The sequence below is a fragment of the Planomicrobium sp. CPCC 101110 genome (genome assembly GCF_007859395.1).
Classification (GTDB): domain Bacteria; phylum Bacillota; class Bacilli; order Bacillales_A; family Planococcaceae; genus Planococcus.
This window is the reverse complement of sequence record NZ_VOHD01000006.1, coordinates 285,448-342,068: the sequence shown is the minus strand read 5'-3', so window position 1 is coordinate 342,068 and position 56,621 is coordinate 285,448. Positions and strand designations below refer to the sequence as shown.

Genomic DNA, 56,621 nt, shown 5'->3' with positions numbered 1-56,621 from the left:
CAACAAAATACCAAAGGAGGTCCATCATTTGTCATTGCCTTATTTGAAAGAAGCTATACAAAATAATGATTCGGAAAAGTTGATTCGGTACGTGCGGTTGCATTTTGGAGATGGCAATGAAGAAGCAGGCCGAAAGGAAATTGATAAGTCCTGGATCGAAGCGCTCAAATTATTGGTGGATTCACCGCCGACGGACCGTGAATTCATTTTGAACACACTTGAAACCAAAGATCCTGAAACCTTGGCCCACCTGTATTTTCATCTTCACTTTCATCTCATAAAAGAATCGGGGGAATGGATCCATGACGGAAATCTTTAAACAAAAACAACTGCGTCCAGAAATATGGTCTACTGTGAATGAACGGTATCCTGGCTCCATGATTACAAAGGAAGACTATGTGCCTCTTTCGCATCTGACCAAGCCTTTATCAGAGTCGAAATTGACATTTGTCAGTACGTCAGGGGTACAGCCGGTCGGTACGATGCCTTTTGATACCGTCCATCCAATTGGGGATTACACATATCGGAAAATCCCCTCCCATTTGAAGCCGCCCGAATTGGAGATTCATCAGCTGAAGTATCCGACAATCGGTGCCAATCAGGACATTAATGTGATTTTTCCCATTGAAAGACTGCAGGAACTGGCCGAAGAAGGAATAATCGGCAGCCTTACGGAAAACCTCTTTTCTTTTATCGGGTATAATATGGATCCGGATAAACTTGAACACCAGTTGGCAGAAGACATCGCTGATGCGGTGGTAAAAGACCATGCAGATATTGCTTTGCTCAGCCCTGCATGACCGATCTGCCATCAGTCTGTCGCGCTCGTGCAGCGCGCTTTAGAACGAAAAGGAATCCCCACTGTTTCTTTGTCTGTCGCGCTTGATGTAACAGAACATATCAAGCCGCCGAGAACCGTGTTTCTGCCATTCATGATGGGACATCACTTTGGTGTGCCATACCATAAGGAGCTGCAGCGCAATATCATCCTTGAAGCCCTCGCCCATCTCGTGGAGGCAAAAGAAAGCGGGGAAGTAAGATTTCCTCCTTTCACTTGGGCCAAAGCAAGAAAAGAAGGGATCGAAATAAAACGGTCACTTGGCATAAAGTAGGAACAGATTCATAAGTTGTCTATTTATCCTTGGCCTATTGGACAAATAAAGAAAGCGGATTGCTCTATTAACAATCCGCTTTCTTTATTTTTTACCAGTAAATTTTGAACCGCTTTTGAAAGAGCGGAAGAAAAAAAGCAGGTTTCCGCAGGAGCAACCAGCAATGTTATTGGAGATGGGGCAGCTGATTTTCTTTGTAAATTCTATGGAATCAACAATAAATCCAAGTCAGTCACATGATTCTGCATCATTAATATAGGTCCAATCACTTGAAGTATTCTGTATCTAGGTTAGACTTTTGGTAGGGGAGTGAGGAATAATGGAAGTTAAAATGCCGGACGAAGCATTAACAGCAATCATTGAACGTGAAAAACTATATAGCTTGCTTATTGAACAGTCTAGCGAAATAATCATCATTCACCAAAATCATCAGGTACTTTATATCAACGATTCGGGTTCGAAAGCGTTAAGAGGGACCAAAGAAGAAATTGTCGGCGCCAGTGTACTCGATATCATAAAAGAAGAGTATAAAGAAGCGATCGTTCAACGGATCCAAAGGGTTATGGCCACTAACCAACCGGCTCAGCTGATTGAACAAACCATGAGAAGGCTTGATGGGACTCCAATCGATGTCGAGGTGAACTGCAGCCCGATCACCTATCGAAACCAGCGAGCCATTCAATCAGTCTTGCGCGACATAACATCGCGGAAAGAAGCGGAAAGAAAACAGCAAGAACTTATGAAAGAAATCAATTCAATCTCAGCTCCTATCGTCCCGGTTTCCGAAGGCGTTTCGATTCTTCCGTTGGTAGGTTCCATTGACGCCAGAAGAGCCAAGCAATTGGCAGAAGACATCCCAGGGAAAATCCAGGATTTCAATGTGGAATACCTTATCATCGATTTTTCAGGGACTTATAACATAGATAATTTCGTTGCCGAATACCTTTTCCAGATCAGCAAAACCATAAGCTTATTAGGTATAAAGCCGATCTTGACCGGATTAAGGCCGGAACTTGCCCGGAAAGTGGTGGATATTGGAGTGGATTTATCCGCTTTGCACACGATGGCTACTGTACAACAGGCTGTGAATCACTTATCACGCATAAGCAAGTAATCCTCTATGAATTACATAAAGCCATTTTTTATGCATCAATCGAATGGGCAGTCAACTGAATAGGAATATCATACTTTATCAAAAGAGGAGAAACTTACAATCAAGTTTCTCCTCTTTCTTTTTTTACATATTCATCTCAACTTCATGAACAGTTATTTGGCATAGATGTTATAAAAATACTTAACCGGGTACGGTTAATTAAAGGAATTAAGAAGGATTGGCATGAATGGACATTTATGAGACACTTTACTCGGTGCGCTCAAAACCTGGCTTTCAGTCGATTGTTAAGAATAGGATCTGCAGGACTGGAGCCTAGGGGTGTATCGAACCAATAGCTGCGGCTTGAAAGGACAGGCGTGAATTGAAAAAACCCTTGATTATCATATCATTTATCATCGGCCTTTATATGGTCATACCGACACTGCTCGTTAAAGTGTTTTCAATCGGAGTTACTAAAAAAGGCGGAATATCGAATGCGGTCGCATTAACGTTTGACGATGGTCCAAATCCTCTTTTTACACCTCAGTTACTGGATCTGCTTGGGGAACACCAGATTAAAGCCACGTTTTTTGTTGTAGGTGCTAAAGCGGAAAAATACCCGGAAATCCTTAAACGCATAAATGAGGAAGGGCACGAAATAGGAGTCCATCACTATAAGCACATCAGCAATTGGCTGCTGGGCCCGGTTGCCTATCAGCGGAACTTATCTGAAAGCATAAATGCCATCCATAACATAACCGGCAAGAAGCCGCTCTATTATCGTCCGCCATGGGGACATTTCAATATCTTCTCATTGTTTTTCAGACGAAATTTAAAAATCATCATGTGGTCCCATATTTCCCAAGACTGGAAAGTCCATAAAGGCGAAATGGAACTGTATGACAAATTAAAACAAGTGGACGCTGCAGGTGATATCATCCTGCTCCACGATTGCGGCGAGACGTTCGGAGCCGACCGTGAAGCGCCTGCTTTTATGCTAAGTGCACTGGAACGTTTTATAATTGAAAGAAAAGCAAAAGGCGTTCAGTTTATGACTGTCACGTCTTTGATCGAACCGAAGAATACTTAAGGAAGAGGAGATTGTCCAGTGGTACGAAAAGTGCTTATCCTGCCCATTTTCCAGATGCCATCCGGCCATCATCAGGTTGCGGACACCGTTGCTGATTTTATCTTGGAGGAATTCAGTGATGTGAGCTGCCGAAAACAAGATTTCCTCACCTATTGCGGACCTGGCCTGGAGACATTTATATCAAAGAGTTATATCAAATGGATAAAATACTTTCCTGCTTCTTATCATTATTTCTATAACCAAAGTATGGATAGTTCATCATCGGCGAAAGTCGAAAATACATTTTTCAAGCCAATAGGCGATTATTTTGAAAGAAAGATGTTGGACATGATAGCGGCAGAAAATCCCGATATTATTGTTTGCACACACTCTTTTCCATCAAATGTATTGAACCGTTTGAAAATGAAAGGCCTTCTGCAAACGCCGGTCATTAACATTTATACAGACTTTTTCATCAGCAATTTATGGGGGAAGAGCGATATCGACTATCATTTTGTGCCAAACGAGGAATCCAAAGAATTTTTGGCCAAAAGGTGCAATGTGCCGGAAAACAAAGTGATTACAACCGGCATTCCAATTCATAAAGCAATTTCAGGTAAATCCCCTTCCCAAAAGGAAACGAGAAAACGCCTGCTCCTGGCAGGCGGGAATATCGGGCTGGGCAACATGGAAGGTTTCATCTCGAAGATTCATAATGAAATGGAGCTTACTGTTCTCTGCGGAAAAAATGAAAAACTGTTCAAAATGCTGAAAAGCAAAAATTACAGCAATGTCAAAGTCTATTCCTACATTTCATCACGTGAGAAGATGAACGAGATATATGACGAGGTTGATGCAGTTATTACGAAACCTGGCGGAATTACTGTAAGCGAAGCATTGGCGAAAGGCCTTCCGATCTTTACGGTTCATGCATTGCCGGGACAGGAAAGAGAAAATCTGGAATACCTGAAAAAAAAGGGGATCATCCACCAATTAAGTGAAGAAGAGCTTGCCGGAGGGAAAATACTGCAGATTCTGGAAAATGAAATCACGAAAACAAAGCTTGAAAAGCAGGCTATGCGTTACTTAAGCGAAATAGAAATGCCGCCGGAAGAGGCGCTGAGATATATTTTGAATTCAAGCTGGAAAGAGACGCATCAAGCAGTTAAAGGAAATTCTCTTCGATGAAAATGGTCTGGCATAGAAAGAAGTTCCTTTCGAATTGAAGGAACTTCTTTTTGTTTTTGTTGCTGAGGATCATTAACTTCATAAGAGCTTTTAGAAGAAGTCGACTTGGTGACCATGCAAATTCAAACGAATAAAAGGATATACAGAAAGAAAACGTTCAGCTATCCTGAAAGGAATAGAAAGTGTATTTTAATGGAAGTCGCCATTCACATCAAATTCATAAACTTGCATCAAGCAATTTCGGGAAGGAGCTCTGTATATGCAGAAGCTGCATGAAACGTTCATCCACTCAACCCTCACTGAAAGATTTACTTTAAGTGAAGTAAAGGAATATCTAATAAACATTTATAAAGCGAAGCTAGTCAGTAAAGAAACATTCGAAGAGTTGAAGGATGATGTTGCTGTAAATTTCAATAATATCGTTTTTTGTTTTTCGATTACAGATGAAGAAGTAAGAAACACTTTGCTGACAGATACGGAGAAGTTGGAAGAACAGGAGATAAAACAACTGATATCAAAACAATCTTTCTTGTCTGAAAAGGATAAAAGAACCGCCTTGCATCAAGCAGAAGGAATTCATATCATCCTAGAGTCAAGCGATGGAAAGTTTGTTGACAATTTCACTTTGCAAGGCGGTTCAGAAAAATTGCTTGATGAACTGATCTTTCTGAGAGGAATTGATTCTAATGGCTATGTTCTAGGAAACGAAGAATATGAAATGTATTTAGAAGCACTTCAGAAGAAAGGACTCCTTTAACCTTGTTATTCAAAATAAATCAGTCTGAAAGAATTGGGATTATCCCCTTGTTTGAAATGAAAAAATAGAAACAAGGGGCAAAGAATGATGGAGTAACAAAAAGTGGGAGTAAAGGGCTGCATCATCTAAAATTTATCCATGCTCTGAATTGGTTTATAATTTTATAAGGACAGCTAATACATATGATAAGAAATAATAGCCAAATAAAAAGAACAGGAGATGCATAGTTTGCACCTCCTGTTCTTTTGTTGGGAAACCAGCTTTAGGTCCATTATATTCTGGGATTTACATTCAAGTGCTTCCGAATTGCCATAGATTGTTATAATAAAATCTTTTTTGCATGAAAATCAGATTATACACCTCTAACCTTTCAGTAAACAAAAGGTCATAAGTATAAATTATCAAAACTCATAAATTCATTCTAATTTTCTTATAATAATGGAAGAAGTACAATAAACTGAAAGAAGGTTTTCACAGGTTTGATACAAAGCGGAATCGTGCAAGGCACGATGCAGAAAGACAGGTGGAAAGAATGGATTATCTTTTACTGTTTTTTATCGGAGTGGTTGCTACTACAATCGGCACTTTAGCGGGAGGGGGAGGACTCATTAGCCTGCCTGCCATGCTGTTTCTTGGCATGCCGATCCATTCAGCTATCGGCGCGAACAAAGTGTCCAATGCCGTCAGTTCCTTCTCCAGTTTTTTCACACTGTATAGGCGAAAACAGCTGACGCTGAAAGAAAGTTCCTGGATCGTTCCATTCAGCCTAGGAGGAGGGATTACTGGCGGATTGATCGCGTCGCAGCTGTCACCGGAAAAGCTCTATATCATTGCCGTCATCCTCTTGGCTTTCGCTTTCGTCACATCGTTCATCAGCAAAGGCAAACCCGCCGGAGCGGAACCGTTAAAACTGACACCGATTAGCGGGACTGGTTTGTTTGGCATCGGAATTTACGATGGCTTGTTCGGGCCAGGGCAAGGAACATTGATGTTATATCTGTTCAGCTACTTGAAAGTGGCTTACGTTAAATCTGTCGGTTTAGTGAGGTTTGCGACTTTTTCAAGCTGCTTTGGAGCGGCTGTCAGTTATATTTTATCAGGTGCGGTTATCTGGCCAATGACATTGGCGCTGATGGCGGGATCAATCACTGGAGCACAGCTTGGAGTCCGGATTGCAGAAAAGCTGAACCCCGACTATGTCAAACCGATATTAAGGGTTGTCACCGCTCTGGTAATCGTCCAGCTGATTGCCGATAACGTTTTGTAGGCAGGTATGAACCTTCCTCAGGAATCTTGCCAAGATGGATGCGTAAGAAACCTTCTATGAAAACTAAAGAAATTTATCAGGAATGCAAGAAGGGCAGCGGATATTCAAAACCTGTGCTCTTTTTTTACAGAAAATACGAGGTTTACAAAAGCTTACTTCAAAGGAATTTCCTCAATGATAGAAGAAGGCGGCAATGATGTCGACAACCAAACCTCGTTGCCGGCAAACCTGAAAATTGCTCCCGCCTGCATCGCACTGTAGGTATCGATCTTCAAAAGAAGTGGGTTTTTTCTCCTTCTTGCTGCAAGAGTGGCGAAAGAGGGGCTTTCCGACAGATGAACTTGCTGCCGGCCCATAGGAAGGATTCCGGCTTTCTTTATCGCTTCCAGCGCTTCACGGTATGTTCCATGGTAAAGGAACGGCGGCACTTGTTTGGCTGAAGTTTCCTGTTGGACAGGGATGCTGTGGCCATACCGGGCTTTGATTTGGCTGCCTTTGATCAAGTAGCGCTGTTTAGGGCTGGCGGCAGCAATATGGCGGATATCCTCTTCCGTGATTTGCCGCCATTGAGGCTGAGCTTGTATAACTTTTGCCAGTTCTGAAATACCGCAATATCCGTAATCATCCAACTTCAATCCGAATTTTTCCGGAGAGTGCCGAAGGATTTTGGCCATGAAGGAGCTTAATCTTACATCATTATGTCTGCTCATTTTTTCACCTTGCTTTCGCTTTATATTGTTTTTCTTCCCCGTTTTATGGATTGAAAGCATTCCGCCCCATATACAGCAGCTAAAAACCGCCTAAAACCATTCCATAGAAACAATGTTTACTCCACAAGCGTGGACGGGTAAATTACCATTATGCGATTTTAAAGAGATTCATCACTAAAAGGAGGAATATGCAATGGCTAAAAAAGATAATACATTTATTGGAGTTTTTGATAACCAGGAAGAAGTGCTGCGCAAAGTGGAGGAATTGAAAGCACAGGGCCACAGCGAAAGCGATATGTATGTCGTCGGCCGTGACAACACCTCATTTTCAGCGGTCCATAACCAGACGGATGTTCATGTGGATGCGACAGAAGAAAAGAAAAATCAGGGATTCATCGGAAAAGTCATGTCTGCCCTTTCGGATGATTCTTCATTGGCGGCGTTCAACGGCATGGGGCTGGAACGTCATGAAGCGAAGGAATACCGGGAACAGGTCCAAAATGGCAAGCTTGTGCTTTATGCAGACAGCGACTACAGCGAAACTTATGAGCAATACGGCGCTGATTTTACAACGGACTACAGCAATTCATCCGGCATAGACCAGACTGCCCCTATTGAAACCACTGCTACGTTCTCTCCCAGCAGCTCTTCCGGTTCAGTGGCAGATACGGACAGCAAGGCTGATGCATCTTCATCAAATGCCAGCAGAGCATTTGAATCAGGGGCTGCAAAGGCCTCAAACAGTGGTACATCCGGTTCCTTGTCGGATGCTGACAGTGAATTCGGCAAATCGATATCGGCCGATGGAAGTTCATATGAAACAGGTTCCGGCACTACTGGTGCGGGCTTCAGCTCAGCTTCCGGCAGTACAAGCAAGTTGGATTCTGTTTCCGGTTCAGCGGAATCCGATCGCGATGCAACCGGCAGCCCATACGGTTCAGGAGCGGATGGGCGCAGCTCATTTGATGCTGCTTCTGGCACTGGCGGTATGAAAGGTTCAACTGCCGGAACCACGGGTGCAGAGTTCGATTTTGCATCTGGCGTAACTGAAGAAGAACACTTGCGCCTTCACGAAGAGCGTCTGAGTGTGGATAAAGAGCGCGTGCAAACTGGTGAAGTGAACGTTGGCAAGCATATAGTCGAGGAAAATCAATCGATAGAAGTGCCAGTTGAACGGGAGGAAGTATATGTGGAACGCCGTCCGGTAAACGAAGAAGCTGCCGGCACGGAAGCATTCGAGGAAAACGACACGATTCACGTACCGGTTTCTGAAGAGCGGGTTAACGTTTCAAAGAAGGAAGTCGTATCTGAAGAAATAATAGTCAGCAAACGGAAAGTCCAGGACACTGAAAGAGTGGACGAAACAGTCCGCCGTGAAGTGGCCGATATCGATGAAGAAACAACAAATGTTGATAATAAAAATGACAGCAAGCGGTTATAAAAACCTTAAAAGAAAGAAGGAAGCCACAGAGCTTCCTTCTTTTTTATTGGTATAAAATATTTTAAATGCATTGAGCGGGAGACAACTTCTAAGTTGGGACAAAAAAATCAAAGATTTGGCTTTTGAGGTGCAGGGAGTTCTTAGAAGATTTTCCTTTTTAAAACTTTCATCTGGATAAATATGTTAAAGTTAGAAAGGGGAGAAGCAGGGATTAACGCAGCCAGCTTTGAGGGGGAATTGCTGGCAACAGCCTCGTATTGGTTTGGGTAGGAGCAATCATCATTATAATCACCGGTAACACATATATCAATTTTGGAAATTCACTTGATTGAATAGTTAATGGGCATTTGGATAATTAGCTTGAAATTCGGAGCGGGGAAAAAACGGCTGGGCAGCCTTTTTGACGCCGTAATGTCCTGAATACAACCTTACCACATTATCGCTGGCCTGAAGATGGAAGGGGAACCGTCATGCATACAAAAAAAAGGCTGATTTTGCTAGTTTCTTATGGATTGCTGGCAACTGCTCTTGCAACTTTTTTAAAGCCGGATTCATATATTATGCTCCTGTGGCTGGTGCCTTTGCTTGCATTGTGCCATTACGCGATATTATACATATGGATTTTAAAAGAAAAGAAAGCGGCATAATAACTTAAACTTAAGGATATTGATATTCAAAGAGCAGTAAAACAGCAATATGACAGAAACAGCGGCTGCAAAAGCCGCTGTTTTTTTGGGCATGGCTTTGACAGTTGGACTTATGGAAGGCAAAGTTTCACCTTTTTGTTCACCTTTGCTCTTTACGCACGTTTTATAAGCAAGGAGGCCAACAAATGAATGATGCGATGATGGAGCAAAAGCTTTACGAATGCTTGCAGAAAGTTAAAGCATATTTGATGAAAATCGGAGCTTCTAAAGAAGACGCTGAAGATGTGGTTCAAGAAACTGCTTACAAGTTTATCCTCTACATCGATTCGATCAGCCATATAAACGTGGAAAGCTGGCTTTATCGTGTATCAGTCAATGGATATTATGATTTGTATCGCAAAGGGTCCAGAAGGCAAGCAATATTGAAAAAATTTAACTTTCACAAGCTGTTTGAAGATCATACACCTGAAAAAGCGGCACTGCAAAGCGAAGCGAGAAAAGATATGGAAAGCATCTTTGCAGAACTGAAGCCGAAACAGCAGCAAATACTCCTGATGAAATACAGTTCGGGGCTGGCTATCCGGGAGATTGCAGAAGTTTACGAGATGAAGGAGGATTCGGTAAAGACTACGTTATATCGGGCAAGACAAGACTTTATGAAAGAATATAGGAGGCAAAAACATGAGTGAAAAAGGCGGATTGTTCCAAGTGGATAATGATTTTTCACAATTGGTGAAAAAGGCTAGAAGAAAATCTCTTCTGCGAAATATCTTCGCTACCATTTGTGTAAGCATTCTCTTCTTTGGGGGGCTCATATGGGTCGGCACATACCAGATGTACAAAAAAGCAGAGGAAACACAGATCTACGATAATATGTGGCAATTTGTCAAAGGGGCGAACATAGAAAACAATGGATCAATTTTTACAAATACACCTTATTCGACTACCGTGACGACAGCCCGTTACAAGGAAATTGATGGGGTTCCAGTTCCATGGGGAGAGCATACGAAAGTCCATTCCATTTTAGGCACTTCCCATGAAAGTCTTACTTCTGCGATTTCAAGTTCCGGAAATATAGAAGAGGAACGAATTCCGCTGTATTTTCAAGGGGAAAGAGTAGTTGAATTTTATTCGCCGATTAAAAACTACTCATTCTTGCCTGATGATCGAGCTCTGCTGGATGAAATTGCAGATCATCAAGTAGTGGAAATGGCCTTCTCTTTTGATCAGAGTTACACGATTGATGAAGTGCGTAAACAATTCTCTGACCAATTAGCCTGGTATTGGGTGGATACGGCTTCTGGTGATGAACAGGGGAGTGCCGTGCAGCCGATTTCTGGAGAGGATGCATACGGCTTCATCTCCAGAATAGAAGAAGCAAATGAAGATTCCGCCAAAAGGTTTATCCAGCACATTGAATGGCTGCAAGGAGAAGGAGATTCCAAACAAGAAGCCCATCGCCTTTATGATGCCCTGACCGACGCTGGGAAGTCGGTGTTGACCCCGGATAATATGAAAATAGCAGGTGCAGTAGTGACTGGAACGCCTGAGGAGCTGAGAAAGTTCAACGATGCCCCTATGGTTCGTACTGCAGTCCTTGGCGCGACAGCCGATAAATATTAAAAAGAACACGAGAACACAGGATGCCCGGTTCTGGTGTTCTTTTTTATATGTTCGAGTATAGAAAACAAGTCTTAGGCATTTCAAGTTGACTTCAATCAGCAGGCATGATAAGTTAGATTCAATTAAAGATAACTAGAGTCTTTTATGTCTTTAAAATAAGTTTTGGAGGTTCTTATGAAATATTCAAACGCGACCAACTATGCCCTTCACACGATGGTGCACATTATGCGCTTGCCGGAGGGAAATACAATCGGGGTCCAAGAATTGGCTGAAAAACAGAAACTTTCTCCCACGTACCTGTCTAAAATATTGACCAAGCTCACCAAGGCAGGATTGATCGAATCAACGCCAGGGGTTAAAGGGGGCTATACACTATCAAGATTCCAAAAAGACGTTTCATTCCTCGATGTCATCAACGCGATTGAAGGAGATACAAATCTCTTTAATTGCTCATTGCACCACGAAGGCTGCCAGATTGAAAAAGTAATGAGGGATGCTGAAGAAAATATGAAAGAGGAACTGGCAAATCAGCTTCTGAGTGGACTTGTAGAAAGAATTGAAGAACAGCATTCAAAGCCGATCAGCAAAGAAGCCGACTAAATCAGAGAAATGGGGACGATGAAATGATAATTGATTGTGCAGTAATCGGAGGAGGTCCAGCTGGATTGAATGCCTCGCTGGTCCTCGGAAGATCAAGAAGGAAAACGGTTTTGTTCGATGACAACAAGCCAAGGAATGCCGTGACATCCGAGTCCCATGGTTTTATGACCAGGGATGGCATTGATCCTCAGGAGCTGAAACGGATCGCACAAGAAGAATTGAGGAAGTATCCAAGCGTAGCCATTGAAAAACAGCGGGTGGAAAGTGTCAACAAGGCAGATGGCCTGTTCCGGATCGAAGCGGAGGATGGATCTGTCTTTTTCGCCCAAAAAGTAATATTGGCAACTGGCTTCAAGGATAAATTGCCTGATGTCGAAAAGGTGGAGGAATACTATGGAAAAAGTCTTTTCAGCTGCCCGTTCTGTGATGGCTGGGAACTGCAGGACCGTCCGCTAGCGGTCATATCTGAAAATCCCAAAGCCATGCATTTGGCAAAAGTGGTTTCCAACTGGACCGACGATCTTATCGTATGCACCAATGGCAAACAAATCCTGTCCAATGCAGATAAAACTCTTCTGGAAAGCAAAGGCATCAAGGTCTATGAGCAAGCTATCCGTTCATTGGTCGGCGAAGACGGACAGTTGAAGAAAATTGAGTTCGAAGACGGATCGGCAGTTCCGCGCGAAGGTGGATTTATCACACCGGAGTGGGTACAAGCGACGACTATAGGTTCATCGTTAGGCTGTAGACTAAACGTTCAAGGCGGCATAGAAACGGATGCTATGGGACGGACAAGCATCGAGGGCGTCTTTGCAGCTGGGGATACACTGATTGCAGGAGCTTCCCAACTGGTCATCGCCGCTGCCGAGGGAAGCAAAGCTGCAATCGGCGTCAACGCAGCCTTAATAGAAGCAAAGTTCAAAACTCCGGTCAGCGCGTCCAACTGAAAAATAACGGGTCTAAGTTCAATTTGAATTTGGCCGGCTATTGGCCGCAGGATGAAATATGATAGCGTTTTTTTATGTTAATTAAAGATATTAAGTATCTATAAAGAATCCAATAGAAGAAATGTTTAAAAAATATTATTATTCATATAACTTCCCCCGTTCTCTTCCTTTATAATAGAAGTAGTACTTATACTCTATGGAAGGCTTTACGAGATTAGGAGGAGGTTGCTTGATGTTAAGTTCAAAATACTTGGATTTGTTGGCGCAAAAATACGATAGTGAAGAAAAAGTGGCCACTGAAATCATCAATCTGGAAGCGATTTTGGATCTGCCGAAGGGCACGGAACATTTTGTCAGCGATTTGCACGGCGAGTACCAGGCATTCCAGCACGTGCTGCGAAACGGATCTGGAAACGTAAAAGTGAAAATTAAAGACCTTTTCAAAGATAAGATATCGGAAGAAGAAATAAATGAATTTGCGACTTTGGTCTATTATCCGGAAGAGAAATTGAAATTGATTAAAAACAATTTCAATAGCGAGAAGGAATTGCATGACTGGTATATAGAAATCATCGAACGCATGCTGAAGCTGATATCCTACGCATCATCCAAATACACCCGCTCCAAATTGCGTAAAGCATTGCCAAAAAGGTTTGTTTATATTATCGAAGAGCTGTTATATAAGACCGATGAATTCAAGAACAAGAAAGATTATTATGAAAAAATCGTCCAGCAGCTTATTTCGCTCGATCAAACCGATAAGCTGATTATAGGCCTCGCCTATACCACTCAGCGATTGGTGGTAGATCATCTTCATGTGGTCGGGGATATATATGACCGGGGTCCCGCTCCCCATAAAATAGTGGATACGCTTATCGACTATCATTCGGTCGATATTCAATGGGGCAATCATGATGTTTTGTGGATAGGCGCTTTTGCCGGATCCAAGGTTTGCCTGGCGAACATTATCCGGATCTGCGCCCGCTATAACAACTTGGATATCATTGAGGATGTATACGGGATCAACTTGCGGCCGCTTTTGAACCTTGCTGAGAAGTATTACGAAGACAATCCTGCTTTCCGGCCGAAAAGAAGTTCCGATGTCACGTTGACAGAGCAAGAGCAGCTGCAAATCACCAAAATCCACCAAGCCATTTCCATCATTCAGTTCAAGCTGGAAAGCCCTATCATAAAAAGACGCCCGTGCTTTGATATGTCTAACCGGCTTTTGCTGGAAAAAGTGGATTACGATAAAAACGAAGTGACCCTTCACGGAAAAACCTATTCTTTGGAAAATACATGTTTTGCAACAGTCAATCCAAAAAAGCCGGAAGAATTGCTGGAAGAAGAACAGCAAGTGATTGATAAACTGCTGTTTTCTGTCCAGCATTCCGAAAAGCTTACAAGACATATGAGCTTCCTCATGAAAAAAGGCAGCCTTTACTTGAAGTACAACGGCAATCTCTTGATACACGGCTGCATTCCGCTCGATGAAAACGGCAATATGGAGAAAATGGAGATTGAGGGCAAGACATATGCCGGCCGTGATTTGCTGGATGTTTTCGAACGTTATCTCCGCTATTCTTTCGCCCATCCCGAAGAAACCGACGACATCGCAACCGATATGGTATGGTACCTTTGGACCGGAGAGTATTCTTCACTGTTCGGCAAAAGAGAAATGACCACATTCGAGCGGTACTTTATCAAAGAAAAAGAAACGCATAAAGAGCGGAAAAACCCTTATTATTATCTGCGTGAAGACGAGGGAATGTGCCGGAAAATACTTGCAGAATTTGATCTGGATCCGGATCATGGGCGCATCATCAATGGCCATACACCCGTCAAAGAGCGCGACGGGGAAAACCCGATCAAAGCGAACGGCAAAATGATCGTCATCGATGGCGGATTTTCAAAAGCCTATCAGTCGACTACAGGAATCGCCGGATATACGCTGCTGTACAATTCTTACGGCATGCAGCTTGTCGCCCATCAGCGTTTCAATTCAAAAGAAGATGTTCTGGCTAATGGAACCGATGTATTGTCGGTCAAGAGATTGGTCGATGAAGAACTGGAGCGGCAAAAGGTTAGAGAGACGAATATAGGGGAGGAATTGCTTCAGGAAATTTCCATTTTGAACAGCCTGAGGGAATATCGCTATATGAATTGATTGGCATCATGCGCTGCCATGTAATCTTATCAATCGACGCAGCCCTGCAAAAAGAAACCCGGCAAGCATGTCTCAAAAAGGCTTGCCGGGTTTCTTTTGTTTTCTTTTCAATCGTTCGCCTCTATAGAGCCGGAATTCACATTCAAGGTCTGTTTTTGCTTCAATTTTGGCCCAAGTTGGAACAGCAGAACACCACCGCTGATCAGAAGAACGCCGAGAAGCGATTGCCAAGTAAACGGCACCTGCTCCAGCCCGAACCAGCCAAGCGTATCCCACATCAATCCAAAGAAAATCTGCGAAACCATGACGAGCGATATGGCACGGCTTGGCCCGAGGATCTGCACGCCTTGTGTCACACAAGCCACAACGCCTACGCCTAAAATGCCGCTGAACCAAAACCATGGTTCCGCTTGGAATTTGAAGAGCCCTGTTCCTTCAAATGCAAGGCCAGCAGAAAACGAAGCGGCAAAACCGAGCAGCAGGACAAGCGCAGTAGTGGACCAGACACTGATCCGCTTTTTGACGTTTGCGTTGAATGTGTTTTGCACGCAGACAAATGCACCGCCGATAAGTGCCAAAAAAATGCCCATAGCCATTTGTTTTCCTCCTATTCATAAATGTTTTGACCGGCCTGTTCCAATAAGGCGGCCCGGTCAAGCAGCGTGATTTTACCGCGTTTTTTCAAGATCCATCCGGATTTTTCAAATTGCTGCAGGACCCGGTTCAGATGTCGGTAGCTGGTGCCTATCAAATCCGCCATATCCACAAGGGAAGTGGAGTCGAGCATCGGCTGGGTAGGTGTCATCGAAAGCAAGTAGCTTGCGACCCGGACATCGACGGCATACAGCAAATTGAAGTTCATAGCCCGGGCTTTCGTTTCGAATTTTTTTGTGATGGTATCAAGCAAAAACTGCAGCCATGCCGCATTGTCCGACATTTCATTTCTCAGTACATCATACGAAATCCCGATGACCACGATATCCGTGACGGCTTCCACTGTATTGATGAAGGGGCAGTCCCGGACATATTCAATATCCCCTACAATGTCAAATGGAGTCTTGAACGCTAAAATCAGGCGTTTTCCTTCGGGAGACAACATGGATATTTTCAGTTTTCCTTCGACCAGAAAATAAAGCGTATAAGCTTCTTCGCTTTGCGAAAACAACCGTTCACCGCTTGCGTAAGTCGAGACAAACATTTCCTGTTGAACCAAATCCGGGAACAATCCAGAGAGCTGGAACTGTTGAAGATACGCTGTTATACGACGGTCCATTTTTCTCCTCCTCACCACTTCAAAACGATTATTCCCGCAACCATCAATATTACCCCGGCGATTTGCGTACGGCCAATTCTCTTTTTGGACATGCTAAACCAGCCTTTGCTGTCGATTGCAATCGCCATAACGAGCTGCGCGACCAAAAAGACTCCGATTGTCAGCGTCACGCCCATCTGGTGGACCGCAGTCATATTGTTGAACAGGACGATTGCTGCCAACAAGCCGCCAGAAGCGTAAAGAGGCGAAACCTGATTGAGCTGCTGGTACGACCGGTCACCAACAACAACCACTATGAGAACCGCCAGCAAAAAGCCGGTCAGCTGTGTCATCGCGGCAGCTTGCCAGGTGCCAATCTGGCTGCTGATCGTGGCATTTGCGACGCTCTGGTATGTCAGGAAAAATCCTCCGGCCAGCGCAAACAAGATTCCTTTCATCTTATCCACACACCTTTCTATACTCTCAATGTACAAAGGAAGAAGCGTGTTGAAAAGGACACATGTCCCCTTTTGTGATTAGATTATACGAAATATAAAGGAGATGGTCCAAGCAATCTCCTTTTTTGCAAGGATAGATTTACCGAGTATTTCTTGATTCCTTTTCAAGACAGTAAAAGATAACAAAAGCAAACCTTTAGGCAAAGGGGAATGGCACGGGATAACTAGCGAATCGGGATGTTAGCTCTAGTAATTGAATCGGAGCAGCTGGCTCCTGCAAATTTACTGAAGCTATTATGGGGAAATGTATTTTTTCAAATATGATGTGTTAAAGGAAGTAAATCGGGAAAAGAGGAATGATTGAAATCCAAAGGAGGTAAAAAAATGCCTGAAGGAAACAAGCAGCAAAACAAGACCGAGGCAGAAAGCGCCAACGAGGAACTCAACGAAAAATTCAATGGCAAGGAGCAGGAAATCCACAGCGAAACAAAAGAATATCCAACTGAAACTGAAGAAGCCAACCTGGAGCTCAATGAAGAACTGGATTCAAACGGCCAAGAAAAAAATTCTTCCCCAACTTCCTATTTGTACAATAATACCGCAGCGATAGATATAACGAAAAAAGACTAGCTTTAATACAAAATTATATTCCTGGATTGATTTAACAAATGAATTTGATAATGAATAATGAGGACAGAAGGCTATCGGTTAGCTTTCTGTCCTTTTCTTGATTCTAAAAAACTGATTAATTTACCATAAGCTCTCTGTTCAAACCAATCGAGATTATTGGTAGAATATAGGAATATAAGGTATGGCAGGCTAAGTGAATAAAGGGGGAAGAAAAATGAACATCGAACTAACCCGATTTCGTGTGAAAGAAGGGAAGACAGCGAAAGTGGATGAATGGCTTGCTTTTTTGAACGAGCATCTGGACGATGTATTGGTGACATTAGAAGGCGAAAAAATGTATGTCGAGACGATTTTCAGAGAAATTTTGGATGGATCGGAATACTTGTATTGGTATTCCATCCAAGGCGAAGGCGGACAGCCCGCAGAATCCTCCACTCATTGGATTGACGAAAAACACATGGCATATTGGAGAGAATGCATTGATCCGGATTTTCAGCCAGTCGATCTTACTGCATCCGTAGTGATGATTCCAACCAATGTCAAGACGAGTATGAAATGAGAATATAACCAATTTCAATATGCAGGCAGCCATAAATCAGAAGTTGAATTTACGACATGGAACTTGCCCTATCACATAAAAGCTTCTAAACCTGAATGATTCGGGTCTTTTTCAAACCTGCAGCCTGAGGTTGTGCGTTTTTTCCGGGTTTCAAGCTGGTTATTGCAATGACTGACGGAAATCCTCAAAGCCGTTCTTTCTCTGAAATTCAAAGGGATGCTTCGAATCCTTATTATGGGGTATAGGAAGGAAAAAGAACGGATAAAGGAGGTTAAGGCATGAGTTCCAAATTGAAACAACTGACTATGATAGGTTTCTTGTCTCTCCTGCTGGCTGCTTGCAGCTCTGAAAATAACGACAATAATGATTTGCAAAATGATAATCCGGCGGTTGGCGGAGACGATGATACAGAAGAGCCTGCAGGGGAAAAAGATACCAATGAAGAATTGGAAGAAGATGTAGTGGAAGATCAAGAGGAAGACTGAACTGTAGGATAATGATAAAAACGCTTGGATTTCCAAGCGTTTTTACTTTTTCCTTAATCCTGTTGTTTTGTACAAGAAAAAGCTAAGACAATCGGGATTCGAAGCCGTCTTTCGTATTCTTCCTCATTTGTGAAATGTTCTCTTTTTGGGGTTCCTTCCCTTAAATCTACTACAGAGAAACCAGCTTTTGTAAGAGCCTTAAAATAATGTTCAGTTGTTCGATGGTATTTCACAACGAGCTGTTCAATCCAAGGCTCTTTTCTTTCCCCTTCGATAAAATAGTCATCAACCAGCCAGTTTCCGCGTCTATCTCCTGTTTTCTTGCTTGCAAAAGAAGAAGTAGTTAGGGGGTGTTGGACACTGAATACGAAGCTTCCTTGATCCTTTAAGGTTTTATGCACATTTCGGAACAGCAAATGCACGTCACGGACATAATGTATTGCAAATCGAGAAGTAACAATATCGAATTCTCGGGTTGGAAAATGGTAGGATTCCATTGCCTCATGATGAATCGTTCCGTTTTTATTCGACATTTTAAGGGTTGCGGATGCTGCCATTTGCATGGAGCCTTCTACTCCTGTATAAAATGCCGCACCTTGATCGAGAAGTTCTTTTCCAAACGCAGCATCCCCACATCCGAGGTCCAGTACACGTTTATTTTGAAAATCGCCAAGGAGTTCGAAAATGATAGGGCCTTCGATAGCATTGTTCGGACTGTCTTTTCTATCTCTTCTCTTCATGTAATTCGATAAAAAGTCATGTTCATCGTAAACGCTTGCCCCTCTAAATTCCATGTTATTCATTCCCTTTCCCGACACTATTCCTGAAAATGCTGCAATGCTCCGCAGCTGGTTGTCTTTGATTAGTTTATCAATATGGATTGTGGAATCATAGGGATTTTTAAGGGACTATTATTTATCCTATAAAAAAGTCCGTATGGGTTTCTTTTCGAAAATCCTTATGATTGAAGGGGGCATTCGCCTCTGGTCCATATATGTTCAATGAATTCAGAAGTTCCCAAAAGCAACAAAAATTACCTTGAGAGAAAGTTTATACTTCAATAGAATCAGGCAGCTTTGTCTTTCAATACCAGTATCCGTTTACTAATTTACCTGAAGGGTAAATGATTGTTGTGTGTCTATGTGACAAAACTATTATTAAAAGGAGGATTTTATGGAGTATATTTATTTAGGAAACTCTGGCCTGCGTGTCCCCAAATACATACTTGGTACAGTCCCTTTCAGCGGGACGAACGGCTTTGAAGCAGCCGGCAATGTAAAAGAAGAGGAGGCCCGCAGAATGGTCGACCTGTCTTTGGAAGCAGGCATCAACATGTTTGATACAGCGAACCTTTACTCAAAAGGCGATGCTGAACGCGTACTCGGTGCAGCAATCCGCGGACGCCGGGACGAAGTGCTGCTTACATCAAAAACCGGCTTTCCTATAGGCGATAATCCGAATGCCCTAGGGGCTTCCCGCAATAATATTTTGACTTCCATTGACCAGTCACTGGAGCGTCTTGGAACGGATTACATTGATCTGTATTTCGTCCATCTCTGGGACGGCCAGACACCGATCGAAGAAACGGTGGAAACGATGACCAGCCTGGTCAAGTCCGGAAAAATCCGCCATTGGGGCGTATCCAACTACAGCGGTTGGGCGCTGGCAAGAACCTATTCTATCGCTGAGCAGCCGGGATACATTCCGCCGATTTCGCAACAGATCTACTACACGCCAGAAGCTCGTGAAGCGGAATACGAACTGTTGCCTGCGGGGAAAGAATTGGGAATCGGTTCGATGATTTGGAGCCCGCTCGGTGAAGGTTTGTTGAACGGCAAAATCGGGCGCAACAAAAAAACTCCAGTGGACACTCGCCAAGGCGGCGGCTGGCCGGAGCCTTGGGTCCAGGAACAGGAACGCCTTTACCAAGTGATCGATGCATTGGAGGAAGTCGCAGCCCGCCATGGTGCAAGCGTTCCGCAAATCGCCTACTCGTGGGTGAGGGACCGTCCGAACGTCGGCCCGATTGTCATTGCGGCGCGCAACGAAGAACAGTTGAAGGGAAACATCGCTTCGTTTGATATCCAGTTGACCAAAGAAGAGCAGGACATGATTGAATCGGTCGCACGCCCAGAGCCGATTTATCCGCTTTGGCACCGTGCGATGAATTCATTGGAACTCGGAAGCCCATCAGAAATCCCTTATTTGCAAGGGTATAAAAAGTCGATGGGACTGGAAGAGTGAAAATACGGACGCCCCGAAGCCAGCGCCGGCTTTAGGGGTCGTTTTTTTTGATCTGTTTTAAAAGAATCGACCGTAATGCGATCCTGTATAGAGGAATCATTTATACTAGGCATAGGAAGAGGGCAATGAGGAAGTTTGCTCATCCGGTACTAGTGTCTGTTTGGCTGCTAAATGAGATACCGTTACTTGAAGAATTGAGGGATTAGCATGGAAAAAGTGTTCACAAAAACGGAATTGAAAAAATTAGAGGACCGCTTCGAATATGAGTTCGGGCTTTCGTTTAGAACAGATGAAGTTCCAGATCGATTGGTGATGATGGAAAAAACTCCATACGGTAAAATTCAGAACGAACTGCTGGGCGGGTCTTATTCGTTGATTTTGTGCATTCCACGCCTGCCCGTGGAAAAAAGCTTGAAGAGGGCTGACGTGCTGGATGAAAACGACTCATTCAAGCTGCTCAGACTTTCTGCAGAAAATCACACATCCCATATTGAAGAATTCCTGAAGGAAATTGAGTATCGATTTACTTTTTTTTGGATTCAACATTTCCGGAATATAAAGTTTAAAATGCCTAAAACCAGCGGGGAACAACTTATCTTATCAAATTTAAGCGGCAATCGGCTTTATGATTTATCATTGGAAAATGAAGAATGCACGACGATGATTTGGAATTGAAAGATTTTGGTTAAGAATAGGAGAGAAAAGCATTGAAAGGATATTTGGCAAACCTGGAAAGAACTGCTCATTCTTGCCTGAAGATCACTTTGCAATTTCAGCGCGCCTACAGTTGCCGGAAAAAACATAAAAAACGCATTGCCTCCAATAAAAAACAGTGGCGGTGCGTTTTTAAAACATCAGATAAGTTATAGTATAGTATACTCCTGCTGCTGCATATAAAATTCCACTGACAATCAGCAAGCCAACAAAAAGACGCAGGGCTGTTTCTAAAATGCCCAATAAGATTTTCGAGTGGCCATCGTTCTTTTTTTTCATAATTGCCTCCCTATATTAAAGTGCTGCCAGCTTTTGAAGGGGAGTGCCGAAGGGCGGACTGTCCATCAGCCATCAACCTGTATGGCATCGAGCAAATATTTCCGAGTCTCTTTTGCCAGCTTCCGAACCTTCAGGTTGCATTTGGCATCTGGATGAAGGTAGATTATTTTGGCATCGACAGAAAAATATGTATGAACAACCCGGATGATGAGCAAATCTTCCAAATCGGAATAATCTTGATTGTCATTCCACCCCTTGATTTTCACTTCATAAACAGGGAAACCAGTGTTTGTCAGCCACTGGTCTATGCTTCCTCCCCAAGCCACATAACTCCAGGTAATCAAGAAAACACCTACTTTCTTTCAAATTGGTTGCAAGTGAAAGTCCGGCTATTTTTAGTGGCCTTTGCTTAAAGAGCTGTTCGATAAAAACCTGCTTAAAATTTCCTTATTGGCTTCAAAGTCCAGTGACAACACTTCTCCTGCATCGACCCGTTCATTGGTGTATGTCTCTGCAGCAGGGATGCGAAGTGTCTCCATTTCACCTGATCCATCTTGGATGAGTGATTTGCCGATGCTCCACAGAACCTGTCTTTCTATATCTGTATCGATATATGCATCAATGGCTTCCAATATTTTAGGGAAATTCATCAAAGTGTGGAAGCTCAAGCCTTGTTTTTTTACGGCAGTTAAGATTTCCTGTTGTCTTTCAACACGGCCGAAATCACTTTTTCTATCGTTTCGAAAACGCACATATCCCAGCAATTGCTCACCTTGAAGTTTTTGGAGGCCTGGCTCAAGTGTCAAGCCGATGCCATGCGACATTTCATATGGGATATCGACCTCGATGCCGCTAGGGATGATCAAGTCAAAAAGCTTTGGAAATCCGTCAAAATCAACAGACGCATAAAAGTCGGGTTCAATTCCGAAATTTTTATGGATGGTGTCGTTCACGAGTTCAGGTCCGCCAAACGCATGCGCCGCATTGATTTTCTGCATGCCATGTCCGGGGACGTCAACATATGTATCCCGCATAAATGATATGAGTTTGATTCCATTGGTTTCCGGGTTGTAATTGGCAACCAGCAAAGCATCCGATAGTCCATTTTCATCGTTTCTTCTATCGCTGCCGATCAGCAAGATGTTGATTTCATCCAGTAGCGAATCGGCTGTTTCGGCATACAAAATTTCCTGTTCATCTTCTCTGGGATGCTTTTGCATCTCATTTTCAAGCCTTTTTTGGCCGCTCTGAAAATGAAAAGACAAGAGGAGCAGTGCCGAGCTGATGACAAGAAGCAGCAAGAGAACGCTGGATTTCATTTTTTTTGTTTTTCTGTTTTTGTTCGGATAATCATTTGTCGTCAAAATATTCCCCTCTTTGCATGCGACGAAGTAAACTGCAGTCACATAAAAGTGTAGAGTGTTGTTGACAAAATGTCAACGGATATCAAGTTGACAAAAAAACAACGAATGATAAAGTGAGTTTATAGGGAATTTTGCTTTGAATTCTGACTTGATGAACTTAAGGAAGGGGCAACAACCATGCAAGAAAAATCTACCAGGCTGGGAAGTCTGCTTCGGGATGCAATGGAGCAGCGCAATTATTCAATCAGGCAGTTGGCGGAACTTACATCCATTGATAAGGCTACTGTCTCGCGGATAATGAACGGAAAAAGAAAACCCACGCTTCAGCATTTGAAAAAACTTTCTGCAGCACTTGAGATTCCCTTCAATGATCTGGTGGAAGCTATAGATTATGAGGCTGATACAACTGCAAGCAGGAAAAAACATGGAAAGCAATCCCATTCCGGGCCAATTCCAGCTGCTGAAGTTGAACTGCTGCAAAAATCGATTCAGCTGCATGAACCGTCCATAACAATCGACAAGCTTGCAGCAGAATTGGAAACATTTGAAGAGTATACAAAGACGCACGAAGGGAAGTCTATGGTAAAAGACGGATTTGATGCAAAAGTAAACCATTTCGGCAATGTTGGAACGTATATACAGCAGCTGAAAATTTGGCACCGGAAATTCCTTTTGGCGGAAGGAAGCAAGAAAGAGCTGGCTGTTATGGGAGGGGCATTGCTTTATTTTATTTTGCCGCTCGACCTTTTGCATGATTATATTTTTGCGGTAGGCTACTTGGATGATTGCTTGGCTATTCAACTGGCAGGAAACAAACTCGAAAATAAAATATGAAAAATGTTTTCACATCAAGCCGCTCGGCCTATTGAGGATTTTGGGCGATTTGAGCAAAAGAGGGAAAATCGGCCGGGAAAGAGAAGGGCTACAGCCCCCCAAAAAAAGCCGCCAGATAAATCTCGCGGCTTTTTTTTATGGCTATTGCAATTTCAGCTTTTTTCTTTTGGCAATCATCCAGAAGAAGATCAGTGCAAGTGGAAGCAGCATGTAATTCGCGTACTTGCCCATCATTTCGCCAGCCATTTCCCATTGCGTCCCAAGCCGGTAGCCTAAATAAACATAAATTGCTGTAATTGGCAACATTGCCAAGTATGTATAAATGATAAACTTCCAGATGTTCATTTTGGCCATGCCGCATGGAATTGAAACGGCTGTCCTGACACCGGGAGCAAAACGCCCCAGAAACGCGACGCTGCCGCCATACCTTTTGAAAAATTGGTCCGACTTATCCATATGCTCTTCTGTAACAAAAAAATATTTGCCGAACTTCAATACCATCGGCCTTCCGCCATAACGTCCAAGTGCGTACAAAGTCAGCGGGCCAAGCACTCCCCCAATTGAACCTGCAAGAATTGCGCCATACAAGAGCAGTTCGCCTTCAAACACCCAATAGCCAGCCAGCGGCAGTACAAGTTCTGCAGGCACAAACTCGAATGTCAACGCCAACATAATCCCGAAATAGGAAAGCCCTTTAAGAGCCTCCATCAGTTGCATGATCAGAACTTCCATAACAAATCCCCTCCCATAAATGAATGCCAGTTGGAAATACACAAATTCCTGTGTGGTTTCTTTCCATACAAAGTAGGAAGTATAACATAAGGTTTATGGAAGAGCATAGGAATACCATGTTAATTCATTCAGGGGAAAATCCAGAAATAATAGGGGAAACAAAAAGACGATGGGAACAAAGAGGTTTCAAATTCGTACTAATAGTATATGAAAACCAAGGAGGAAGTATGGAGAATCCAGATATTCTATTAATATTTAAAATGATCATCATCGGCATTGTCCAAGGCTTCACTGAGCCGATTCCGGTATCGTCAAGCGGACATGTCATGATAGCAAGCCAGCTTTTAGGATTGGGGGAACAAGGATTCACGTTTGCAATTTTGACTAACACGGCGTCCTTATTGGCGATTCTTTTCGTTTACCGAAAAGATGCGGCAAGGCTGGCTGCCAATTCTTTGCAATACATAAAAACAAAGGATTCTACATACAAGAGCGATTTCCGTTTTATTTGCTTTATCATGGTGGGTTCAATCCCAGCGGGTTTGCTGGGGTTGCTTCTGAGTGATTTCATAGCTGATAGCGTCAGTATGGCTACTATTGCAATCATGTTGTTTGTGACCGGAATTGCGTTATGGCTGATTCGAAACAGGGAAGGCAGCAAGAATGAAAAAACCATGACAGGCAAAGACGCCTTCCTGATCGGCTTCGGGCAAGCTGTTGCTTTGACGCCAGGCATCAGCCGTTCAGGATCGACGATTATTTCGGCTATCGCCGTAGGATTGAACCAGGAAACAGCTTTGCGGTTTTCTTTCATGCTTTACATACCAGTGAGTTTAGGAGGGGTGGTTCTCGGAGTTTCCGATTTTTGGGATGAACCTGATAAAGCGGAATTGGCAATTCCTTACACAGCTGCCTTTATCGCGACGCTGATCATGTCCTATTTCTCTTTGAGGTGGTTTATGGGCATCATGAAAAAAGGGAAGTTGACCCTCTTCACTTATTATTGCATTTTTGTCGGGGCGCTTTTGTTGATATTCTTTTAGAACTTTTTAGGCGAATCTTATTCCGATTATATCTGACACTTCTAAAGCAGCAGCCGGTCTATCGGAAAGGCTGCTGCTTTATTTACGTATTATATAATCAATAAAATTAACAGTATTGAGTGGATGAGAAAACAGAAATTGAATCGAAAGAAGTTTAGCAAAACTAAATCACTGCAAGTGGTTTTTTCTGCTTAAAGGAATTGCAGGGCTGTCTATCGAATTAAATAAAATGAACATATAGGTAAGGCGCGAATCCTTGGGAAACAAACCTTTAAGATTTTTGCATCTTTATTGCGTCCTTTTGAAAGCGCTTTATAAAAAAGTTTGTTGTTTGCGCGGAGAATGAAACTTTTATGATGTTCAGATTTTAATTTTTGAATTTGCAGCATATACAAGATTTTCATGGAAATACCGCTGGCATACATAGGAATTTTTATACCAACTGAAGGGAGAGCTGCCTATGAAATTGGACAAAGAATTAATTGTGTTGAATCTAGAAGCAAGCTCGAAAGAGGAAGTTTTGGAAGTTTTGGGGAATCTGCTGACAGAACATGGAGTGGTAAAAGAAGGGTTTATCGAAAGCGTCCTTCAAAGGGAAAAGGAGTTTCCGACAGGATTGCCGACAGAGCCTTTTGGAGTAGCAATACCACACACGGACGGCGATATGGTACATGACTCGAAAATTGCTTTTGCATCGTTAAAAAATCCGGTGAAGTTTGCTGCCATGGGAGGAAGCGCCGAACTTGTCGACGTGAAAATTGTATTTATGCTAGCGCTGAATAGTTCGCAGGGCCAGTTGGATATGCTGCAAAAACTGGTCGGACTTTTCCAGGACCCAGGGACTGTGGAACAGCTGACTGCAGTTTCAGATGCAGATCAGCTGAATAGGCTGCTCGAAAGTAAAACATGATTGCCGTCTTGTAACACAGGCCATTCCTTTTGGACTCTTTATAAAAATAAGCATGCAGTAAGATGATCCATATAACAACAGCTTTGCATATTTGACAGTATGAACGGAGGAGGAGAATTCATGGGTTTTCTGCAATGGTTCGTTGATTTGGGCGCTAGCGTCTTGCTTCCTATCCTGATTTTTATTTTCGCATTGATACTGGGGACAAAACCCGGCAAAGCGCTGCGTGCCGCTTTGATTGTCGGCATCGGGTTTGTGGGGATCAATTTGGTCATCGGTCTGCTGGTGGAAAGTTTAGGGCCAGCAGCTCAAGCGATGGTCGAGAATTTCGGTTTTGATCTGAACACGATCGACGTCGGATGGCCTGCCGCCGCCGCAATCGCATACGGAACATCCCTCGGAAGCTTGGCGATACCGCTCGGTGTCGGAGTGAACATCCTTTTGCTGACTTTCGGATTAACAAAAACGCTGAATGTCGACATTTGGAATTTTTGGCATGTGGCTTTAACCGGCTCTTTAGTTTACGCCCTTACATCGGATTTCTGGCTGGGAGTCCTTACGATTATTGTTCATCTGCTTTTGCTTTATTTGATGGCCGATGTTCTGGCAAAGTATATAGAGAGATTCTATGGCTTTCAAAATATCACGTTCCCTCACGGTACATCGGCGCCTTCAGCGTTTGTGGCCTTGCCGATGAACTGGGTGTTTGACCGGATTCCCGGTTTCAATAAGCTGGAAGCCGATCCGGAGTCCATCCAGAAAAGGCTCGGCATTTTAGGGGATTCGACGATCATCGGTGTTTTGATAGGGATTTTGATCGGAATTTTAGCGGGTTATAACGTGCAAGGCATTTTGCAGCTGGCGATTCAGACGGCTGCAGTAATGGTATTGCTCCCGAGAATGGTTGCTTTGCTGATGGAAGGGCTTGTCCCTGTATCAGAAGCGGCGGGCGCGTTTGTTAAAAAGCGCTTTCCGGGTAGAGACCTTTATATCGGCATGGATAGCGCATTGGCGATCGGCCATCCGGCAGTCTTGTCATCCGCGCTTCTGCTGATTCCGATTACGATTTTTTTGGCGGTTTTGCTGCCTGGAAACTCGGTTCTGCCCTTTGCCGATTTGGCATCCATTCCGTTCCTGATTTGCTTGATGGTCCCGATTTTCAGGGGGAATATTGTCAGAACGGTCATTGGCGGAACTATCTATATCGGAGTAGGTTTGTATATAGCGACTTGGATAGCACCGCTCTTTACACAATCCGCAATTGCCGCGAATTTTGAAATGGGCGCGAACACGAGTATTTCTTCTTTGATCGACGGTGCGGTTTGGACAACCTTCATATTCGTCTGGGTTCCGAAAATTTTAAACTGGTATGGAATGATTGCATTGGGCCTCATCATACTTTTGGGCTTGATCTACCAAAACAAAATCAGGCCGAAGCGGCATCAGGAAAAAGAAGAAAGATTAGAAGGAGAGGAAGCTTAAATGAAAAAATTATTGATTATGTGCGGTACGGGAATTGCGACATCCACAGTCGTGAAAGGAAAAGTGGAGGAATGGCTAAAGGAAAACAATTTGAGCCAGGAAGTGAAAATCTATCAGTCGAAAGTCAGTGATGAAATAGGGCGGATCGATGATTACGATGTCATCTTGTCCACCACACTCGTTCCGAATAACATCAAAGACAAAGTGATTGACGGCGTTCCGCTTTTGACCGGCATCGGAATTGAAAGCATGTATGAAAAAGTGCTGGCAGAAATCAAGCGGTAAAGTGGAGGGATAGAAAGAAGAAGTAGTTTCCGCTTGATGTCTATCAAATCAACAAAAGCAGCTTGTCCACATTTTAAAAGGCTTTCTAAGTTCCGGAATTGCACTGAAGCTGCAGAGCCGGACCTGGAAAGCCCTTTTTGTTCATTCTTGGCAGATAATGATTAGTTGAAGCAGGAAAGCGGATGTGCTCCGCGGAAAGTATAGCTGTACCATTTCATAAGGGTTTGGAGAAATAAGAACCATAGAAAAGGAGAATGATAATATGAAAGCTACTTTGAATTGGGACGGTGGAATGGCATTCAGCGGCAAGACGGAATCCGGACATATGGTCTTGTTGGATGCCGGGCCAGAGAGCGGTGGGGAAAACAGGGGGCCGCGCCCTCCTGAAGTTCTTTTGCACGCCGCAGCTGTTTGTACGGGAATGGATATTGTGTTCGTACTGGAAAAAATGCGATTGAAGATAGAGGATTTTTTCATCGATATTGACGGATCGCGCGCTGAGGCACATCCAAAACGTTTTACAGACATGACAATCACATATCATATTAAAGGAGATCTTCCAGAAGATAAGGTCAGACGAGCGATAAAATTATCAAGCGAAACTTACTGCACAGTGGTTCATTCGATCAATGCCAAAGTCCGGTACAAGTATATTCTCAACGAGGCACCTGCAAAAGATGTTGAAACCTTATAGGAATAAGGCCCAGTTTGTGTGGAAAGCGCGGCTTGTGTAGTGCCGCTGGCCGCGCTTAGTGTTTATAACAGGTGAATACAGCTTGTTAAGGATTACACGGCAAATCTTAGGGTATACGAAAAATGTATTCACAACCATAAAGCAGAACGATTGCTTGGGAAGAATTGTTCTATTTTTATTTGATGGATCATTCACTTTCAGCCTTTAGGGAGAGGGGTATAGCAGGATGGAAAAAGAACAGCTGCATACAGAGGAAATTAGCCATTTTATTTCCAGGAAACTGATCGAGGAGTTTGATGCCAGTCTTTCATCCGCTGAAACAATCATCCAAAAGCCATTCATCATTATCCATCTCCTGGACTTCAGCTTTCCAACGGAAGAAACATTCATCAAACGCAATGAAGTAAAGCGCATCTTGGAAACAAGAGACTTGATCGTGGAAGGCTGGAAAGCCGATATACGGAAGAATCTTTCGGCAATCGTCGGTGAAACGGTGGAAGAAGTATACGCGGACTGGAACCTTGAAAACAAGACGGGCATGTTAATCGCTGTAATGGGCGGAAATGAACACAAGAATCCAACCGCATGGCAGGAAAAAGAAGACAAAAGAAAGTTGAAAGAGAAAATCATTGATATCAGCCGGAAAACAGAAAAAGTTCCTGATGAGATTGAAATTTACCGCCTTAATGATTACATACTCCTGATTGAACGGTCAGGCATAATGGTCGATGTTGAAAAAGAGCTGGTCATGAATGGCGCAGCTGAAGAATTGCGGTTAGCTAAGCGGCCTTTGGAACATCGCTTGATGGAATCCCTCAACGAAGAAGCTGTGATGAAAAAGAAGGTCAAAGAATTGTTTGTTGATTGGAATTTTGCAGCAGACAAGGCTTACATGGTTTTGGTGCTGGAAAACTAAACGGTCCTATTCATATCCATGTGTAACTATCGAAGGAGGCTTCCAGATGAATACGGAGAGACAATTGCAATCTGAAATAGGGGGATATATATCCACACTCATGCGAAAGCATTTTGGAAAGGGGCCAACTTCCGTATATGTCACCCTCCAGTCCGAATTTCTTACCATCCATCTTCGCGGGTTTTTAGCTCCCATGGAAAAGATCCTCATAAAGCAAAACGAACAGAATCGTGTGATAAAAACGAGGGATTTGCTCATGCGCGATATAAGTGAGGACATCATCAAGACGCTGAATGAAATAGCGCAGCTGGAAGTGAGGGATATTTACGCCGATTGGTCCCTTGAAACGGAGACCGGACTTCTCATTGGAATTTTAAAGCAGCCAGTTCCAGGAGAATCTTTTGATTGGCCTGAAGATGTGAACGAAAAAGAGCTGTATGGAAAAATTGAAGAGGCAAGCAGGAATGTAGAAAAATTGCCTGAAGCGACAGAGATTGTCTGGCTAAGCGACCGGACCATAATGATCAAGCGATCAAAAATTTTAGTGGAACTTGAAAGGGAGCTCATCAAAAACGGTTTTGAAGAAGAGCTGCGGATTGCCAAACGCCCTTTGGAACATAAGGCGATAAAAGCGGTCGATGTAGAGGCGGCTTTGAACAGAAAAATCCGGGAAACTTTTTTTGACTGGGATTTTGAGAAAGATGAAGGCTACATGGTATTCATCCTTGAATCTTCAAAATAAGCAGAACGCACCGATGATGCCATTGAAGAAAGGGCAAGATTACTGGGCTTCTTTCCATTGTCTTTTCAAAGGCTGAAAAGTCTTTAAAAGCAGGCAAGAGCTTAGGAATCAGGTCTGCTGCATAAAGAAAGGCGGTGGGAAAATGCCGGTTATCGCTTATGAGATTTATATAGAAGCCCCGATTGAGGTGTGTTTTGATTTGGCGAGAAACGTCGATGTTCATACTGAGACTGCATCAAAGACTAAAGAAAAAGCAGTGGCAGGCGTGACAACCGGCCTTATGGAAAACGGGGATAGTGTGACATGGGAAGCTGTCCATCTCGGCGTAAAGCAAAAGTTGACAGCGAAGATTATTCAGATGGAGCGCCCTTACAAATTCACGGATACTATGGTTAAAGGGGCTTTCCATTCTTTTATCCATACGCATGAATTCATAAGAAGCGGCAAAGGAACCATCATGCGGGACAACTTTGATTATAAATCGCCTTTTGGCATTGCCGGAAAACTGGCTGACAGGCTTTTTTTAGAGAAATATATGAACGCGTTTATAAAAGATCGGGCAATCGGACTGAAAAAGATAGCAGAACAGAAAAAATGAAATTGGCAGACTCTGCAAGTTGCAGGGATTTTCTGATCACAGGTATAAGCCTGTTCTATATACACAACATTCTCTATGAATTCCGAGGACTGCATGCACAACTTGTTTCGGAGTAATAGGAAAAGCACAGCTTGCTGCCACGCAGCAAGCTGTGCTTTTCCGTTTTAAATATGACTTGAACCATGTTTATGCAAGGAATGTTTTCATTTATTTATGGAAAGGGGCAGGGCTTCTTGCGATAGCAGGCCTGCTTATCGAGTACGCTGCACAGAGCAAAGCGAGTATGGCGATGATGCTGCCAACCCAGGCGACGGAAGAAACGGAACCGGTTTGGTTCAGCACAATGCCGCCGATTCCAGATCCAAGCGAAATGCCGATTTGCAAGGCGGAATTGTTGAAGCTCTGCTGAATATCGGACGATGCAGGATCGGTCTGGATCAAATAGCTTTGCTGAGGCGGCGCCAAACTCCAGCTTAATGCCGCCCAAACAATCATCATGGGGATGAATACGGCCATTGAGAATGTAGTTATCGGCAGCAGGAAAAGGACAAACGCAAAGGCGCTGATGACAATGATGATGCTTTTAGGAGCACCGATCGCATCTGCAAGGGAGCCGCCGATTGCCCCGCCGCTGACAGCCGCGATTCCGAATATCAAATAACACAAACTGATCCACTGCGAGCCCAGATGAAGCTCTGTTTCCAGGAATGGTGTGAAATAAGCATAAATCGTATAATGGCCGGCAAGCATAAACAAGGTGGCCAAATGTGCGCTTCCAATTTTCGGACTGCCGACCGCTTTGATCTGCTGTGAAAGCGGAATCGTGTTTTCACCGGGAATCCGTTCCAAGAACATGGAGATAAGCACCATTGAGCCGATGGATAACACGGCAATTCCCAGAAAAATGACGCGCCAGCCAAATGCGTCGGAAATCAGGATGCCAAGCGGCACTCCCAATACAAGGGATGAACTTATCCCCATATAAATCAGCCCCAGAGCTTTCGCGCGATAAGCAGGAGCAGTTATTTTAGCTGCGATGGTCAAGGATAGCACGACAATCAGCGCTGTGCTGATAGCGGTCAAAACCCTTGCGGCCATCATAAACGCAAAGTTCGGGCTGAAATAGGTCAAAATATTTCCAAGAAAGAAAACGAACAAAGAGGCAAGGTATAATTTTTTGCGTTCGACTTTGCTGGTCATCACCAGCAATAAGGGTCCTGCAAACGCGTATACCAGCGCGAATACAGTGATCAGCTGCCCGGCAGATCCAAGCGGAATATTAAACTCTTTGGCAATGGCCGGCAGAATCCCTCCGACGATCAGTTCGACGAGACCGACAGCCACAGTCGACAACGCCAGAATGTAAACTTTCAAATTCATAATAAGTGTCTCTTCCTTTCGTGATGTGCAGGTTAAAATGAGCTTAAAGATATTTTCAGAAAAAACGAAAAATCCTGATTACAAAAAACGAAAAAATCGTTTTCTGTAATCAGGATTTTTATGGTTCCTGGTAGAGACCCTTAAGCCATATTCTAAAGGTTATACAGAGTTGCTATGGGTGTTAGGGAACTTCATTAGTAAATTCTACTATATATTTTTCGTTTTTCAAGCTTTTAATGCATCAGCTGTTTGCGCAGCCAAAAAGTAAGCTGCAAAAAAAGCGGAAGGCCAAGAGCATACGGGGCTGCTTTTGGCCTGTCAGGGATCAAAGGATTCAGTTAGCCGTAAGCTCGTTTTCAGTGACCCATTTATGGTTGGTCACTTTTTCGCCGCCATTGGTTGGCGTGAAATCGAGCATATAAACAGTCGTTTCTTCAGCAGAATCAATCGTCGCTTCAGCGCCGTCCATACCTTCCATATGGTCCGCCGCAAGCGTCGCTTTATCACCGGCCTTCAGCGGCGCCTCACCAGGGTTTTCCAGTTCTTCGTGGATGACCCATTTGTGGTTTTTGACCGTTTCTCCGCCGCCGGAAGGTGTGTAGGTGACAGCATAGACAGTGGTATCATAAGCTCCAACGATTGTCGCTTCAGCGCCGTCCATGCCTTCCATATGGCTTGCAGAAATCATGGCTTTATCGCCGACTCCAAAAGCTGGAGCCTCTGCTTCGGCCAATCCTTCCGGAACTTCACCGGAGCCTGAGTGGTCCATGTGCGTATGGGCTGATTCCTGCTGCTCTTGAGATCCAGTGTCCATCTGATGGTCGCTGCTTTCGCTGCCGGTATTGCAGGCGCCTAAAGTTAGTGCCGTAAGCAGTGACATAAAACTCCATGTCCATTTATTTTTTAACATCCGTATCCCTCTTTCTTTGTTGATATAACATGACTTTACCCGAAATGTCTGCATAATGTGTGCAGGAACCGTGTAGGGTTCGAACTTTAACGGCAACGAGCTTTATGGCAATAATGTGAATTCACAGCGTATAAGCTCCGGGGGTAAAAGAATTCTGCACAGAAAATCTAGACATTTCTGGTATACTCGCGAGTATTGATGATCCTATAAAATTTACCGGAGGTTCTATATAATGAAAAAGAAAAGAAAGCTGGCGGGATTGCTTCTCGCCGGGCTCGCGCTGACGGGCTGCAGCACCGAAAGCGGTACAGCAGCTCCGGAAAATCAAGTGGCTTCAGAAACTTTTGAAGTCCCCTTTGATGGAGAATTGAGCCACGTCCACGGGATGGGGTACGCAGGAAATGATGGCGGACTGTATTTTGCTTCGCACAGCGGATTGAAAATATACCGGGAAGGCAAATGGCTGGAAACAGCCGGAAATTTCCACGATTACATGGGGTTCAATGCAGTCGACGAAGGATTCTTTACATCCGGCCACCCGAGCGCGAATTCTGATTTGCCCAATCCCCTGGGAATTCAGCGCAGCAATGACGGCGGTGAAACCATTGAAGAAGTTGCTTTTGAAGGAGAAACTGATTTTCATGCCATGGCAGTCGGCTACAACAGCCACGATATTCTTTTGGTCAATCCGGCAAAAAATTCCTTGCTTGAAGCAGGAATCCATAGAAGCGGCGATGCAGGAAAAACATGGGGACCTGTCAAAGCTGCCGGTTTAACTGGAGAAGTGGCGGGGCTTGCCATTCATCCGGAAGATTCGGAGTATATGGCCGCTGCGACTTCCACAGGCATCCATCTTTCAAAAGATGCGGGTGCCAATTTCCAGAAGCTTACCGAAGAAGAGATGGGAACAGCCGCCGCTTTTACAAAAAAACATTTGTATTACGCAAGCTTTGGTACAGCTGCAACTTTGATGAAGTATACTATTGAAAACGGAAAAGTGGAGGAGCTGAAGCTTCCGGAAATGAAAGAAGACGCCATCGCGTTCATTGCGCAAAATCCCGCTGATGAGTTGGAACTCGCCATCTATACTTTCCGAGGAGATGCTTTTTTGTCTAAAGACGGCGCACAGACCTGGAAATCCATGCGTTAAAGCTTGCAAGTTGCGGCTGCAAAAAGCTGCCGGCGCAGGACGGTTTCTTCTTATCCATAACCCTTAAAGAGGTATGCCATGTTAAATAAAGTCGCATTAAAGATCGGATTGCTGTTTTTCGTATTTATCATTTTTATTGAATCGGTTTTATTTCTAACCTTGTACATTACGTTTGTCAATGAACGGGTGGATGAAGTGATGGCGAATCTGCTTGCGAGAGGAAATACGCATAGTGAAGTATTGGAAGACAGTTTTGAACCGGAAACGTTGAACCACGTGGCCATGATGGAGTCGGCTTCCGATTTTATCGTCATCATTACAGATGAGTCCGGTAAGCAGCTCGCCCATTCGGATCAGGTTGTACCTGAAATGCTCGACGTTTTGGAGCATACCGATTTTCAAACAACTTCCCATGAAGGGGGGATTGTGGAAGAGCGGTGGAAAGCAAAACAGTTTATCGCGACCGATAGTCCCATCACCGTGGCCGGAAAGCACCGGGGGCATGTTTTTATGTTTGCAGAGACTGGCCCCATCAAAGAACGGGTCAGCCATTTGAGAAACCAGTTTTTGGTTGTCGGCCTCATTGCGCTCGGATTGACCATTATCACGATTTTTCTGTTGTCCCGATTGATTACAAAGCCGTTGATCCGAATGAAAGAAGCGACCGAACAAATCAGCAAAGGAAACAATCATGTGAAACTCCATATGGGGCGGCAGGATGAACTGGGCGAATTGGCAAATTCCATCACCGCCTTATCCAACGACTTGGGCCGCCTGAAAAATGCGCGCAACGATTTTTTGGCAAGCATTTCACATGAGCTGCGCACTCCTTTAACCTACATCAAAGGATATGCCGACATTGCGGGCAGGCCGGATACTTCCGAAGAGGAAAAAAGGGAATACATCTCAATCATAAGGGAAGAAACCGCCCATCTGACAGCATTGGTCCAGCACCTTTTTGAATTGGCCCAACTTGACCAAAATCAATTCTCCATCCAAAAAAAGGCGGTTTCGCTTGATGAACTGTTCCGGTCTGTCATCAACTTGGTCCGGCCGGTGTTTGAAGAAAAGCGAATTTCCTTGTCTGTCCATTGCGATCCCAACATCATCGCGTTCATCGACCGTGAACGGTTCCAGCAAGTACTGCTGAATATATTGGACAACGCGCGGAAATATTCCAAAGAAGGCACAAAGGTGGTTCTTCAGGGAAAGCAGGACGACGCTCATATTTCCATAAGCGTCCAGGATGAAGGGGAAGGCATTCAGGAAGCGGACATCCCTTTTGTTTTCGACCGGCTGTACCGGGTCGACAAATCGAGGTCCCGGCAGCTTGGAGGCAGCGGGTTGGGACTGGCTATCGCAAAAGAAATAGTTGGATTGCACGGCGGCCATATCGAGCTCCAAAGCGAATATGGCAAGGGGACTGTTGTGAACATTCTGCTGGAAAGGGGGGATTTGCATGCGGAAGGTATTACTGGTTGATGATGAACAGAGGATGCTCGATCTTGTGGCTTTGTATTTGAAGCCTCATCAATACAAATGCCAAAAAGCATTAGGGCCTTTTGAAGCGCTGGCATATTTGGAAAAAGAACAGTTCGATCTTGTTTTGCTGGATGTCATGATGCCGGAAATGGATGGATGGGAACTTTGCGGTGAAATCAGAAAGTTTTCGGATGTTCCGATCATTATGCTGACCGCACGCCAGCAGCAGGAGGATATCATCAAAGGTTTGAAGATAGGTGCGGACGATTATATCACAAAACCTTTCCACGAAGGGGAGCTGCTGGCGCGGATGGAAGCACTGCTGCGCAGAAGATCCCCTAAAAATAGAATCGAAGTGAACGGTTTGGTATGGGATGCGGACCGGTTTGAACTTTCATACTTTGAACATTCCATTAAGTTGACCCCCAAAGAATTCCTGATGGTCGGCCATCTTTTGAACAATCCCAACAAAGTCTATACAAGAGAGCAATTGATCGAAGTGATCTGGGGATATGATTCTGAGACGGAAGGCCGGACGATCGACTCCCATGTGCGAAATGTCCGGGAGAAAATCAGGCAGGCAGGTTTTCCAATCGATGATCATTTCCTGACTGTCTGGGGAATGGGGTACAAGTGGATAAACGAAGTGGAATAACATAAAAAGGCTGGACGGAAAAAATTCCGCCCAGCCTTTTTATGAGGGATTATGCAATGTTTCGGCAAGCTTCCGCACATTTGAAGCAAGCTTCCGCGCAGCGCCGGCAATGTTCATGGTGATCGGCGTGTTTTTCGCATTCTTTTCCGCATGCTTCGCATACTTTCGCGCAAACAGCGGCAAGTTCAGCGATAAATGGTGAATTGCGGGTGATTGCCTGTTCTAAAAAGGCGCAAATGTCCGCACATTCCCGGTCTGTTCGAATGCATTCTGCCATCATCTTCACATCATCTTCCTGGAGACAAGCGTAAAAACAATGGTTGCAGGCTGCTGCACAATCGTGCAGAATCTGAATCAGTTCCTGGTGCTGTTCATGTGCCATTCATAGAACCTCCATTTCATATTTTGAATACATAACTAAATGTTCCCGCTCATCTTTGTGCTAAACAGAAATTTGGAAACTCCATAGAAAATGCACAAAACATGGGATAAGAGAAGCGGAAGATAACATTACAACGGTTTGAAGGTTTTATATATCTATAAGATCACCGAAAGAGAAATAACAGGATACGACAATAGTTACATAAAGGGTATAGGAATATTTGATGATTCTTTTTGGCTATGATATTCTCACACTGTCGATGGAAAAATACCGCATTACAGGTTTCTGGAAAAATGAGAAAAGCAGGAATCGGTTTCATATCTTCTCCATTTAGAGGGATATTGCCAACAAGCAAATGCTTTAAAATTAGAGAGTGAATATTGTCCATCCAAATCTAAAGGGGGCAGTGAAGTTTCTTTTGGCCAAATCTGTCATAGGCGCTGATATATAAAGCAAAAGGGAAGGGGGTTTGCTTGCATTTATATCCTTCCGGCAAAACAAACCTATAAATTTAGAGGCGCCTGATGGATCCTGCAATAAATACATGAAGACACCATGAGGAGGAAACAGAAGTGGTCAAAAAATGATCGCATTTATGTACATATTTTGTTTAGTCGTATGGGGGCTGAATTTTATAGCAGTCAAAATTCAAGGAACACCCATTAGTCTTGAAGTATCATTGGCGTACCGCTTGATCGGGGCCGCTTTCTTATTTGTTCTGCTGGCGGGCTTGAAGCGGCCAAAAGGCTGGCCTTCCCCAAAAGATTTCTTGCCCATCGCCATTTTCGGGGTATGCAATTTTGCTTTAAGCTACCTGTTTCTTTACTATGGGACCATTTGGAGTGCGGCAGCTATGGTGACGTTGATCTTTTCGCTTAAAGCTGTCCTGACTCCGATAGCGCTGCGTCTTTTCCTGAAAGAACGCTTGGATCCGCAAGTGATTGCAGGTGGAACGGTCAGCCTTATCGGTGTTTGCATCGTAGTGTATCCTTTGCTGAGGGCCGGGTTCGAAATCACTTACGTAAAAGGAATCGGCATTGCGCTGCTTGGCACCATCCTTACGGCAATTGGGGATGCAAGTTCTGCCAGAAACGCCAGAAAAGGCATCCATCCCGTCTATTCCAACAGCATTGGCGGATGTGTCGCAGCCATCCTGCTGCTCAGCATATGCGCTTTTCAAGGGCAAAACTTTTATCTTCCGACATCCATTTCCTATCTTGGCGCACTGGCGTATTTGACGGTAGTGGCTTCTTTTGGGGCCTGGATGTTCTACCTGAAACTTGTCGAAAAAATCGGCGCTGCCACCAGCGGTTATATGGTTGCACTGTTTCCGGCAATCGGCGGCGTGGCGTCAGTGGCAATCGGCGATTCAGAGCCAACCCTTTACCTGTTGTTCGGCTGCTTGTTTGGCTGTGCGGGAGCCGCGATTGCCCTTGGTTTTTTGCGGACGGTCCCGCGCAGCGGGAAAGAGATTGAACAGCAGTAGAAGCTATCCTTCATGGAAACTCGGAGAGAAAATGCCCAAATCGGAGCATTTTCTCTTTTTTTGATGAAGTAACTGGCGTATTGTATACAAATTGATGAGGATAGAAAATAATTTTTAAAGAATAATATGCTAAAATTTAGAAAAAGAGGAGGGGATTGGAATGAAAAGGTTTATGTATGCCTTGCTGGCGGCAGCGGCTATACAGCTCATCTATTTTGTTGCGGAATTCGCGTCAGGGTATGTAAAGGCTTTAATGTTCAGGCCGAATATAGCAAATGCATGGGAAAGCGCAGAGATGCTTCAATCGGAAGTGGCTTTCGGCGGGACCTTCTCCCCTTTCTTAATTCCAGCTGCATTTGTCGGCTTGACAGCAGGTTTTTGGATTTTACTCGTTGCTTATAAAAAAGGAGTACGGGCACGCAAACAAGAGAGAGGAATTTGAACGTGTTACAACCACAAAGAATAACCTTTCAGCTCGTTGCGATTATCTTTTCACTATATGTATTCGGTGCACATAAAACCAATGAGGCCTTTTGTCATGCTTGCATTGGTCTCTCTTTTGTCAGTTGCAGGATTTGAAAAAATCCAAAAGGAGTGCAAAGGATTTGATGGATATTTATTGACGTCTCGTTATTTATATTTTTGTTGCGGCACAGGTGCATCTGTCAAAGGATTAAAATTCACTTTATCCATATAAAATCCATCATTAACAAGATGGGTTTTTTTCTTATGCATTCATTGCATATTATAACCATTTCAAAGAAATATTATATTCAGTGTTAACTTTTTAAAAGTGTAAAGGTCTATTAATGGAAGGAGGGGAACTATTGAGCCCGCAAGAGGAATTGTATCGAGCATTACAAGGGAAAACAGACATCATATTCAAATACTTAGTAAAAATGGGCGCTAACCAGCGGGATGCTGAAGATATTGTACAAGAATCGCTGTATAAACTGATGCTATACATAGAATCGGTCAATCCAAACAAAGCATATAGCTGGCTATTTCGAGTTTCAGTCAATCAATATTATGATTTATGCCGCAAGCAAAAGAAGGATGTGCGTATCACATTTGAAAACCTCGATTTCGCAGATGATTCTTCTTTGCCACAAGAACAGATTGAACAGAGCGAAATGAGAAGTGAGATAGAATCCATTCTCAATCAGTTGCCGCCCCTTCAAAAACAATTGCTGCTGCTGAAGTATGAAATGGAGTTAAGCTATGCGGAAATTTCAGGTTTACTGGATTTGAATATCGGTATGGTAAAAACCTATTTGTTTCGGGCGAGAAAAGCCTTCAAAGAACGGTATGGGGAGGAGTAGAGAAAATATGACAAGAGATAAAAAAGAACGAGGCCTGGAAGAGATGTTTCAAGAGGGAAATCCAAACAATTCGTTTTCAAAAATTATCGGCAAAGCAAGAAGAAAGACTATTATCCGGAACATTATTGTTTCAGCATTGGTTTTGTTTTTTCTATTAATAGCTTTTGGTTTTTCCTGGCTTTCAATAATGAGATGGAGTGAAGCGAATGCCATTCATGATATTCATCTATTTAGTGAAATTACTGATCCAAACATTCAGGAGGCAGGGCCGCAACAAGCAGGAAATGGTTTCTTTCAAAGTATCCTGACATTTGACCGTTACAAAGAACTGGAAGGAATACCGGTTGATTGGAGTTCGGAAGTGGTGACATACAGCTTGTTTGGCGGTGTTAGCGGTTTAGCTGGCGACCATTCACCAATTCAAATAGAAAAAGCTGGCGGTGGAGTGAAATCTTTCGATCGCGAAACAAAGCAGCGCCTTTTGGAATTTTATCATCCTGAAGTCGTATACAAGGAAGTGGCTGATGAAATTAGCCAATTGGCTGATTTCCCTGAACAGACAGTAGCAGAGCTTGGTTTGTCATTCGACAAAAATTATTCTGTCGATGAAATTAGGGAAATGATTCCTGAAGGAGTGACATTAAAGTGGTTTTGGGTAGATACCTATTCAAAGGATGATATCGACAGGATTGATAATAGAAGTGCTGGTTCGGAAGAACTATATATTATTGATCCAACCCCTGAATTGGCTACTCAGGTATATGGATTTGATGAGTTTAGTGAACATCCTGAACTAAGTGTACAAGGATTTCTCGATAATATAAATATGGGGTTGAGCAACGAAAAAGGAAAATATTTTGGCGAATACGAACGGATTGCAAACAATTTAAAAGGCAGCTCCGAAGATTTAACCGAAGACAATGTAAGAGTGATTGGAGCAGTGGTCACAGGAGGAATAGCGGATCTTGCAGCTTTAGAAGACCAGGAGGCAATTCGGGCCTCCGTGATTGGTGCGGCTGCCAACCTTTACAATTGACCTTCTCAAAGTTCCAGCAGCATTGAATGTTGTGGAAGCAGAAAATGAATATTACTGTTGATGCAAAAAGAGAATGGCTTTATATTCGCGCAAAAATCAAAATAATACAAGATGCAAAAGGTTTGCCTTATGGTAATATAGTGGAAATCAAAAAATCAAAAGCGTTGAAGAGAAGAGTAGGCAACAAATTTTCATCCAAGAGAGCTCTTGTTTGGTGTAATAGGGCATGAGTTTGTTGTTGAACCAAATTTCTGAGCTCCACAAAGAAACCTCGTTGGGAGGGGATGGTGTGGCGGGGCTCCCGTTGCAGGGCTGAGGTATGAGCGAATCATCGCTGTACCGAAAGAGTCCGGTATGGCGACATATCGGTGAATAGGGGTGGCACCACGATTATAAAAATCTCGTCCCCAAGACTGCTGTCTTGGGGACGAGATTTTTGTTTTGTCTAAATAAGGGAAGGGAGGGAGTTTTCCATGATTAAAATGAAAGTTTGGAAAGACCCGTTATTGCTTCTGACTGGAATTGGCATCTCCAATTTTGGCGCGTGGGTATACCTTATTGCACTTAATCTGATCGTTCTGGAAATGACCCATTCGCCGTTTGCTGTTGCAGGTTTGTATATTATCAAACCTGTCGCGGCTTTATTGACCAACGGCTGGGCTGGCAGTGTCGTGGACCGGACGGACAAGCGAACTCTGATGGTCATCCTGGATGTGCTAAGAGCGGCGCTGCTCCTCATATTGCCATTTTCTTCAACGTTATGGGGGATTTATCTGCTTGTTTTAGCCATAAATATGGCGGGAGCTATGTTTGAACCGGCTTCGATGGCTTATATTGCCAAGCTGATTCCGCGTGAAGGGAGGCAGCAGTTCAATGCTTTCAGAAGCTTGATTGATTCTGGCGCTTTTTTGATCGGCCCTGCTATTGCGGGCATTCTTTTTATGGTCGGCACGCCGGTAGCTGCGATTTATATCAATGCCATTGCTTTGTTTCTATCAGGACTAGTGAAGATGGGCCTGCCCCAGTTAGAAGAATCTGAGCTTGCCGGAAAATCCGGTTTGCCTATGTCGAGGGCCATGATCAAGAAAGACTGGAATGAGGTCATGACTTTTAGCCGTATATCGCCAGGCATCATGATAATCTTCTTTCTTTTCAGCTGTTTCATGGTCATGGCAACTGCCATCGATTCACAGGAAGCCTCATTTGCCAAAGCAGTGCTCTTATTGGCAGATAGTGAGTATGGATTTTTAGTTAGTATAGCTGGAGCGGGCATCATTGCTGGAGCTGGAGTCAATGCGGCTTTTGCAAAGAGCCTGCCTCCTTCTTTCCTGATTGGAGGAGGGGCGTTTTTCGTTTCGGCTGGTTATTTGTTCTATGCTTTTTCCAGCACGTTTACTGCTGCTGCCATCGGATTTTTTATGCTGGCTTTTGCCCTTGCTTTTGCCAACACAGGGTTCCAAACTTTTTCGCAGAACAATATACCTGTGGAAATGATGGGAAGAATCGTCAGTCTGTACAGCCTGCTTGAAGCAGGGCTGATTATCATAGCTGCCATCACGATTGGAGCGGCGGCCCATATGATATCCATCCGATTTTCTGTGATTGCAGCGACTTCTGTCATGCTGTTTCTCTCGATTCTGCTATGGATTGCCAGTATGGCTTACAAACAAAACGAAGAAACTTTTTGTGGACAGATAGAAAGGGGAAGTTGAAGAAGTTTCGAACAGCACTTCCTTATTTTTCAAGTAGAAGAAGCCGGAACAATATTATGAAGAAAACCGATTGCCGCCCAAGCCGTGTTTGAAGGGAAGAATGTCACTTTGCAAGTTTCGCCAAGCTCTTTCACCAGTTTCTTGGTTAGGAGCAGCCCTGTTTCATTATGCTGCTGTTCAAGCTTGACAGCGTCCGTTAACAGGCAGTCTTTTTCCCAATCGATCCATTCACCGTATTGGATTGCCTAAACTGTCAACTTGTAAGCAGATTTGCCGATATTGGAAGTTCTTCTAATTCAAGGTTGTACCCGCAACGAAAACACCAAAGTGGGTCTGCGGCAATATCTGCTTCTGCTTTTATTTCATAGCTAAGGTCTTATTCGCATAAACATTCCATAATTTTTTCTCCTCTTTTTTTGCAGATGCCATAACCTGATAATAACCCGGAATACAGCTGAATGAGAAGCCATACTCCAGCTTTACTGGAAGAACTTCCAAAGTTCGGTGGATATCTGTACAGCACATCCGTATAATCAAAGAAAGAAACGGAATATTAAGGCATTACAAATATGGCATATCAGTAAAGGAATCTTCCGTCTGGATGAGGTGGAAGTTTTGTTTATCCAGCAATTTCTAAGGGGTTTCATAAAGTGTTTCTGAGGAAATTTGAATAGATTGAAGAAAGGGGCATGGGCTGTGGCGTTAATTCGGAAAGCGGCAAGAACTGATGCTGAACAGTTGGTGAAAGTGATGGAGAATGCGGAAAAATCGGGAAATATGCTCTTCAATCCCGGCGAAAGGACAGTTTCGTCCGAAGCTTTTGCAGATTATATTGAGGCCATCAACAGCAAAGAAAAATCGGGGCTGTTTGTCGCCTGTGAAAATGGCCGGGTTCTGGGATATTTGATCGCCCAAAATGACACCCCCCAGAGAATCGCCCATAGAGCATACATCGTTATTGGTGTACATAAAGACAGCCGAGGCAAGGATATCGGGAGCAATCTTTTCATCCATCTTGAAGAATGGGCAAAAAAAGCGGGGCTTCATCGGCTGGATTTGACTGTTCTCTGCGAAAACAAAGCGGCAGTGGGCTTATATCAGAAAATGGGTTTCGAGATTGAAGGAACGAAGAGGGATTCACTGCTGATCGGGGACCGCTTTGTCGATGAATACTATATGTCCAAGTTGGTCTGAAAAGTGCAGGGATTTGCATTCTTGCGATGGGCAAAAAGGGGCTGATCCGGCAAAGGGTTGAAGTAAGTATGCTATTTTGAACTTTAGGCGAGATCGATTCTGAAGGAGGACCGCTTCGGATGAAAAAGGTTGAAATAAGCATCAGGAAAATGCGGGTTTCGGATTATGAGGTCATGGCACAGTGGCTAAGCACGAAAGAAGTCCTGGAGTTTTACGGAGATGTGAATTCTCCTTTTTCCGTAGAACGGGTAAGAAGAAAATATGGGCCGCGAATAAACGGTGATGTGCCGATTCACCCGTATATCGTCGAAATGGACAAAATCCCAATCGGCTATATACAGCAATATTATTTAACAGCTGAGCAGAAAGAAGAGTATGGCTATCCTTCAAATTTGAAAATATACGGAATCGACCAATTTATCGGCGTTCCGGAACTTTTCAATCAAGGGATCGGCACAGTGATGATCAAAAAATTTGTGGATTTTTTATACGAAACAACAGATGTTCAAAAACTTGTTCTCGATCCGAATTTAAGCAATAAAAGAGCGATAAGATGCTATGAAAAATGCGGATTCCATAAAGCCATAGTGATAAACAAGGGGCGCAACTGGCTGATGGAGATTAACAAGAGAGACAGATGGCAGGTGCAGCTTGAATCTGAGCATGTGAAACTCGATTTTAAAAATGAATCTCCTCATCCCTTTTAAAGCAGCTCCAACCAGACAGATGAAGGGGGCGTTATAATGCTATCACCGGACCATGATAATCAAACCAGCCATTCCACGCCAAAGCATAGGTGGATCGAATAGTCCATGGACCCAAAGCAAGCAGCCGCTTCATGCCGTTTTTTTAAGGAATGCTCTTTTACGGATGCCGGAGATCTATTCCTTTGCCTGCCTCAGCTAAACTTTCCAGCCAAAGACAACAAAACCGTTAAAAGAAGCTAAGGCACTGAAAACTGCCTTAGCTTCTTTTTTTGTGGATAAAATACTCAAAAAAAAAAAGCGAACTGGCCCTTCATGATTCAGTAATATAAATTGAAATCCAAAAACCAGTTATTGTTTGATGTTGCTGCGTACGGGTATTGGTAGAGCAAAGTTTTCTTTGGATATGATAAGACAAACCATGCAAAGGAGTGGTCATGTGAAGCCGCTAAAAGCGTTGTTCCTGAACAGCTCGCTGAAAAAGTCTGATGAGATTTCAAATACGGAAGGATTTATCCACGATGTCCAAAAACATTACGATCAACTGGGGGTAGCCTCCGAAATCATCCGGTTAGCCGATTATCAAATCGCATTTGGCATCGCGGAGGATTTGGGTGGAAATGATGAATGGCCGCAAATCTTGAAGAAAGTGAAAGAGGCGGATATATTGATCATTGGCACGCCCATTTGGCTCGGTGAAAAAAGTTCATTGGCCACTCTGGCAATCGAACGGCTTTATGGCAGCAGCAGTATGACCAATGAAAAAGGCCAGGCGGTGTTCTACAACAAGGTGGGAGGTGTTGTCGTGACAGGAAATGAAGACGGTGCAAAGCATTCTGCGGCATCTGTTTTGTACGGGTTGTCGCACATTGGATATCTGATCCCTCCGAACGTGGATGCTTACTGGGTGGGAGAAGCCGGGCCAGGCGAGTCTTATATCAAAGCAGGGAGGGACAACGAGTTTACAAAAACAGCAATTGAACGGCTGGCCTATAACACGTACCATTTGGCAGGCGCGTTGAGGCAAAATCCCATTCCGGCGGAAGGCAACACGCTCGATCGATAGGTCGACATGGCTTGTTTCGGAAATCAGGTCAATTTTGCGGACGGAATCAAAGAAGTTCAAAAAGGAGCGATGGCGTGAGTTCAACTGTTAAAGCACTGGTCTTTGATGTATACGGTACAATGTTCGATGTTTTGTCCATATCGGAAGCCTGTGAAGAAAAATTCCCGGGCAAAGGGGAAGAAGTTGGTAAAACGTGGCATTCCAAACAAATGGAATATCTTTTTCTGCATCAGCTTATGGGAAAGTACATCCCTTTTTCGGAGGTAACCAAAGAGGCGTTAAGGTTCTCGGTCAAGGAACACGCAGAGGAGGAACTGGATGCCGCGGAGGAGCAGGGATTATTTGAAGCGTTCTTGCGTTTGGCTCCATATCCGGAAGTGGCAGATATGCTCGGGCAGCTCAAAGGCAAGGAACTGTCGGTCTTCTCGAATGGTTCGCATAATATGCTGGATCCCCTTGTGGAGAACGCCGGCTATACCTCGTTCTTTAGCGGGATCATCAGTGTGGATGAGATCAAACAGTTCAAACCTTCCCTTTATTCGTATCAGTACTTGTTGAACAAAATCGGATTGAAACACGAGGAAGTCTTATTTGTATCTTCAAACAACTGGGACGTGGCCGGGGCAAAAAATTTTGGTTTTCAGACCGCTTGGATCAATCGTAAGAAGCAAACGGTGGATGAGCTGGGTTTAGATCCCGATTTTATCTTTGACGATTTGACCGGATTGTTGAAATGGAAATAAGGCAAGGCCAATTCTATAACTGAAGAGAAAAGCAGGATCAAATGCAATGGATTCTTGATCCTGCTTTCTTATTGCGATCTGTGGGATAGGCGCTCAGAACCCGTAATTCGTGACGCCGCCGTCCACAAAAAGATTTTGCCCTGTCACATAGCTGGCGCCATCAGAACAGAACATGACGACCGGAGCTATCAACTCTTCGAGCTGTCCCAGCCTTTTCATGGGCGTCCGGTTTTCCAACAAGGTACGGAATTCATCATTCTCGAGCGCTTCCGAGTTGAAAGCGGTTTTGAAAAACCAAGGGCTGATCGCGTTGACTGTCACTCCATGAGTGGCCCATTCGTTCGCCAATTGGCGGGTCAATTGGACAACACCCGCTTTGCTTGGCCCATAAGGCGTCCCGGAAGCAAGGGTCAATTTGGAGGCGACAGATGCGATGTTGACGATACGCCCGTATTTCCGATTGACCATGTGTTTTCCGACAGCTTGGGACATGAGGAAGATCGATTTGAAATTGACGTTCATGACTTTGTCCCAGTCATCTTCCGTCAGGTTGAGCGCTGTTTCCCTGACACTTGTCCCAGCGTTGTTGATCAAGATGTCAATTTTCCCAAAATGCTCAAGCACGGTATTGACAGCTTCGTTGATGGATTTGCCGTTTGCAACATCGCAGACGATAGGAACCGTTTTTCTTCCGGTAGTTTCTTGAATTTCCATGGCTGCCCTTTCAATCTCGCCTGCAGATCGAGCCAATAAAGCTACATCAGCTCCCGCATGAGCCAGTCCTTCCGCAATTGTCCGGCCAATTCCTCTTCCTGCTCCTGTTACTAGGGCGACCTTGCCGCTCAAATCAAAACTCGCTTTCATCATCTTTGCATCCTCCATTCGTTTTTCTACTAAGGTATACACCACTTAAAAGCAATGTCGAAAAGGTTATCAATAGAGTATTCCTTTTTTCGCTCCGTTTAATCACTGAGACACAGAAAACTGCCCATTCGAAAGGGAACTGGACCAAATCTGCGGTGCCATGAAGACCTCAGGTTTTGAAAGTTCAGCATAGCGATGCAAGCAGCAAAAAAAATGGTATTTAATCGCTTACATTCGAATAGCAGGTGTTTATAAATTCCAAGGAGTGGTACGCTTAGATAGGTATCTATAATATGGAAAAATCATTGGAAATTTCAATTAGGCGCTGCTTCTGACCATAGGATGAATCTTGCAGGTTTAAATGATGGGAAAAGAGCTGCCAAAAGTTTCTTTGAAAGGTGATTGGTAATTATGATTGACAATCCTTCAGGAAAAGCGCGTCTTGGTCTGGCGCTTCTTCTCAGTCTGCTCGGAATACTCGCTCCGCTGAATATCGATATGTATTTGCCGAGCTTTCCAGGCATTGCTGCCGATTTGGATGCATCCGCCTCGCTCGTACAGCTCTCATTGACTACGTGCCTTATCGGTCTTGCGTTGGGGCAGCTGATTGTCGGGCCCATCAGCGATGCCAAAGGCAGAAGAAAGCCGATTCTGATTGCGGTTTCTTTATTTGCGTTATCTTCCATTTTTTGCGCCCTTGCAACCAACATCACGATGCTGATTGTTGCGCGCTTTTTACAGGGGTTCACCGCTTCGGCAGGAATCGTCTTGTCCCGCGCAGTCGTGCGTGATGTGTTTGATGGCCGGGAACTGACCAAGTTCTTCTCTTTGCTTATGGTGATCAATTCAGTGGCGCCGATGGCGGCGCCGTTGGCAGGAGGCGCGATTTTGGCCTTTCCTTTCGCCAGCTGGCAGACCATCTTTTATTTTTTAGGGTTTCTAGGAATTGTAATTGTGTTGACTGTTGGCATGAAGCTTCCCGAGACCTTGCCTCCTGAAAAGCGCAGCCCGAGTTCGATCGGGCAATCGCTCGCAACAATGGGAAGCCTTTTGAAAGACCGTTCCTATATCGGCTATGCATTGATTGTGGGGGTGGTCCACGGGGGAAGTTTCGCGTATGTGTCCGGAACGCCGTTTGTCTATCAAGGGATTTATGGTGTTTCGCCGCAAGTTTTCAGCGTGTTGTTTGGCATCAATGGGCTGGCTATCATACTGGGCAGTTACCTCATCGGAAGGTTCGCCGGCATCGTTCCAGAAAAACGCCTGCTTCAAATTGCCGTTACGACAGCGGGCATTGCGACAGCTGTTTTGCTTGTCGCCACCATAACGGAAGGGCCTTTGGCAACAATTGTCATCCCTATTTTCGTTTACATGATAACCATCGGCATGACCTTGACCTGTTCGTTTACACTGGCATTAAGGGAACAAGGCCACCGCGCGGGAAGCGCAAGCGCTGTTATCGGGATGCTTCCGATGATGATCGGAGCCGCGGTATCGCCGCTAGTGGGCATTGATGAGACGACAGCTGTGCCGATGGGAGCAATTTTGTTTGTCACATCATTGATGGGCTTGATCACTTTTCATACAATGGCTGAAAAGAAAGCTATACCTGTTCAAAGAGAGGCCAGAAATTAAACCGAGTGCTCCGGTCCAAACTACGAGCATGATGGCAAAAGAGCGAAAGGCGGACATGCCTTTCGCTCTTTTTTATTGGATTTTCGGATGGTATTTATGGCTGATTTGATAAAATTGCATCGATGATCTCTTCAGGGGTATGCGCAACATATTTCGGCTTTTCCTTTTCTATCAGCTCAAAGCCGTCCAATCCCCAGCTGACCCACATAAAAGGCACGGAAACTTTGTTGCAGGCAACAATATCCCGCACTTCGTCTCCAACATACAGCATCTCATGGGGCGCGCAGTTATGAATTTTCATGAATTTTTTTATTACGGCGTCCTTGCCGAAAATTCGGCTTGAACTCATAACCTGTGAAACAGAACCGATTTGTTCCTGCTGCAAAAGAAGGTCGATGTTTTCTTTTGAGTTGGAGGAAACAATCACGATGATATATCCATTTTGCGCAAGTTTACCCAATGTCTCTTTTATTCCTTCAAACAGTTTCACATCATTGACATGTTCCTTGAAGTACCTGTATATCTGCGGAAGAATGACCGGCAGCTTATGCATCGGAAAATCGTATTGCCTGGCTTTTTCAGGAATCGTTAAATTCCTGGTTGATACGAGATCCTCTTTCGTTACGGGCTTGAAATTGTATCGGCCAGCCAACAGGTTCCATGCGTTCATATATAGCTGTGCCGAATCCGCCAGTGTCCCGTCGAAGTCGAATAAGATGTATTTCAATGGCTTTCCTCTTTTCCTTCGTTCTTTAAAAACACTCCGCTTCTTTATTTTACTGTATCGAGACGAAGAAGCTAAATAGAAGCCATAAGCCATTCAGCATTTTCGGCAACAAAAAAACCCCTTCGATTTAGGGGTTAGACAGTAACGTGGGAATAGAGCGCTTTTTCAATAACTGCAGCTGCTTCATCGACAGAGTCATAGGTTTCGACATTTTCACTTTGTAGATAAGTCAGTTCCAGGATGCTTGTGCCGGGAAGGCATCTTACACGAATCCAATCCATATCATCTTTCGAGAAAGTCTGGGTAATGCGCACAGTGTTGTACTGGCAAATGGTGACTAAAAGGGCTTTGATGCTCTCATTTGTCATACTGGACTTCTCCTTTCACAATGGAAAGTGACTAAAAAAAGTCAAGAAGGATCCAAGGGTTATTTAATATAATAAGTATACCATACCTTGAATATTATTGTAGGCAGTTTGAAAAAAATGGATGGTCGTTTTGGAGTGGAACCTACTGGCTCTTCTTGGTCGAATACCGCATAAACGTTATGAGATCAAGCTTAAGCAGATTGGGAAGAAGAGACAGGAAGATTATTTTTGCTTCAAACTATACAATCTCCACATCAAATTTACTCCAGCTTCACATTTATGTGATACAATTTAGAATAGTCCGACACTGCTCTTTTTTCGTCGGCATCATTTTCCATAAATCTAGCTGGAGGGGGATCCCATGAAGTCGAAAAAGCTTGTCAGTATTATTGTGCCTGTTTACAACGCGGAAATTTACTTAGCGAATTGTATTGATAGCATACGCAGCCAATCATATCGGGATATTGAATTGATTCTCGTCAATGATGGATCCACCGACCAAAGCGGTGAGCTTTGCGAAGGATACGCACAAATAGATGAACGGGTGAAAGTGGTCCATCAGGCGAATTCCGGCCCGTCGGCGGCCAGAAACAAAGGCATTGCAGCAGCAACTGGCGACTTTATACAGTTTGTCGATTCCGACGATTTTATCGAATCCGACATGACAGAAGAATTGGTGAAAACCATGGGAGACCGGAACCAGTTGGTCTTGTGCGGGTATAAGAAGATCCTTAAGAGGGATGGCGTGGTCATCAGCTCCAAGGTTTTCAGCATTGCCAAAGCTGGCGAATACGAGCTCGAAGAATTCTTGAAGCATTTCGGCGAGCTGTATCAAGATTATTACATCCACTTCAATTGGAACAAGCTTTATTCACGGGCCGTCATCAAGAAGGCTGCATTGGCGTTTGATACCAAAGTAAATTGGGGGGAAGATTTGCTCTTCAACCTCAAGTACTTGGAGAATTGCGAAAGAGTCAGTTTGAGCCCCCGCACCCCTTATTCCTATATAGATTCCAACAGCTCTTCGATCACAAGCCAGTTCCGTGCCGACTTGTTTGACAACATGCAGATGATGCAGGGGACAACAAGGGAATTTCTAAAGCGGAACAATGCTTATTCAGGAAAAAACAAAGAGCTTTTTGAACAGTTTTACACCTCCAGGGTTGTCACTTGCTTCTGGAATTTGTTCAATCCTAAAAGCGGATTGTCCCCTCAGCTGATCAAAACCCACTTGAAGAAAATCATGCAAGACGAGCGCGTCACCAGCAGCCTGGACTTTTTCCTGTCGGGCGGGATGGACAAGAAGCTTATCGGCACTTTCATCAAAGGGAAATCTGTCGAACTTCTTTACGCCTATTTCTCAGTGAAAAGGTTCGTATGGCAAGTAACGGTCCACAAGGAAAAGAAATGGGTATGAACATGAATCGGCAATAAAGGCCCATCGATCGGCGGACTGCTTTAAGCAGTCGGCTTTTTTCTCGTGAAGGGGTTCTTTTCATGAAATTATGCATCGTATGAATAATTTTTCTTATTAAGGGCATTTATAATATGAAGAGTGAATTCCTATAAGCAGCCTTTCTGGGCTGCATTGCAGTTTCATTGGAGGGACGAAGCGTGAGAAAAAGCGAAAAAGAGGTTTATTTCAACAAGATTGATCATGTGGTCGATGAAGTGTTTTCACTATTAAGCGAAACCATAGATGTAAATTCCATTTTTTTGACCAATACGGACAGGGAAACAAATTTTATCATCAAGGCTTTCAACCGAAAGACCACTTTGCTGCAGGAAGGCGAACAGATGGCAATAAACAAGTCGCTCTGCAAGCTGGTTATTGAGAATGGCGGCGAACCGCTTGTTATCCCGAACATCGCCGAGCATCCTGCAGCGGCAGACCATCCAGGAGCCGAACGAATTAAAAACGGTTCATATATCGGGACTCCGATTTATCAGTCAAGCGATGCTGTCTTTGGGACATTGTGCGCGGCAGACACAAAACCGTATGGATTCTCAGACTATGATGCCAAATTGATCAAGACACTGGGCTTGCTGCTGAGCCAATCGATAGTTCTAGAAGAGATGATGGTCCGGGATCTGCTGACTGGGCTGCATAACCGTGCCTATTTGGTCGGGCATTTTGAACGGAATATCGTGGAAGAGCAAAAATATGCCTTTTTGTACGTCGATCTGGATCGATTCAAGGCGGTCAATGACCAATACGGCCACGAAGCGGGCGATGAATTGCTGAAGAAAGTGGCTTCGGTATTTCAGGAATTAGCCCCTTCCGGCAGTATAATCACGAGAATTGGCGGAGACGAATTCATCTTGCTGATTCCAGTGGCATCAGCAGAAATGGAAGAAGCGAAAAGGACGGCAAACGGTATTTTGAAGGAATTAAGCGATAAACCGGTACAGGCGGGAAAATGGGAGTTTGATATTTCAGCAAGTGTCGGCATGACGTATGCAGAACCTGGAAAAGACTTAGAAACTTTGATGAACGAAGCCGATAAAGCTATGTATGAGGCGAAACGCGATGGCCGCAATACTGTCAGATTCCATTAGAAATTGAATTAGCCGACTCGTCATTCCGAAAAGAAGGGTTTTAAAAAGAGCAGGACTGTGCTAACCTGCTCTTTTTATAGATATGTCCAAGTATAAGGCTTCCCGCAAGAACAGCTTTCAGGCAGCACTTTGTAAAAATATCCGTTTGTACAGATTGACAGGCTGGCTGTTATTCTATAAGCGCAATTGGAGAACTCGTGATAAAAGAAAACAGCGACAGCACGAGCAGAAAGTGAGGGATTGGATTTGGGGAATATAACCTATTGGTTCAAGGAGAAGTTTTGGATGACACCGGCAATTTTCAGTATTTTGGCAGTATGTCTTTCTGTCGGCTTTTTCTATGTGGATCTTTTGCTGGTTGAAAGATACAAAGAATTTATCCCGTCAATTCTTTTGACCAAAGTTGATTTGGCAAAAACGATAATGGGCACTTTATCTGGAGCGCTCCTGACGATGAGCACCTTCACTTTTTCCACCATACTTGTTGTGTTGACCATGTACTCCTCGCAGTTTTCGCCGCGGGCGCTTAAAAACTTTGTGCATGACAAAGTGACATGGCGGGTGCTAGGCGTGTTTTTAGGAGGCTTCATCTATAACACATTGTCTTTGCTGTTTATGCGGGATGATCTCTACACCCACGATGTCATCTCTACATTTATCGGAATCTTAATCGCTTTTTATTGTTTAGCGACGTTCACGTATTTTATCCATTATATTGCCACTACCGTCCAAGTGGGCAAACTCGTCGATCAATTGATACATGATACAGAGCAAGTGATCAAGCGCCATCGGGATTTGCAAGAGGAGAAAATCACCGTTTCCAAATCTCTTTATTGGCATCCATCAGGATATAAAAATGTTGTAGTCGCGGAAAAAGAGGGGTATGTGCAATTTTTGGCATTGGAAAAGATAAAAGATTATGCGGAAGAACAAGAAGTGCAGGTTGAGGTGAATGCGGCCATCGGAGAGTTTATCTACGAAGGAATGCCCCTCATGCATATATACTCGAAAGAAGAAAAGGATTTTCAGCTTGGCGACTTTTATTCATTGGGCAATGAAAGGCTGGCGGAGCAAGACATTTCCTATGCGCTGCAAAAATTGGTGGAAATAGCCCTTCGCGCTATATCGCCGGGCATAAACGATCCGAATACGGCAAATGACATTATCGTCCGCATCGGAAGCCTGCTCGGGAAAATCGGGCATCTGGAGACTGATAATCTGGTCTTGATGGGCAAAGATGGCAACCCTTTGGTTTTATACCATTTTCCCTCTTATGAAACCTTTCTCTATAACGTCTTTTTCCAATTATCGCATTATGGCAAGGAAGATATATCCGTATTGTTTTCAATGGCCGATTCTCTCCAAATAGCAGCGAAAATCTGTCCTGATTACCATCATTCCACACTATGGAAAATGCAGCTTTATGTTTTGGAAGTGTTGAAGGACCAGGATTTGAAATCGTATGACCAAAAATTCCTTCAGGCTAAAGTGGATGCTTTGTCAGAAATAACCAAGAACCATCCGGTAGTAATTTGAACGGGCCGAGAGAGCTTCTTGCTGACGGCGGAAAAATCAACGGATACAGCGGCGAACTTCTTATTTATCCAGACCCCGTTCAAGCGGGGCACTTGTCCGGAAAATTCAGCTTCGATTCCTTTCGCACCCGGATAAGCGAAGCTGATGTCCATGGACGAGCAAAAGAATGCCGGAAACATGGCGCCTAATTGTAAATATTCCATGCTCTTTCGTTTTCCTGGCGGCTTATCCGTCTGGTGAAAAAAATGTGTTCTTATTTTCGAGATATTATGATTGTTATTATAATAAAATAAATGCTATACTATCTTTACAACTCAATAGACCCTGACGTTCAGTCAAGGGGGAGTAGCTATGGGGAAACCTATTTCACAGTCGTCATTACATGGTTCGAAGCCATCGGTTGTGATAGCAAACAAATTTTGCTTAGCGAGACCTTTGCCTTCTATTTTGGCATGGGTCTTTTTTGTTGGCGAAATTTAGGAGGAGATGGAGTATGGAAGCAGTTTTATTGGAGTACGCCTGGGTCTTGTTAGTATTGGTCGGGCTAGAAGGACTTTTGGCAGCGGACAATGCGGTCGTTATGGCCGTAATGGTTAAACACTTGCCGAAAGCCCAGCAGAAAAAGGCGTTGTTCTACGGTTTGGCGGGTGCTTTTGTTTTCCGTTTTGCAGCGTTGTTCATGATTACGCTTTTGGTGAACATTTGGCAGATCCAAGCAATCGGTGCCGCTTATCTATTGTTCATATCAGTGAAGCACATTTACGATCAGCGTAAAGGCCATGGCGATGACATAGAGGAAGCCGCAAAAGTGAAGGAAGGTAAAGGTTCCGGGTTCTGGATGACAGTACTTAAAATCGAATTGGCCGATATCGCGTTTGCTATCGACTCAATGCTTGCTGCGGTTGCCCTTGCAGTGACATTGCCGCACTTGAATGTCTTCGGGCTCGATGCCATCGGCGGCATCAACTCCGGCCAGTTCTTCGTTATGCTTGCCGGCGGATTGATCGGGGTAATCATCATGCGATTTGCAGCCCATAAATTCGTACAGCTTCTGGAAAAATACCCGCAGCTTGAAACAGCAGCGTTCGTTATTGTCGGCTGGGTAGGGGTTAAATTGCTCGTTATGACGCTGGCGCATGAAAATGTCCATATCTTGCCGCATGACTTCCCGCATTCAACGCCATGGACTATCGTGTTCTGGACAGTTCTGGTTGGTATTGTCGCAGTTGGCGCATTGATTGGCGTAAGAAAGAAAAAAGCGGAAGAACAAGCGGAAAACGCAGGGAAATAAAGTTGAAAAACCAGTCCGAACCACTCGGGCTGGTTTTTTATGTGGAATTTTACATCCCGTCTAGCAGCTAGCAGTTTAAAGACCTATAAAAGAAAGGTATATCTATAGGAAGTACAGCAAGAAGAGGTCGGAATCCATCGAAGACCTTTTCCGTTTGGGGGATGTTCCATGTTTGAGCTGATGAGAAAGGCCGTTAAAATAAATACAGGCAGACTGGTATTGGTTACGAGCGTTTTTTATATCGCCAGCGCTTTTTTCATCCATTATCTTGAGCCGGAAGAATTTCCAACGCCTTTTATCGGTTTCTGGTGGGTGATGACAACCGTCACTACGATAGGATATGGCGATTATTCGCCGGCCACCGTTCCCGGAATGCTATTCGGGATTTTCCTGTACCTTTTTGGCATAGGATTGATCGGGATTATTATCGGAAAAATTGTAGATTCCTATACATACTTTAGGAGGTTGAAAATGGAAGGGAAGCTGAAATACCGGGGGAAAGGCCATTTTTTGATCATCGGCTGGTCCAAAAGTGTACAAAAAACAATCGATGAAATATTGAGCAACAAAGAAATCAAAGCAGACGTTGTGCTGATCGATCATTTGAAAGAAGCGCCTTTCGCCCACGAACAGTTCCACTATATCCGAGGGAATCCGACTGACACGGAAGTGCTGCGGAAAGCCAATATTGACCAGGCACATTCCGTTTCTGTTTTCGCTTCTGAAAACGAGGACGAGGTGTTGAGGGACGGCAAGACGCTTTTGATTGCTACTGCAATCGAAGAATACGCAGCTCAGCAAGGCAAGCAAATCTACACCATTGCAGAAATTGTCCATGAAGACCACATTCGAATGTTCCAATACGCAAACGTCAACGAATTCATCTTATCCGGGGAATCTTTTACCCATATGATGACAAAGGCATTGCTGCACCACGGCTCCAGCTTGTTGTTCACTCAATTGTTAAGCCATTCATATGACGAACACATATGGCAGATTTCACTGGATCCTTCGTGGAGAACTTACGGCGACGCATTTGAATCGCTGAAAAAACAGGGAGCCACTTTGATCGCGGACGGCACCGATTTAAGCATCATCCGCAGGCTCGAAGAACCGATCCCTCCAGATGCGTGTTTGTATATCCTTTGCGACCAGGCGACATACCGGAAGCTGGACTTAACATAAGCAGCTGTCTGGCCGGGCATAAAAAAGAGAAAGGGCCATATGGCCCTTTCTCTTTTTTATGGGGTGCCGACAACCGGGAATATGGATAATACCCCGTCCAGCTCTTTTATCGTCTGATAGAGGTCGCTTTGATCGGACCGGAAATCGAATTTCAATGATGCACCGTTTCCGGCCGGGTAGCACAGTGCCGCTTTCCACAAAACATTGCGTCCGTCCATGGTTCCCTCAATTTCAACATAGCCGTCCAAATTATACAGTGCAGCTTTGCCCTTTTGCTGATGAGCCATGACTTTCAGCTGATCCGCGAAATCTTTGATTTCATCGGTCCTCAATTGAAAATCGAATCTTGCAGAAAAACCGGGTATTTCGCATCCGATTTTTGCATTCAGCCA

General features: G+C 44.0%; 63 protein-coding genes, 1 riboswitch and 1 other annotated feature (1 of these 65 running past the window's edge). Of the genes, 47 read left to right on the top strand and 16 right to left on the bottom strand.

All coding sequences use genetic code 11. From position 1 onward, the window contains the following. Positions 1-28: 28 nt before the first annotated feature. From FQV30_RS09605 to FQV30_RS09570, 8 genes are all read left to right on the top strand, one after another. On the top strand, positions 29-319 hold the full coding sequence (locus FQV30_RS09605) for a hypothetical protein (RefSeq protein ID WP_146499940.1): 291 nt from the start codon (positions 29-31) through the stop codon (positions 317-319). After that, positions 303-800 (top strand): glycine/sarcosine/betaine reductase selenoprotein B family protein, encoded by a 498-nt coding sequence (locus FQV30_RS09600; RefSeq protein WP_146499939.1) that lies wholly within the window; start codon positions 303-305, stop codon positions 798-800. The genes FQV30_RS09605 and FQV30_RS09600 overlap by 17 nt, the downstream gene beginning before the upstream one ends. 69 nt (positions 801-869) lie before the next feature. Beyond that, positions 870-1,112 (top strand): hypothetical protein, encoded by a 243-nt coding sequence (locus tag FQV30_RS09595; RefSeq protein WP_146499938.1) that lies wholly within the window; start codon positions 870-872, stop codon positions 1,110-1,112. Positions 1,113-1,431: 319 nt separating this feature from the next. Beyond that, positions 1,432-2,226, top strand: coding sequence for a PAS domain S-box protein (locus FQV30_RS09590; RefSeq protein WP_146499937.1), 795 nt, complete (start codon positions 1,432-1,434; stop codon positions 2,224-2,226). Positions 2,227-2,587: 361 nt separating this feature from the next. Then, positions 2,588-3,295 carry a polysaccharide deacetylase family protein gene (locus tag FQV30_RS09585; protein WP_255473387.1) on the top strand — a complete coding sequence of 236 codons (708 nt, stop codon included), beginning with the start codon at positions 2,588-2,590 and terminating at the stop codon, positions 3,293-3,295. An 18-nt stretch (positions 3,296-3,313) separates the two neighbouring features. Beyond that, entirely contained in the window at positions 3,314-4,462 is a 1,149-nt protein-coding gene (locus FQV30_RS09580) for an MGDG synthase family glycosyltransferase (protein ID WP_146499936.1), read from the top strand. Positions 4,463-4,721: 259 nt separating this feature from the next. Beyond that, positions 4,722-5,219 (top strand): hypothetical protein, encoded by a 498-nt coding sequence (locus tag FQV30_RS09575; protein ID WP_146499935.1) that lies wholly within the window; start codon positions 4,722-4,724, stop codon positions 5,217-5,219. A gap of 532 nt (positions 5,220-5,751) precedes the next feature. Continuing rightward, positions 5,752-6,486, top strand: a complete 735-nt coding sequence (locus FQV30_RS09570) for a sulfite exporter TauE/SafE family protein (RefSeq protein ID WP_146499934.1) — start codon at positions 5,752-5,754, stop codon at positions 6,484-6,486. Positions 6,487-6,638: 152 nt separating this feature from the next. Here FQV30_RS09570 and FQV30_RS09565 read toward each other — a convergent pair whose 3' ends face one another. Then, entirely contained in the window at positions 6,639-7,196 is a 558-nt protein-coding gene (locus FQV30_RS09565) for an RNA 2'-phosphotransferase (protein WP_146499933.1), read from the bottom strand. Positions 7,197-7,389: 193 nt separating this feature from the next. Between FQV30_RS09565 and FQV30_RS09560 the strand changes: the two genes are divergently transcribed. The 7 genes from FQV30_RS09560 (at position 7,390) to FQV30_RS09535 (ending at position 14,621) form a co-directional block, all read left to right on the top strand. After that, complete coding sequence (locus FQV30_RS09560) at positions 7,390-8,637, top strand: YsnF/AvaK domain-containing protein (protein WP_146499932.1); 1,248 nt, start codon at positions 7,390-7,392, stop codon at positions 8,635-8,637. Positions 8,638-9,107: 470 nt separating this feature from the next. Continuing rightward, positions 9,108-9,284: a hypothetical protein gene (locus FQV30_RS17970; protein WP_186725613.1), complete on the top strand. Its 177-nt coding sequence runs from the start codon at positions 9,108-9,110 to the stop codon at positions 9,282-9,284. Positions 9,285-9,469: 185 nt separating this feature from the next. Then, positions 9,470-9,973 carry an RNA polymerase sigma factor gene (locus FQV30_RS09555; protein ID WP_146499931.1) on the top strand — a complete coding sequence of 168 codons (504 nt, stop codon included), beginning with the start codon at positions 9,470-9,472 and terminating at the stop codon, positions 9,971-9,973. Beyond that, complete coding sequence (locus tag FQV30_RS09550; protein WP_146499930.1) at positions 9,966-10,907, top strand: anti sigma factor C-terminal domain-containing protein; 942 nt, start codon at positions 9,966-9,968, stop codon at positions 10,905-10,907. Before FQV30_RS09555 ends, FQV30_RS09550 begins: the two co-directional genes overlap by 8 nt. A gap of 174 nt (positions 10,908-11,081) precedes the next feature. Then, on the top strand, positions 11,082-11,507 hold the full coding sequence (locus FQV30_RS09545; protein WP_146499929.1) for an RrF2 family transcriptional regulator: 426 nt from the start codon (positions 11,082-11,084) through the stop codon (positions 11,505-11,507). A 23-nt stretch (positions 11,508-11,530) separates the two neighbouring features. After that, a complete protein-coding gene (locus tag FQV30_RS09540) occupies positions 11,531-12,454 on the top strand; it encodes an NAD(P)/FAD-dependent oxidoreductase (protein ID WP_146499928.1) in 924 nt (307 codons plus the stop codon). 232 nt (positions 12,455-12,686) lie between these two features. Beyond that, entirely contained in the window at positions 12,687-14,621 is a 1,935-nt protein-coding gene (locus tag FQV30_RS09535) for a fructose-1,6-bisphosphatase (protein ID WP_146499927.1), read from the top strand. A 107-nt stretch (positions 14,622-14,728) separates the two neighbouring features. Here the strand turns inward: FQV30_RS09535 and FQV30_RS09530 are convergent, their stop codons facing one another. The 3 genes from FQV30_RS09530 to FQV30_RS09520 are packed head-to-tail and all read right to left on the bottom strand — an operon-like array spanning position 14,729 to position 16,331. Then, positions 14,729-15,217 carry a DMT family transporter gene (locus FQV30_RS09530; protein ID WP_146499926.1) on the bottom strand — a complete coding sequence of 163 codons (489 nt, stop codon included), beginning with the start codon at positions 15,215-15,217 and terminating at the stop codon, positions 14,729-14,731. An 11-nt stretch (positions 15,218-15,228) separates the two neighbouring features. Continuing rightward, a complete protein-coding gene (locus FQV30_RS09525; RefSeq protein WP_146499925.1) occupies positions 15,229-15,894 on the bottom strand; it encodes a Crp/Fnr family transcriptional regulator in 666 nt (221 codons plus the stop codon). 11 nt (positions 15,895-15,905) lie between these two features. Further along, positions 15,906-16,331, bottom strand: a complete 426-nt coding sequence (locus FQV30_RS09520; RefSeq protein ID WP_146499924.1) for a DMT family transporter — start codon at positions 16,329-16,331, stop codon at positions 15,906-15,908. Between the two features lie 384 nt (positions 16,332-16,715). Here FQV30_RS09520 and FQV30_RS09515 point away from each other — a divergent pair, with 384 nt between their 5' ends. From FQV30_RS09515 to FQV30_RS09505, 3 genes are all read left to right on the top strand, one after another. Then, a complete protein-coding gene (locus FQV30_RS09515; RefSeq protein ID WP_146499923.1) occupies positions 16,716-16,961 on the top strand; it encodes a hypothetical protein in 246 nt (81 codons plus the stop codon). A gap of 214 nt (positions 16,962-17,175) precedes the next feature. Then, positions 17,176-17,520 (top strand): DUF6176 family protein, encoded by a 345-nt coding sequence (locus tag FQV30_RS09510; protein ID WP_146499922.1) that lies wholly within the window; start codon positions 17,176-17,178, stop codon positions 17,518-17,520. 278 nt (positions 17,521-17,798) lie between these two features. Continuing rightward, complete coding sequence (locus FQV30_RS09505) at positions 17,799-18,005, top strand: hypothetical protein (RefSeq protein WP_146499921.1); 207 nt, start codon at positions 17,799-17,801, stop codon at positions 18,003-18,005. A gap of 53 nt (positions 18,006-18,058) precedes the next feature. Here the strand turns inward: FQV30_RS09505 and FQV30_RS09500 are convergent, their stop codons facing one another. Continuing rightward, entirely contained in the window at positions 18,059-18,799 is a 741-nt protein-coding gene (locus FQV30_RS09500; protein ID WP_146499920.1) for a class I SAM-dependent methyltransferase, read from the bottom strand. Positions 18,800-19,178: 379 nt separating this feature from the next. Between FQV30_RS09500 and FQV30_RS09495 the strand changes: the two genes are divergently transcribed. Then, positions 19,179-20,249, top strand: a complete 1,071-nt coding sequence (locus FQV30_RS09495) for an aldo/keto reductase (RefSeq protein ID WP_146499919.1) — start codon at positions 19,179-19,181, stop codon at positions 20,247-20,249. A gap of 207 nt (positions 20,250-20,456) precedes the next feature. Next, complete coding sequence (locus tag FQV30_RS09490) at positions 20,457-20,924, top strand: hypothetical protein (protein ID WP_146499918.1); 468 nt, start codon at positions 20,457-20,459, stop codon at positions 20,922-20,924. Between the two features lie 171 nt (positions 20,925-21,095). On the opposite strand, the gene FQV30_RS17965 is transcribed toward FQV30_RS09490, so the two are convergent. The 3 genes from FQV30_RS17965 to FQV30_RS09480 form a co-directional block, all read right to left on the bottom strand. Next, positions 21,096-21,242, bottom strand: a complete 147-nt coding sequence (locus FQV30_RS17965; RefSeq protein WP_186725612.1) for a hypothetical protein — start codon at positions 21,240-21,242, stop codon at positions 21,096-21,098. A gap of 65 nt (positions 21,243-21,307) precedes the next feature. Continuing rightward, positions 21,308-21,586 carry a hypothetical protein gene (locus FQV30_RS09485; protein ID WP_146499917.1) on the bottom strand — a complete coding sequence of 93 codons (279 nt, stop codon included), beginning with the start codon at positions 21,584-21,586 and terminating at the stop codon, positions 21,308-21,310. Between the two features lie 51 nt (positions 21,587-21,637). Continuing rightward, positions 21,638-22,606, bottom strand: a complete 969-nt coding sequence (locus tag FQV30_RS09480; protein WP_255473386.1) for an LCP family protein — start codon at positions 22,604-22,606, stop codon at positions 21,638-21,640. Positions 22,607-22,783: 177 nt separating this feature from the next. On the opposite strand from FQV30_RS09480, the gene FQV30_RS09475 reads away from it, so the two are divergent. Continuing rightward, positions 22,784-23,440: a helix-turn-helix domain-containing protein gene (locus tag FQV30_RS09475; protein WP_146499916.1), complete on the top strand. Its 657-nt coding sequence runs from the start codon at positions 22,784-22,786 to the stop codon at positions 23,438-23,440. A gap of 141 nt (positions 23,441-23,581) precedes the next feature. On the opposite strand, the gene FQV30_RS09470 is transcribed toward FQV30_RS09475, so the two are convergent. Beyond that, complete coding sequence (locus FQV30_RS09470; RefSeq protein ID WP_146499915.1) at positions 23,582-24,172, bottom strand: DedA family protein; 591 nt, start codon at positions 24,170-24,172, stop codon at positions 23,582-23,584. 227 nt (positions 24,173-24,399) lie between these two features. On the opposite strand from FQV30_RS09470, the gene FQV30_RS09465 reads away from it, so the two are divergent. The 8 genes from FQV30_RS09465 (at position 24,400) to FQV30_RS09430 (ending at position 30,842) form a co-directional block, all read left to right on the top strand. After that, a complete protein-coding gene (locus tag FQV30_RS09465) occupies positions 24,400-25,215 on the top strand; it encodes an undecaprenyl-diphosphate phosphatase (RefSeq protein WP_146499914.1) in 816 nt (271 codons plus the stop codon). 460 nt (positions 25,216-25,675) lie between these two features. Then, positions 25,676-26,125: a PTS sugar transporter subunit IIA gene (locus tag FQV30_RS09460; RefSeq protein WP_146499913.1), complete on the top strand. Its 450-nt coding sequence runs from the start codon at positions 25,676-25,678 to the stop codon at positions 26,123-26,125. 120 nt (positions 26,126-26,245) lie between these two features. After that, a complete protein-coding gene (locus tag FQV30_RS09455; protein WP_146499912.1) occupies positions 26,246-27,607 on the top strand; it encodes a PTS galactitol transporter subunit IIC in 1,362 nt (453 codons plus the stop codon). Continuing rightward, positions 27,608-27,892, top strand: coding sequence for a PTS sugar transporter subunit IIB (locus FQV30_RS09450; protein ID WP_106532507.1), 285 nt, complete (start codon positions 27,608-27,610; stop codon positions 27,890-27,892). Between the two features lie 262 nt (positions 27,893-28,154). Beyond that, positions 28,155-28,586 (top strand): OsmC family protein, encoded by a 432-nt coding sequence (locus FQV30_RS09445; protein ID WP_146499911.1) that lies wholly within the window; start codon positions 28,155-28,157, stop codon positions 28,584-28,586. Positions 28,587-28,812: 226 nt separating this feature from the next. Beyond that, positions 28,813-29,502: a Na-translocating system protein MpsC family protein gene (locus tag FQV30_RS09440; protein ID WP_146499910.1), complete on the top strand. Its 690-nt coding sequence runs from the start codon at positions 28,813-28,815 to the stop codon at positions 29,500-29,502. Positions 29,503-29,548: 46 nt separating this feature from the next. Then, on the top strand, positions 29,549-30,244 hold the full coding sequence (locus tag FQV30_RS09435; protein WP_146499909.1) for a Na-translocating system protein MpsC family protein: 696 nt from the start codon (positions 29,549-29,551) through the stop codon (positions 30,242-30,244). A gap of 142 nt (positions 30,245-30,386) precedes the next feature. Next, the gene (locus FQV30_RS09430; protein ID WP_146499908.1) at positions 30,387-30,842 is read left to right on the top strand and encodes an SRPBCC family protein; all 456 of its coding nucleotides are present in this window, start codon (positions 30,387-30,389) and stop codon (positions 30,840-30,842) included. Positions 30,843-31,049: 207 nt separating this feature from the next. Here FQV30_RS09430 and FQV30_RS09425 read toward each other — a convergent pair whose 3' ends face one another. Together FQV30_RS09425 and FQV30_RS09420 are read right to left on the bottom strand one after the other, a co-directional pair. Next, the gene (locus FQV30_RS09425) at positions 31,050-32,222 is read right to left on the bottom strand and encodes an MFS transporter (protein ID WP_146499907.1); all 1,173 of its coding nucleotides are present in this window, start codon (positions 32,220-32,222) and stop codon (positions 31,050-31,052) included. An 86-nt stretch (positions 32,223-32,308) separates the two neighbouring features. Beyond that, a riboswitch (purine riboswitch) is annotated at positions 32,309-32,409 on the bottom strand. Positions 32,410-32,556: 147 nt separating this feature from the next. Then, positions 32,557-33,132: a YdhK family protein gene (locus tag FQV30_RS09420; protein WP_146499906.1), complete on the bottom strand. Its 576-nt coding sequence runs from the start codon at positions 33,130-33,132 to the stop codon at positions 32,557-32,559. A 232-nt stretch (positions 33,133-33,364) separates the two neighbouring features. On the opposite strand from FQV30_RS09420, the gene FQV30_RS09415 reads away from it, so the two are divergent. The 3 genes from FQV30_RS09415 (at position 33,365) to FQV30_RS09405 (ending at position 36,419) form a co-directional block, all read left to right on the top strand. Further along, a complete protein-coding gene (locus FQV30_RS09415; protein ID WP_146499905.1) occupies positions 33,365-34,282 on the top strand; it encodes a F510_1955 family glycosylhydrolase in 918 nt (305 codons plus the stop codon). Between the two features lie 78 nt (positions 34,283-34,360). Continuing rightward, positions 34,361-35,764 carry a sensor histidine kinase gene (locus FQV30_RS09410; RefSeq protein WP_146499904.1) on the top strand — a complete coding sequence of 468 codons (1,404 nt, stop codon included), beginning with the start codon at positions 34,361-34,363 and terminating at the stop codon, positions 35,762-35,764. Next, the gene (locus tag FQV30_RS09405; protein ID WP_146499903.1) at positions 35,742-36,419 is read left to right on the top strand and encodes a response regulator transcription factor; all 678 of its coding nucleotides are present in this window, start codon (positions 35,742-35,744) and stop codon (positions 36,417-36,419) included. The genes FQV30_RS09410 and FQV30_RS09405 overlap by 23 nt, the downstream gene beginning before the upstream one ends. A gap of 49 nt (positions 36,420-36,468) precedes the next feature. On the opposite strand, the gene FQV30_RS09400 is transcribed toward FQV30_RS09405, so the two are convergent. Continuing rightward, a complete protein-coding gene (locus tag FQV30_RS09400) occupies positions 36,469-36,801 on the bottom strand; it encodes a four-helix bundle copper-binding protein (protein ID WP_146499902.1) in 333 nt (110 codons plus the stop codon). A 583-nt stretch (positions 36,802-37,384) separates the two neighbouring features. Between FQV30_RS09400 and FQV30_RS09395 the strand changes: the two genes are divergently transcribed. From FQV30_RS09395 to FQV30_RS09350, 9 genes are all read left to right on the top strand, one after another. Continuing rightward, complete coding sequence (locus FQV30_RS09395; protein WP_146499901.1) at positions 37,385-38,287, top strand: DMT family transporter; 903 nt, start codon at positions 37,385-37,387, stop codon at positions 38,285-38,287. A 160-nt stretch (positions 38,288-38,447) separates the two neighbouring features. After that, complete coding sequence (locus tag FQV30_RS09390; protein WP_146499900.1) at positions 38,448-38,729, top strand: hypothetical protein; 282 nt, start codon at positions 38,448-38,450, stop codon at positions 38,727-38,729. A 385-nt stretch (positions 38,730-39,114) separates the two neighbouring features. Further along, the gene (locus FQV30_RS09385; RefSeq protein WP_186725611.1) at positions 39,115-39,609 is read left to right on the top strand and encodes an RNA polymerase sigma factor; all 495 of its coding nucleotides are present in this window, start codon (positions 39,115-39,117) and stop codon (positions 39,607-39,609) included. A gap of 7 nt (positions 39,610-39,616) precedes the next feature. Next, on the top strand, positions 39,617-40,645 hold the full coding sequence (locus FQV30_RS09380; protein WP_186725610.1) for an anti sigma factor C-terminal domain-containing protein: 1,029 nt from the start codon (positions 39,617-39,619) through the stop codon (positions 40,643-40,645). 155 nt (positions 40,646-40,800) lie between these two features. Next, positions 40,801-41,057 (top strand) — a binding site (T-box leader). A gap of 61 nt (positions 41,058-41,118) precedes the next feature. Beyond that, a complete protein-coding gene (locus FQV30_RS09370; RefSeq protein ID WP_146499896.1) occupies positions 41,119-42,357 on the top strand; it encodes an MFS transporter in 1,239 nt (412 codons plus the stop codon). 696 nt (positions 42,358-43,053) lie between these two features. Further along, positions 43,054-43,551, top strand: coding sequence for a GNAT family N-acetyltransferase (locus FQV30_RS09365; RefSeq protein WP_146499895.1), 498 nt, complete (start codon positions 43,054-43,056; stop codon positions 43,549-43,551). Between the two features lie 119 nt (positions 43,552-43,670). Next, on the top strand, positions 43,671-44,258 hold the full coding sequence (locus tag FQV30_RS09360) for a GNAT family N-acetyltransferase (RefSeq protein ID WP_146499894.1): 588 nt from the start codon (positions 43,671-43,673) through the stop codon (positions 44,256-44,258). A 436-nt stretch (positions 44,259-44,694) separates the two neighbouring features. Next, on the top strand, positions 44,695-45,321 hold the full coding sequence (locus FQV30_RS09355; RefSeq protein WP_255473384.1) for a flavodoxin family protein: 627 nt from the start codon (positions 44,695-44,697) through the stop codon (positions 45,319-45,321). A gap of 74 nt (positions 45,322-45,395) precedes the next feature. Continuing rightward, positions 45,396-46,064: a haloacid dehalogenase type II gene (locus FQV30_RS09350; protein WP_146499892.1), complete on the top strand. Its 669-nt coding sequence runs from the start codon at positions 45,396-45,398 to the stop codon at positions 46,062-46,064. A gap of 93 nt (positions 46,065-46,157) precedes the next feature. On the opposite strand, the gene FQV30_RS09345 is transcribed toward FQV30_RS09350, so the two are convergent. Beyond that, complete coding sequence (locus FQV30_RS09345; protein ID WP_146499891.1) at positions 46,158-46,931, bottom strand: SDR family NAD(P)-dependent oxidoreductase; 774 nt, start codon at positions 46,929-46,931, stop codon at positions 46,158-46,160. Positions 46,932-47,339: 408 nt separating this feature from the next. Between FQV30_RS09345 and FQV30_RS09340 the strand changes: the two genes are divergently transcribed. Beyond that, positions 47,340-48,563 carry a Bcr/CflA family efflux MFS transporter gene (locus FQV30_RS09340; RefSeq protein ID WP_146499890.1) on the top strand — a complete coding sequence of 408 codons (1,224 nt, stop codon included), beginning with the start codon at positions 47,340-47,342 and terminating at the stop codon, positions 48,561-48,563. Positions 48,564-48,657: 94 nt separating this feature from the next. Here FQV30_RS09340 and FQV30_RS09335 read toward each other — a convergent pair whose 3' ends face one another. Further along, positions 48,658-49,290 carry an HAD-IA family hydrolase gene (locus FQV30_RS09335; RefSeq protein WP_146499889.1) on the bottom strand — a complete coding sequence of 211 codons (633 nt, stop codon included), beginning with the start codon at positions 49,288-49,290 and terminating at the stop codon, positions 48,658-48,660. 134 nt (positions 49,291-49,424) lie between these two features. After that, entirely contained in the window at positions 49,425-49,658 is a 234-nt protein-coding gene (locus FQV30_RS09330; protein WP_146499888.1) for a hypothetical protein, read from the bottom strand. 361 nt (positions 49,659-50,019) lie between these two features. Here FQV30_RS09330 and FQV30_RS09325 point away from each other — a divergent pair, with 361 nt between their 5' ends. From FQV30_RS09325 to FQV30_RS09300, 5 genes are all read left to right on the top strand, one after another. Next, positions 50,020-51,075, top strand: coding sequence for a glycosyltransferase family 2 protein (locus tag FQV30_RS09325; protein ID WP_146499887.1), 1,056 nt, complete (start codon positions 50,020-50,022; stop codon positions 51,073-51,075). A 197-nt stretch (positions 51,076-51,272) separates the two neighbouring features. Further along, entirely contained in the window at positions 51,273-52,217 is a 945-nt protein-coding gene (locus FQV30_RS09320) for a sensor domain-containing diguanylate cyclase (RefSeq protein ID WP_146499886.1), read from the top strand. A gap of 285 nt (positions 52,218-52,502) precedes the next feature. Further along, a complete protein-coding gene (locus FQV30_RS09315) occupies positions 52,503-53,753 on the top strand; it encodes a DUF2254 domain-containing protein (protein ID WP_255473383.1) in 1,251 nt (416 codons plus the stop codon). Positions 53,754-54,246: 493 nt separating this feature from the next. Beyond that, complete coding sequence (locus FQV30_RS09305) at positions 54,247-55,044, top strand: TerC family protein (protein WP_146499883.1); 798 nt, start codon at positions 54,247-54,249, stop codon at positions 55,042-55,044. 168 nt (positions 55,045-55,212) lie between these two features. Beyond that, positions 55,213-56,229 (top strand): potassium channel family protein, encoded by a 1,017-nt coding sequence (locus FQV30_RS09300; RefSeq protein ID WP_146499882.1) that lies wholly within the window; start codon positions 55,213-55,215, stop codon positions 56,227-56,229. Between the two features lie 56 nt (positions 56,230-56,285). On the opposite strand, the gene FQV30_RS09295 is transcribed toward FQV30_RS09300, so the two are convergent. After that, positions 56,286-56,621, bottom strand: the 3' portion of a protein-coding gene (locus FQV30_RS09295; RefSeq protein ID WP_146499881.1) for a WapI family immunity protein. It continues 93 nt past the right edge of the window; only the last 336 of its 429 coding nucleotides appear in the window; its start codon lies beyond the right edge, outside the window — the gene reads right to left on this strand; it ends in the stop codon at positions 56,286-56,288.

Bases quoted from the DNA above. Each gene is read 5' to 3' on its own strand.
- FQV30_RS09600 (WP_146499939.1), top strand. From the start codon at position 303: ATGACGGAAATCTTTAAACAAAAACAACTGCGTCCAGAAATATGGTCT.
- FQV30_RS09590 (WP_146499937.1), top strand. From the start codon at position 1,432: ATGGAAGTTAAAATGCCGGACGAAGCATTAACAGCAATCATTGAACGT.
- FQV30_RS09575 (WP_146499935.1), top strand. From the start codon at position 4,722: ATGCAGAAGCTGCATGAAACGTTCATCCACTCAACCCTCACTGAAAGA.
- FQV30_RS09570 (WP_146499934.1), top strand. From the start codon at position 5,752: ATGGATTATCTTTTACTGTTTTTTATCGGAGTGGTTGCTACTACAATC.
- FQV30_RS09565 (WP_146499933.1), bottom strand. From the start codon at position 7,196: ATGAGCAGACATAATGATGTAAGATTAAGCTCCTTCATGGCCAAAATC.
- FQV30_RS09560 (WP_146499932.1), top strand. From the start codon at position 7,390: ATGGCTAAAAAAGATAATACATTTATTGGAGTTTTTGATAACCAGGAA.
- FQV30_RS17970 (WP_186725613.1), top strand. From the start codon at position 9,108: ATGCATACAAAAAAAAGGCTGATTTTGCTAGTTTCTTATGGATTGCTG.
- FQV30_RS09555 (WP_146499931.1), top strand. From the start codon at position 9,470: ATGAATGATGCGATGATGGAGCAAAAGCTTTACGAATGCTTGCAGAAA.
- FQV30_RS09550 (WP_146499930.1), top strand. From the start codon at position 9,966: ATGAGTGAAAAAGGCGGATTGTTCCAAGTGGATAATGATTTTTCACAA.
- FQV30_RS09545 (WP_146499929.1), top strand. From the start codon at position 11,082: ATGAAATATTCAAACGCGACCAACTATGCCCTTCACACGATGGTGCAC.
- FQV30_RS09540 (WP_146499928.1), top strand. From the start codon at position 11,531: ATGATAATTGATTGTGCAGTAATCGGAGGAGGTCCAGCTGGATTGAAT.
- FQV30_RS09535 (WP_146499927.1), top strand. From the start codon at position 12,687: ATGTTAAGTTCAAAATACTTGGATTTGTTGGCGCAAAAATACGATAGT.
- FQV30_RS09530 (WP_146499926.1), bottom strand. From the start codon at position 15,217: ATGGCTATGGGCATTTTTTTGGCACTTATCGGCGGTGCATTTGTCTGC.
- FQV30_RS09525 (WP_146499925.1), bottom strand. From the start codon at position 15,894: ATGGACCGTCGTATAACAGCGTATCTTCAACAGTTCCAGCTCTCTGGA.
- FQV30_RS09520 (WP_146499924.1), bottom strand. From the start codon at position 16,331: ATGAAAGGAATCTTGTTTGCGCTGGCCGGAGGATTTTTCCTGACATAC.
- FQV30_RS09515 (WP_146499923.1), top strand. From the start codon at position 16,716: ATGCCTGAAGGAAACAAGCAGCAAAACAAGACCGAGGCAGAAAGCGCC.
- FQV30_RS09510 (WP_146499922.1), top strand. From the start codon at position 17,176: ATGAACATCGAACTAACCCGATTTCGTGTGAAAGAAGGGAAGACAGCG.
- FQV30_RS09505 (WP_146499921.1), top strand. From the start codon at position 17,799: ATGAGTTCCAAATTGAAACAACTGACTATGATAGGTTTCTTGTCTCTC.
- FQV30_RS09500 (WP_146499920.1), bottom strand. From the start codon at position 18,799: ATGGAATTTAGAGGGGCAAGCGTTTACGATGAACATGACTTTTTATCG.
- FQV30_RS09495 (WP_146499919.1), top strand. From the start codon at position 19,179: ATGGAGTATATTTATTTAGGAAACTCTGGCCTGCGTGTCCCCAAATAC.
- FQV30_RS09490 (WP_146499918.1), top strand. From the start codon at position 20,457: ATGGAAAAAGTGTTCACAAAAACGGAATTGAAAAAATTAGAGGACCGC.
- FQV30_RS17965 (WP_186725612.1), bottom strand. From the start codon at position 21,242: ATGAAAAAAAAGAACGATGGCCACTCGAAAATCTTATTGGGCATTTTA.
- FQV30_RS09475 (WP_146499916.1), top strand. From the start codon at position 22,784: ATGCAAGAAAAATCTACCAGGCTGGGAAGTCTGCTTCGGGATGCAATG.
- FQV30_RS09470 (WP_146499915.1), bottom strand. From the start codon at position 24,172: ATGGAAGTTCTGATCATGCAACTGATGGAGGCTCTTAAAGGGCTTTCC.
- FQV30_RS09465 (WP_146499914.1), top strand. From the start codon at position 24,400: ATGGAGAATCCAGATATTCTATTAATATTTAAAATGATCATCATCGGC.
- FQV30_RS09460 (WP_146499913.1), top strand. From the start codon at position 25,676: ATGAAATTGGACAAAGAATTAATTGTGTTGAATCTAGAAGCAAGCTCG.
- FQV30_RS09455 (WP_146499912.1), top strand. From the start codon at position 26,246: ATGGGTTTTCTGCAATGGTTCGTTGATTTGGGCGCTAGCGTCTTGCTT.
- FQV30_RS09450 (WP_106532507.1), top strand. From the start codon at position 27,608: ATGAAAAAATTATTGATTATGTGCGGTACGGGAATTGCGACATCCACA.
- FQV30_RS09445 (WP_146499911.1), top strand. From the start codon at position 28,155: ATGAAAGCTACTTTGAATTGGGACGGTGGAATGGCATTCAGCGGCAAG.
- FQV30_RS09440 (WP_146499910.1), top strand. From the start codon at position 28,813: ATGGAAAAAGAACAGCTGCATACAGAGGAAATTAGCCATTTTATTTCC.
- FQV30_RS09435 (WP_146499909.1), top strand. From the start codon at position 29,549: ATGAATACGGAGAGACAATTGCAATCTGAAATAGGGGGATATATATCC.
- FQV30_RS09430 (WP_146499908.1), top strand. From the start codon at position 30,387: ATGCCGGTTATCGCTTATGAGATTTATATAGAAGCCCCGATTGAGGTG.
- FQV30_RS09425 (WP_146499907.1), bottom strand. From the start codon at position 32,222: ATGAATTTGAAAGTTTACATTCTGGCGTTGTCGACTGTGGCTGTCGGT.
- FQV30_RS09420 (WP_146499906.1), bottom strand. From the start codon at position 33,132: ATGTTAAAAAATAAATGGACATGGAGTTTTATGTCACTGCTTACGGCA.
- FQV30_RS09415 (WP_146499905.1), top strand. From the start codon at position 33,365: ATGAAAAAGAAAAGAAAGCTGGCGGGATTGCTTCTCGCCGGGCTCGCG.
- FQV30_RS09410 (WP_146499904.1), top strand. From the start codon at position 34,361: ATGTTAAATAAAGTCGCATTAAAGATCGGATTGCTGTTTTTCGTATTT.
- FQV30_RS09405 (WP_146499903.1), top strand. From the start codon at position 35,742: ATGCGGAAGGTATTACTGGTTGATGATGAACAGAGGATGCTCGATCTT.
- FQV30_RS09400 (WP_146499902.1), bottom strand. From the start codon at position 36,801: ATGGCACATGAACAGCACCAGGAACTGATTCAGATTCTGCACGATTGT.
- FQV30_RS09395 (WP_146499901.1), top strand. From the start codon at position 37,385: ATGATCGCATTTATGTACATATTTTGTTTAGTCGTATGGGGGCTGAAT.
- FQV30_RS09390 (WP_146499900.1), top strand. From the start codon at position 38,448: ATGAAAAGGTTTATGTATGCCTTGCTGGCGGCAGCGGCTATACAGCTC.
- FQV30_RS09380 (WP_186725610.1), top strand. From the start codon at position 39,617: ATGACAAGAGATAAAAAAGAACGAGGCCTGGAAGAGATGTTTCAAGAG.
- FQV30_RS09370 (WP_146499896.1), top strand. From the start codon at position 41,119: ATGATTAAAATGAAAGTTTGGAAAGACCCGTTATTGCTTCTGACTGGA.
- FQV30_RS09360 (WP_146499894.1), top strand. From the start codon at position 43,671: ATGAAAAAGGTTGAAATAAGCATCAGGAAAATGCGGGTTTCGGATTAT.
- FQV30_RS09345 (WP_146499891.1), bottom strand. From the start codon at position 46,931: ATGATGAAAGCGAGTTTTGATTTGAGCGGCAAGGTCGCCCTAGTAACA.
- FQV30_RS09340 (WP_146499890.1), top strand. From the start codon at position 47,340: ATGATTGACAATCCTTCAGGAAAAGCGCGTCTTGGTCTGGCGCTTCTT.
- FQV30_RS09330 (WP_146499888.1), bottom strand. From the start codon at position 49,658: ATGACAAATGAGAGCATCAAAGCCCTTTTAGTCACCATTTGCCAGTAC.
- FQV30_RS09325 (WP_146499887.1), top strand. From the start codon at position 50,020: ATGAAGTCGAAAAAGCTTGTCAGTATTATTGTGCCTGTTTACAACGCG.
- FQV30_RS09315 (WP_255473383.1), top strand. From the start codon at position 52,503: ATGACACCGGCAATTTTCAGTATTTTGGCAGTATGTCTTTCTGTCGGC.
- FQV30_RS09305 (WP_146499883.1), top strand. From the start codon at position 54,247: ATGGAAGCAGTTTTATTGGAGTACGCCTGGGTCTTGTTAGTATTGGTC.
- FQV30_RS09300 (WP_146499882.1), top strand. From the start codon at position 55,213: ATGTTTGAGCTGATGAGAAAGGCCGTTAAAATAAATACAGGCAGACTG.